Origin of the sequence: Nonomuraea sp. NPDC050691 (genome assembly GCF_040654455.1) — a bacterium.
GTDB lineage: Bacteria > Actinomycetota > Actinomycetes > Streptosporangiales > Streptosporangiaceae > Nonomuraea.
Genome location: NZ_JBFAIA010000058.1, coordinates 1 through 44,752, shown reverse-complemented (window position 1 = coordinate 44,752; position 44,752 = coordinate 1). Strand labels below are relative to the sequence as shown.

The window sequence follows — 44,752 nt, the reverse complement described above, 5'->3', positions numbered from 1 at the left end:
GCCGGCGATGTCGAAGCCGACCACGCCGACGTCGCGGTAGCGCACGGCCAGCTCGGCGATCTCCATCGAGCGGGCGGCGTGCCGCATCGCGGCCACGATGTTCTCCCACGCGTCCACGCCGGGAATCAGGACGCTCCAGGCCGCGGCCAGGCCGAGCGCCATGAGCACGGCGACGGTGACGGCCGCGCTCTGTTTCAGCTCCTCGCGTGTGACTCCCGCGTGCTCACGCACGCGATCTCCCGTTGACGTACATCAAGCACCCCCCGTGCCCCGTCGGCGAACGCGGACGTCATGAGTCCGGCAGGTCCCCACCGCCGATGGACTTGGGATCCGCGTCACCGTTTGATGCGAGAACCATAACTGAGCGTGATGATTGACGTCCGGATTCTTGGCCAAGCAGTGAATGCGATAGCTCAGAGTAACCAGACGAAAGCGGACGAGCGGCGCGCTACCGTAGCGCTGTGTCGCAGCCGAAGCCGCTCAACCTGCCGTTCGATCCCATCGAACGCGCCGCGCAGACCTGGCGTGTTCACTTCGGACCCTCTTCCGCCATGGCCGCCGTCACCTCGATCATGAGAGCCCATCAGATCCTCCTGTCGCAACTTGACTCGCTCCTGAAGCCGTACGACTTGACCTTCGCGAGGTACGAGGCGCTGGTGCTCTTGACCTTCAGCAGGACGGGGGCGCTCCCGCTGTGGAAGATCGGAGAGCGTCTGATGGTGCACCCGACCAGCGTCACGAACACCGTTGACCGGCTCGAGAGATCCGGGCTGGTCAGCCGTATGCGCAACCCCAAGGACGGGCGCGGCGTGCTGGCGGAGATCACCGACGAGGGCCGCGACGTCGTGCGCCGCGCCACGGCCGACCTGATGACGGCCGACTTCGGCCTGTCGATGTACGGGGAGGAGGAGCTGCACGCGATGTTCGACCAGCTCCGCACGCTGCGGGTGGCGGCGGGCGACTTCGGCGAGTGACCCGAGCCGTCCGGGGCGTTCGGCCCACGGCGGACTGCGGCCCTCGCTGGCATCCCCGCGCCGTGGCATGCGGCAAGATGAGGAGCATGGCGGACTTCTCTCGGCCCGGGTCGCTCTACGGAGCGGTGGACCTGGGCGCGCGCAAGCAGGCTCTGGAGGCGCAGTCCCGGCGTGAGGCGGCGGGCCCGCAGGCGGCGTCCTCGGCCTCGATCGTCGACGTGACCGAGGAGACCTTCACGACCGACGTCATCGACCGCTCGATGAGCGTGCCCGTCGTGCTCGACCTGTGGTCGCCGCGGGCTCCCGGCAGCGCCCAGCTCAGCCCCGTGCTGGAGAAGGTGGTCGGGTCGATGGGCGGCCGGGCCGTCCTGGCCAAGGTCAACGTGGACGCCAGCCCGCAGATCGCCCAGGCGCTGCGCGTGCAGGCGGTGCCGACCGTGCTCGCCATCTTCCAGGGGCAGGCGGTCACCGGTTTCCAGCAGGTGCTGCCCGAGCAGGAGGTGCGCCGCTGGCTCGAGGAGCTGATGGGCGCGGTCGAGCAGTTCTATCAGGCCAACCCCGACGCCAGGCCGCCCGCGGCGCCCGGCGCGCAGGAGCCCGAGGCGCCCCCGGCCGACCCCGACCTGCTGGCGGCCGAGCAGGCCATCGAACAGGGCGACCTCGACGCGGCCGAGGCCGCCTACGAGCGGCTGCTGGCCCGCGCCCCCGGCGACGAGGACGCCAAGATGGGCCTGGCGGGCGTGCGGCTGATCAAGCGCACCGCCGACGCCGACCCGGCCGACGTGCAGCGGCGCCTGGCCGACCCGGCCGACGTCGACGCCCACCTGCTCGCCGCCGACCTGGAGATGCTGTCGGGCGCGGTGGACGAGGCGTTCGCGCGGGTCGTGGCGGTGGTCAAGCGCACCTCCGGCGACGATCGCGACAAGGCGCGGCGCCACCTGCTGGGCCTGTTCGAGACGCTCCCGGGCGACGACCCTTCCCTGGCCAAAGCGCGTAGAGCCCTGGCCAGCGCCCTGTTCTAACCTGAGGGTGTGCGGGTCGTCACCATCTCGGCGACGTACGGCACGGCCGGCGGCCACATCGGCCCGGCCGTGGCCGAATGCCTCGGCGTGCCGTTCGTCGACCGCGCGATTCCCGGCGCCGTGGCCGAGGAGCTCGGCTGCACCCTGGAGGAGGCGCTGGCCCACGACGACCGGGCCGCGCACGGCCTGGCCAGGCTCCTGGCCGGGGCGATGCGGCTGCCCACGGTCACCTTCGGCGGCGTCGACATGTACGTGCCGGGAGCGATGCCGCTGGCTCCGGAGGAGTTCGTCCGGCGCACCGAGCGGGTGCTCGTGGAGACGGCCCGCGCCCAGGGCGGCGTCTTCCTGGGCCGGGCCGGGGCGATCGTGCTCGCCGACCATCCCGGCTCGCTGCACGTGCGGCTCGACGCGCCGCTGCGCCGGAGGGTGCTCCAGACGGCCACGCTGAGCGAGATCTCCGAGCATGACGCCCTGAAGCTCATCGAGCGCAACGACCGCGCCCGCACCGCGTACGTGCGGCACTTCTACCGCGCCGACCCGGCCGACCCCGGCCTCTACCACCTGGTGATCGACAGCACGAGCATCCCCGTGCCGGCATGCGTCGACCTCATCGTCACGGCGGCCGAGGCGCTGGCCTGACTCGGTTCCCCCTACCATAGGAGAACTTCTTGGTCAGGCCCGAAGGAGCGATTGACGTGGCGACCGTCCCGAGTGTGTCGTACTCCATCACTGTGCGGCTGGAGGTGCCGGCAGGCGGCAAGGCCGTCAGCCAGCTCACCCACGCCGTAGAGTCGGCAGGCGGCGTGGTCACCGCCCTCGACGTCACCAACGCGGGCCACGAGAAGCTCCGCATCGACGTCACCTGCGCGGCGCGCGACACCGACCACGCCCAGGCCATCGTCGACCAGCTCGAGGCGGTCGAGGGCGTCGTCATCCACAAGGTCTCCGACCGGACCTTCCTCATGCACCTCGGCGGCAAGATCGAGATGGTGTCGAAGGTGCCGCTGCGCAACCGCGACGAGCTGTCCATGGCGTACACGCCGGGCGTGGCCCGGGTCTCGCTGGCGATCGCCCGCAACAAGGAGGACGCGCGCCGGCTGACCATCAAGCGCAACACGGTCGCGGTCGTCACCGACGGCTCGGCGGTGCTCGGCCTCGGCAACATCGGCCCGGAGGCGGCGCTGCCGGTCATGGAGGGCAAGGCGGCGCTGTTCAAACGCTTCGCCGGCATCGACGCCTGGCCCATCTGCCTCGACACGCAGGACGTCGACGAGATCGTCCGCGCGGTGCAGCTCATCGCGCCCGGCTTCGGCGGCATCAACCTGGAGGACATCTCCGCGCCGCGCTGCTTCGAGGTGGAGCGGCGGCTGCGCGAGCTGCTCGACATCCCGGTCTTCCACGACGACCAGCACGGCACGGCCATCTGCGTGCTCGCCGCGCTCACCAACGCGCTGCGCGTGGTGGGCAAGTCCATCGAGGACGTGAAGATCACCATGGCGGGCGCGGGGGCGGCGGGCAACGCCGTGCTGCGGCTGCTGCTCGCGGCGGGCGCCCGCAACGTCGTGGTCTGCGACTACCTCGGCGCCGTCCACCAGGGCCGCGACGACCTGGACGAGTCGCTGCGGTGGATCGCCGAGCACACCAACGCCGAGGGCTACTCCGGCGACCTGCGCGGCGCGGTCAAGGACGCCGACGTGTTCGTGGGCGTGTCGGCGCCGGGCATCCTCACGGGCGACGACATCGCCACGATGGCGCGCGACGCGGTGGTCTTCGCGCTGGCCAACCCGGAGCCCGAGGTCTCGCCCGACGACGCCCGCGAGCACGCGGCCGTGGTGGCGACGGGCCGCTCCGACTACCCCAACCAGATCAACAACGTGCTCGCGTTCCCGGGCGTCTTCCGTGGCCTGCTCGACGCGCAGGCCACGGAGGTGTCGCTGCAGATGCTGCTGGCCGCCGCCGGGGCGCTGGCCGCCGTCGTCACGCCGGAGGAGCTGGGTCCCAACTACATCATCCCGAGCGTCTTCCACCCGGACGTGGCGAGCGCGGTCGCCGCCGCCGTCCGCGAGTCGGCGGGTGGCCGCGCGCGCGGCTTCACCGAGGCATAGACGTTACTTTTTGTTACGGCACAGCCTGGTTGGCCCCAGTCGCCGCACGGGGCTTGGGGCCTCCAGGGAGACGGCCTCTGACCGGACGGTGGCGGGGCGCCGTCACGGCGTCCTCTTGACCGGGCCTTCCGTGTCTCCCTGGGCCGGTGCTCCGGCTGTGTCTCCCCGGGCCGGTGCCCCAGACCCCGGGCGGCCCCTGAACCTCGGGGCCGCCTCATGGGCCGGGGCTTCAGCGGTTCGGGCGGATGGCCACCGCGGCCAGCGCCAGGGCGGCGTTGACGAGGATGGCCGCGACCAGCCCGTGCAGCACTGCCGCCGCCCCCGATCCCGCCCCCATCGCCGCCGTGGTGATCGCGCTCATCACCGGGATGCCCATGGTGATGCCCACCTGCTGGGTCATCGTGGCGATGCCGGTGGCCAGGCCCTGCTCGGCGTCGGGCAGGCCCGAGGTGGCCGTGACCATGAAGGCGACGATGGCGAGCATGTTGCCCACGCCTCCGGCGAACGTGGCCGCCAGGAGCAGCCAGATCCAGCCCGGCCCGGTTCCGAGCAGCGCCAGCGACGCCGTGGCCACGGCCTGTGCGCCGAAGCCCAGCGCCAGCGCCCGGCGCGTGCCCGTGCGCGCCAGCACGCGCGGCGCGGCCAGTCCGCCGGCGACCGTGCCGAGCCCGAGCACCCCGAAGGCGAGCCCGGTGGCCAGCGCCGAGTAGCCCAGCACCTTCTGCAGGTACAGGGTCAGCAGGAACACCAGCGACGTCTCGGTCGCGAACGCCACCAGCCCCGCCAGGTTGCCCCACCGGACGCTCGGCCGGGCCAGCACGGCCGGCGGCACGAGCGGGGAGGCGGCGCGCCGCTCGGCGAACCAGAAGGCCACCAGCAGCGCCGCGGCCGCGGCCAGCGAGCCGAGCGCGAGCGGGTCGGCGAAGCCGTGCTCGCCCGCGCGGGTCAGCCCGAACACGAGGGCCAGCAGGCCGGTCGTCACGGTGACGGCTCCGGGCACGTCCATCGCGGGACGCCGCTCCGGCCGGCTCTCGGCCAGGAGCGCCGGAGCGGCGACGAGGACGGCCAGCGCGACCGGAACGTTGACGAGGAACGCCCAGCGCCAGCTCAGCAGGTCGGTCAGCAGCCCGCCGAGCACGGCGCCCGAGGTGAACCCGGCCGACATGAGCGCGCCGTTCAGCCCGAGGGCCCGCGAGCGCAGCGGCCCCTCGGGGAACGACGTGGTCAGCAGGGACAGACCGGCCGGGGTGACCACGGCCGTGGCCAGCCCCTGGGCCACCCTGGCCGCCAGCAGCATCCCGGGAGAGCTCGCCAGCCCGCCGGCCAGCGAGGACAGCCCGAGCAGGGCCATCCCCGCGAGGAACAGCCTCCGCCGGCCGAAGAGGTCGGCGACCCTGCCCGCCAGCAACGTGAACCCGGCGGCGGTCAGCGCGAACGCGGTCGCCACCCACTGCAGGTCCGCCAGCGCGAACCCGAGGCCGGCGCCGATGACGGGCAGCGCGACATTCAGGATGGAGAAGTCCACGGCCAGCATGAACTGCGAGCCCAGCAGCAGCAGGAGGATCAGGCGTTGGCGTCCGGTCATGCGCGCCGCCGCGGGCGCGCGCTCGGTGAGCGCGGTCATGTCGCCCCCTTTAATGGGTCGATTGTTCCGTTAAGATGAGAGTGACGGTAACACGAGGAGGCGCGTTAATGGAACAGGAGTCCCGTTTGGTGGGCATGCAGCGGCCCGGCGGCCGGACGGCGCGGGTGCGCGAGGCCGTGCTCGCCGCGACCCAGGACGAGCTGGTGGAGCGGGGCTTCCACGGGCTGGCCATGGATCAGGTGGCCGCGCGGGCCGGCGTGGGCAAGACCACGGTCTACCGGCGCTGGGGGAGCCCGGCGGGGCTGGTGGCCGACCTCATGACCGAGCTGGCCGAGCAGTCCTCCCCCCGCGCCGACACGGGCTCGGTCGAGGCCGACCTGCGCGCGAACGCGGCCTCCGTCCTCGGGGCCGTCACCGACCGGCGGCTCGGGGCGACGTTCCAGGCGGTCATCGCCGCCGCGACGTGCGACGAGGAGGCCGCCGCCGCCCTGCGCGCCTTCTACGGCCGGCGCGTCGCCGAGTGGGCCCGTTCCGTGGAGCGCGCGGTCGAGCGCGGGGAACTGCCCGAGGGCACGGACGCGGCCGAGGTCGTCCGGGCGGTGTCCGCGCCGCTGTACTACCGGCTGCTGGTCACGAAGGAGCCGGTGGACGCGGACGTCGCCGCCCGGTCCGCCCTCCAGGCCCTCGCCGCCGCGCGGGCCGGCGCCTTCGTCCGTCCGGCCCCGTCACCGGCCGCCCCCTCCGATCCCTCCGGTCCCGCCGGCGAGGGGGGCGACGGGGAGCGGTCCGGGCCCGTACGACCGCAAAACGTAACAACGGCGGACCAGAGGAGCGAGATGCGCGGGTGACCCTTCATGATGGATGTATGGCGGAAGCGATCTACGTCGGCGGTCTGTTGGTGGCGACGCCGCTTCTCGATGACCCCAACTTCCGGCGTAGCGTCGTGCTGATCCTCGAACATGACTCCGAGGGCGGCACCCTCGGGGTGGTGCTCAACCGGCCGAGCGAGATCTCCGTGACCCAGGTGCTGCCCGTGTGGGACCCCTTGGTGACCGGTCCGCCGGTGCTGTTCGAGGGCGGCCCGGTGCAGACCGACAGCGCGCTGGCCCTCGCCGCGGTGCCCAGCGGTGAGGAACCCCTGGGGTGGCGCCGCCTCCACGCGGGCACGCCGTCCGTCTCGCGGCTCGGCACCGTCGACCTGGACGCTCCACCCGAGATCCTCCAGGGTGAGATCTCGCAGATGCGGATCTTCGCCGGGTACGCCGGGTGGACGGCCGGTCAGCTGGAGAGCGAGATCGCCGAGGGGGCCTGGTACGTCGTCGACTCCGAGGCGGGCGACACCTTCCACACCGACCCGCGCTCGCTGTGGCGGCACGTGCTGCGGCGCCAGCGCGGCGAGCTGGCGTTCGTGGCCAACTGTCCCGAGGACCCGACGATGAACTGACGCCCTAGACGTCCGGGGCCTCCCGCGGGTCCGCCGGCTCCCGCGCGTCCTGCACGTCCCAGCCGGGCCGCAGCATGCTCTCCACGAGCGTGATCGTCTCCCCCATCTGCTCGACGACCTCACCCAGGTCGGGCTCGTCCTTGTGCGGGCACTCGAAGCCGACCCGCACCGCCGCCATGGCGATGGCCACCACGAGGTGCGACACCCGGTCGTCGGCCGGATCGACGCCCCGGCGCGCGGCCACCTCGGCGGCCAGGCGGCGTTCGGTCTCGGCGCCCCTGGCGACCGACAGGCCCACCAGGCGGGGCTGGTCGTCCAGCACCCGGCGCAGTTTGAGGAACCGCTCGGCGTCCTGCGGGGTCGAGCCCTGCATGTCGCCCAGCACCGCGCGCATCCCGTGGACCATCGAGGTGAACGGCGGCTCGCCGGGCGGGCGGGAACGCAGGGTCTCCGTGATGATCTCCTCGCCGTGGTCGTGGAACCACAGGACGAGGCTGTCCTTGCTGGAGAAGTAGCGGAAGAAGGTCCGCGGCGAGATGTCGACGGACCCCGCTATCTGCTCCACGGTGGTCGAGTCGTACCCTTGTTCGAGGAACAGATCGAGCGCGGCGTCAAGGATCGCCAGACGCGTCTTCTCCTTCTTGCGTTCCCGTAGACCCATGGGCGTCACTCCCTCGACATCGTCGTGTCACATTGTGACAGAAGTCGCTCTCTGACTTTTCTAAATGGTTTGAGATCTTTCAGCGACTGCCATAGATTACCTGAGTCTTGAGAGATCTTTGCCTCGGCGTGAGGCATGTGTTGAGGGGGTTTCATGGCCGACGTGAAGGCGGTAGACGCGCCGCCGGCACCAGAGTCCGGTGCCGCGCGAGCCGGGGGCAATCCATGGCTCGTGCTGCTGGCGGTGAGCCTCGGCGTCATCATGGTCATGCTCGACGGCACGGTGGTCGGCATCGCCAACCCGGTCATCGGGCGTGAGCTGGGCGCGTCGCTGTCGGACCTGCAGTGGGTCACCAGCGGCTACCTGCTGGCCCTGGCCGTCTTCCTGATCACCGCCGGCAAGCTGGGCGACCTGTTCGGCCACAAGCGGGTGTTCCTCATCGGCGTGGCCGGGTTCGCGCTCTCGTCGATCGGCATCGGCCTCAGCCAGGAGCTGGCCGACGTCATCCCGGGCCTGTCGCCCGTGGGCGCCCTGATCGGCCTGCGCGTGCTGCAGGGCCTGTTCGGCGCGCTGCTCCAGCCCAACGCGCTGGCCCTGCTGCGCAGCGCCTTCCCCGGTGAGAGGCTCAACCAGGCCATGGGCGCCTGGGGCGCCATCATCGGCCTGTCCAGCGCCGCCGGCCCCATCGTGGGCGGCCTGCTGGTCGAGAAGGTGAGCTGGGAGTCGGTGTTCTTCATCAACGCGCCGGTCGGCATCGTGGCGCTGGTGATGGGCGCGCTGCTCATCAAGGGGAACCGCGCGCAGACGCTGGCCCGCATCGACTGGCTCGGCGTGGTGCTGCTGTCCGGCGCGATGTTCACCCTCGTCTGGTCGGTCATCAAGGCGCCCGAGTGGGGCTGGGGCGACGGCAGAACCCTCGGCTTCCTCGCCGGCTTCGTCGTGCTGATCGCCGCGTTCATCCTCTGGCAGAGCAGGGCCAGGCAGCCGCTGGTTCCGCTGTCCCTGTTCCGCAACCTGTCGATCTCGGTCGGCACCGTGCTCATGATGATGGTCGCGTTCGCCATGTTCGGCGCGATGTTCTTCCTGGGCTTCTTCTTCCAGGGCGTCCACGGCCTCGGCCCGCTCGAGGCCGGCCTGCGCATGCTGCCGATGAGCGCCGGCATGATCGTGGCCTCGCCGCTGGCCGGCATGCTGATCGGCAGGCTCGGCGCCAAGGTCACCATGGCGATCGGCCTGGTCATCACCGCCGCCTCGATGTTCCTCATGTCGCAGCTCAGCATCGACGCCTCGTTCGTCGAGAGCGGCATCCCGTTCCTCCTGCTCGCGTTCGGCCTGTCGCCGGTCTTCGTCGGCGCCACGGAGATCATCGTGGGCAACGCCCCGGTGGAGCTCAGCGGCGTCGCGGGCGGCGTGCAGCAGTCGGCCATGCAGGTCGGAGGCGCGCTCGGCACCGCCATCCTGGGCGCGGTCATGGCGGGCGAGATCGCCGACAAGCTGCCCGGCTACCTCGGCCCGGTGGCCCAGCAGATCGCACCCGCGCAGCTCTCGCTGCTGGAGAAGGCCGCCGCGTATGGCGGGCTCCCGGCGGGCGCACCCGAGCAGCTCGTGAAGATGGTCGGCCCGGCCGTGCACAACGCGTTCATGGACGGCATGCACGTGGCGTTCCTCGTGAGCACCGGCGTCATGCTGCTCACGGCGGCCCTCACGCTGTTCGTGAAGGCGGGCCGCAAGTCCGAGCAGGGCGCCCCGGTCCACATGGGCTGACGCCCCCCGGTCGTCCCGTGCGGCCCTCGCCCTCCCCGGGCGGGGGCCGTACGGCTGCCCGGGGCAGGAGACGGCGGGGCATAGACTCGGTGAGGTGAGCACGAAGATCCTCCCTGAGCAGGAAACGACGCCGCGGACGTCGCATGGCGACGGTGATCACGAGCGGTTCTCGCACTACGCGGACAAGCACAAGATCACCGAGAGCATGGTGACCGGCACACCGATCCGCGCCCTGTGCGGCAAGGTCTGGGTGCCCAGCCGCGACCCGAAGAAGTACCCGGTGTGCCCGGAGTGCAAGGAGATCTACGAGGGTCTCCCGCCGGGCGGCGGCCAGGGCGACGACAAGAACCAGTGAGTGTTGCTCCCATGTGATCCTTCCCGGTCGCGTTACGGTCGGTAATCTGATCAGCTCGATCGGTAACGGGGGATTGCATGGCCCGGCGCGCGACCGCCGTTTCTTTGGCATGCCTGCTGGCGACCGGTCTCGCGCCGCCGCACCGCGGCGAGGCCGCGCCGCTGCCCGCCCGGACGCCGGGTCCTGGCGCGGTGGCCGCGGTGACCTGGGCGGGCCCTCCGCACACGCCTTGGCCGGGCACGTCGGACGCGGCCTTGGTGGGGTCGCCGGACGTGGCCTGGACGGGGGCGCCGTACGCGACCTTGGTCGGGGCGTCGGACACGAGTGACCCGGCGGCGCGTTGCGCGCCGGAGGCGGCCGGGCGGGTCCGTGACCGCGGCCCCGAGCCGCGCCAGCCGCAGCCCCAGGACGTGGGCCGGGTCCTCGCCGAGCTGGGCAAGGGCCTGGCCGGCGGCAGGGCGCCCGGGCGCGTCGTCGTGCCCGTGTGGGTCCACGTCCTCACCGACGGCGTCACCCGCGCCGCCACCGCCGCCGTCAAGGCGCAGTTCGCCACGCTCAGGGACGCCTACGCCGGCAAGTTCGGAGGCGTCGACACCGGAGTCACCTTCCGCCTGGCGGGCGCCCGGCTCGTGCGCAACGCCGAGTGGTTCGCCGACCCCACCACCAACGAGACGGCCATGAAGCAGGCGCTGCGCAAGGGCGGCCCCGAGACGCTCAACCTCTACATCGCCCAGCTCGACCGGCAGGTGCTCGGCTTCTCCACCTATCCGTACTGGTACAAGGAGAACCCGCAGATCGACGGCGTCGTCGTCGACTGGCGCACGCTGCCCGGCGGCTCGTTCACCGGCTACGACCGCGGCTACACCGCCGTCCACGAGATCGGCCACTGGCTCGGCCTCTTCCACACCTTCGAGAACGGCTGCGCGAACCCCGGCGACGGCATCGACGACACCCCGCCCGAGGCCAGCCCCACCGAGGGGTGCCCCGAGTCCAAGGACACCTGCACCCCCGACGGTCAGCCGGACCCCGTCCACAACTTCATGGACTACGCCAGGGACGCCTGCATGCGGGAGTTCACCGCGGGCCAGGCCGCGCGGATGCGCGAGATGTGGGTCGTCTACCGGACCCCGGCGCCCACCCAGGCGGCGGCGCGGACAGAAGAGGGAGGCCGCCTCGCCGCGCGATCGCGCCACACTTAAGATGTCCCGGTGACAGGACCGAAGGCGCTCGACACTCCATACGACTCGGCCGAGGACGCCGGCATCCTCGGGGCCGCCTACCGGGCGCCCACCGTCGGCATCCTGCTCGTGGTCACGCTCGTCGCCTTCGAGGGCATGTCGGTCGGCGTCGTCATGCCGCAGGTCTCCCGGCAGCTCCAGGCGCTCGACCTGTACGGGCTGAGCTTCTCGGCCTTCCTCATCGCCAGCCTGTTCGCCAACGTGGTGTCCGGCCTCTGGTCCGACCGGCGCGGCTACACGGCGCCGTTCCTGCTCGGCCTCGTGCTGTTCGTCGCCGGCATGGCGCTGGCCGGGGCCGCCGGCACCAAGGTCCTGTTCCTGGTCGCCAGGGCCGTGCAGGGGCTCGGCGCGGGCTCCACGGTCGTCGCCCTCTACGTGATGATCGCCCGCGTCTACCCGGCGGCGATGCGGCCCAAGGTCTTCGCCGCGGTGTCGGCCGCCTGGGTGGTGCCCGCCATGGTGGGCCCGGCCGTGGCCGGGTTCGTGGCGAGCGCGTGGGGCTGGCGGTGGGTGTTCTACGGCATCGTCCCGCTCGTCGTGCCCGCCCTCGTCATGCTGGTCCCCGCGCTGCGCCGGCATCCCGCGGAGGAGGAGGCCGCCCGCTCGGAGGGGCCGCGCTCGCGCCCGCTGCCGATGACGGTCGCCGCCACCTCGGCCGCGGGCGGGGCCGGTGTGCTGCTGTACGGGGTGGACCGGCTGCACGTCACGCCCCTGCCCAGCGCGATCGCGGCCGTCGTGGGCCTCGCCCTCCTGCTGTACGGGCTGAGCAGGCTGCTGCCGCCGGGGGCGCTGCGCTTCGGCCGCGGACTGCCCACGACGATCATGATGCGGGGCATGTTCTCGGCGCCCTTCTTCGGCGTGAACGCGTTCATCCCGCTCGCCCTCCAGTCCGTCAAGGGGTTCGACCTCACGACCGCGGGCATCGCGCTGACCACCGGCGCCCTCGGGTGGTCGGCCGGGTCGTTCCTGCAGAGCCGCCGCACCGCCGAGCCGTACCGGCGGTTGCGGCTCGGCGCGGCCTGCGTCATGACCGGGGTGCTGCTGGCCCTGCCGGCGGTGCTGCCGGGCGTCACCGGATGGATCGCGGTGCCGGCGTGGGTGATCGCGGGGTTCGGCATGGGCCTCGGCATGACCACGGTCAGCGTCACGGCGCTGAAGCAGTCGCCGGTCAGCGAGCAGGGCGCCAACAGCGCGGCCCTGTCGGTGACGGACATGCTCGGGTCCGCCCTGTCGCTCGGGGTGGGCGGCGCGCTGATCAACATGATCGGGCACAGCCCGGCGGAGATCGCCCGCGGGTACGTCGTCATCTGCTGCGTCATGGGCGCCCTCGCCCTCGGCGCCACCCTCCTCGCCCCGCGCGTCCGCTGACCGTTCCTCCGGCGCCTCCCTCACCTGGGAAGAAGGCACATTCCGCCCCACCTGTCACAGCTGCAACGGTTCGCCGGACCGCGGGCGCGAGGAGTGATAGGACAGCGGCGAGGAGGTGTCATGGAGGACGACCACCTGGTCTGGCCCCCGAGCAGCGGGGCGAGGCACCGCCGCACCTCTCCCCGGGACTCGCCGGACTCCCCGGACTCGCCGGACTCCCCGGACCCGCGGGCCGTGCCGGCCCAGGGACGCGCCGGGGAGCCGCCCTACCCGCCGGTGAGAGGCGCGCAGGGCACCGCGGGGGGAGCGGGCCGCAGACGCGGCCCGGAGCCGCCTCTCCGGCCCGTGGCCGCCGCCCCGGACCCGCCTCGGGACACGGCCCCCCGCTCCGCCCCTGACGCGCACTCCCGCTCAGCCCCTGACGCGGCGCCCCGGCCCGGCCCTGACAGGGAGCCCCGGTCCGCTTCCGGCGCGGTGTCCCGGTCCGCTTCCGAGGGGGTGTCCCGGTCCGCTCCTGGCGCGCTGTCCCGGTCCGGTCCCGTGCGGGGAGGCAGGGAGGAGGACCCGGACGAGGAGTTCTGGGGTCCCGAGGACGACGATCCCGACCTGGAGCACGGGTCCTGGGCCCCGGTCTTCCGCCGCAAGCCGGCGTCCCACGAGGACGACGCCGCGCAGCGCCCGTGGAGCCCGCGGCCCACCCGTTCGGAAGGCGACGCGCTCCCGGACACGGCCAGGAGCGGACTGGCCCGCTGGCTCACCGGCCGCCCCCGCCGCGAAGACCCCGACGACCTGGACGGCGCGGAGGATCCGGACGACCTCGACGCCCAGGACGACCGGCCAGAACGGGCCGACCAGGACCGGGGCCGCAGGTTCGGCGGGAATCGTCTGCTCGGCCGGGACGGGCGGGGCGGCCTGCTCGGCCGGGGCGGTCGGCCGGAACAGGACGACGAGGACCAATGGGACGACCAAGGCGACGACCAAGGCGACGACTCCGGCGACCTTCACGCCGGCGGCCAGGAGGGCGCCTGGCGGGACGCCCGGCCCCCCTGGGACTCGCTCCCGCCCTCCGCCCGCATGTACGGCGCCCCCACCGACCCCGGCCTCCCCAGGCGGGCCGGCGGCCAGCTCTGGCGGCGGGCCGGCACGGCGCTCGCGCTGCTGGCGACCGTCGCCGCCGTGGCCCTCCTCGCGGTGGCGGTCCTGCAGCGTACGGACGAGCCCGGGTCCCCGGCCAGTCTCGCCGACTCCCGGTCCAAGGTCGTCATCCCGCTGCCCGAAGGCTGGCACGCGGGAGCGGTGCCGCCTGTGACCGGGTTCACCTCGGTCGCCCGCGACGGCGCCGGCGGGGTCGTCATGGCGAAGCCGCTCAGCGACCGCGTGGACGACCCCAGGAAGGCCGCCGCGCAGGCCGCCGAGTTGTACTCGCGGCTGCTGCTCAAGGGCGACAGGGTCGGCGTGGTCGAGGACAAGGGCCTCCCCGGCGGGCACACCCGCGCGCTGCGCGCCGAGTACCAGGACGTGGTCAACCGGCCCGCGTACTTGAGAGTGATCCTGCTCACCCGCGACGGCGACGCCGTCCTCGTCCTCGGGCTGCTCCAGCCCGAGGATCCCGCACGCAGACAGGCGCTGGACGCGCTGCTGGCGAGCGTGCGATAAGCCATCTGACGCCCAATAGCACGCAAGGACGACCTTGGCCAGGATCCCCGGTGCACGGCACGTCTTGTCGGTGTCCCCGATTACCCTTGGGTCACTGTGAGAGAGCGAAGCACACGAACCCCAGAGGTGATGCGGTGAGCACCTTCGCCGCGTCCCACCTGTCGCCTTCCTATCCCGACCGGGCCGCCTGGGGCACCGCCCCCAAGCTCCGCGCGTGGCAGCAGCAGGCGTTCGACCTCTATACCAGTCGTGAGCCACGCGACTTCCTCACCGTGGCGACCCCCGGCGCGGGCAAGACGACCTACGCCCTGCGGATCGCCAGCGAGCTGCTGGAGCGGGGGGTGATCCGGGCGATCACCATCGTCACCCCCACCGAGCACCTCAAGCGGCAGTGGGCCGACGCCGCGGCCCGGGTCGGCATCGGCATCGATCCCGAGTTCAAGAACAGCCAGGGCACCACCTCCCGCGACTACACCGGCGTCGCGGTCACCTACGCCCAGGTCGCCATGCACCCGGCCCTCCACCGGGCGCGCACCGAGGCGCGCAAGACGCTGGTCATCTTCGACGAGATCCACCACGCCGGCGACGCCAAGTCGTGGGGCGACGGCATCCGCGAGGCGTTCGAGCCGGCCACCCGGCGGCTCCAGCTCACCGGCACGCCGTTCCGCTCCGACGACAACCCCATCCCCTTCGTCGGCTACGAGGAGGACGCCGAGGGCCTCAAGCGCAGCGTCGCCGACTACTCCTACGGCTACGGCCCCGCCCTCGACGACGGCGTCGTCCGTCCCGTGATCTTCCTCGCGTACTCCGGCGAGATGAAGTGGCGCACCCGGGCCGGCGACGAGATCGCCGCCACGCTCGGCACGCCGCTCACCAAGGACCAGCTCTCCCAGGCGTGGCGCGCCGCGCTCGACCCCAAGGGCGACTGGATCCGGCAGGTCATGCAGGCCGCCGACCGGCGGCTCACCGAGGTGCGGCGCGGCGTGCCCGACGCCGGCGGCCTGGTCATCGCGACCGACCACGAGACGGCCCGCGCCTACGCCCGCCACCTGCGCAACATCACCGGTGAGGGCGCCACGGTCGTCCTCTCCGACGACCCGGGCGCGTCCAAGAAGATCAAGGCGTTCGCCGCCTCGCAGGACCGCTGGCTGGTGGCGGTCCGCATGGTGTCGGAGGGTGTCGACATCCCGCGCCTGTGCGTCGGCGTCTACGCCACCTCGACCTCGACCCCGCTGTTCTTCGCCCAGGCCGTCGGGCGCTTCGTGCGCGCCCGCAAGCGCGGCGAGACGGCCTCGGTCTTCCTCCCCTCGGTGCCGACCCTCATGGGGCTGGCCAACGAGATGGAGGTGGAGCGCGACCACGTCCTCAACCGCCGCCCGCCCGAGGACGGCCTCGACGACAGCCTGCTGGAACAGGCCAACCGCAAGCAGGACAACCCCGACGTCCTCGGTGACGAGCTGCCGTTCGAGACGATGGAGACGTCGGCGACGTTCGACAGGGTCCTGTTCGACGGCGGCGAGTTCGGCACGGGCGCCGCGGTGGGCTCCGCCGAGGAGGAGGACTTCCTCGGCCTGCCGGGGCTGCTGGAGCCCGACCAGGTGGCCACGCTGCTGCGCAAACGGCAGTCGGACCAGCAGGCGGCCAAGCGGCGCCAGCCCACCAAGGAGGAGGAGCCCGCGCTGACGCCGCACGAGCGGATCGCCGAGCTCCGGCGCGAGCTCAACGGCCTCGTGGGCGCCTGGAACCACCGCACGGGCCAGCCCCACGGCGTCATCCACTCGGAGCTGCGGCGCGCCTGCGGAGGGCCGCCGATCGCCCAGGCGACGGCCGAGCAGATCCAGGAACGCATCGCCAAGATCCGTAACTGGGCCACCCAGCGCCGCTGACCACCTCACGACGGCCGGGCCCCTACCGAAGGGGATCCGGCCGCCGGCCGGCGTCCCGGATGGGAAGCCGTCGGTTCAATCCTGGTATGAGGGAGCCGTCACTGTCGCTCCTGCTATGAGGGAGCCGTCAGCGTCGCTCCTGCGGCGGGGGAGCGGTCGAGGCGCGCACGATCAGCTCGTGCGGGAACAGCAGGCGTTCGGGCCGTGCGGGCGCGCCCGCGAGCAGCAGGCGGCCCGCCTCCGCGCCGATCTCCTGCTTGGCCTGCCTGATGGTCGTGAGCCCGGCGTCCTGAGCGGCGCTGTCGGAGAAGCCCACCACCGACAGCTCGCCCGGGACGTCCAGCCCGAGGTCGGCGGCGGCGTCGAGGACGCCCAGGGCCAGGACGTCGGTGTTGGTGAGGATGGCCGTCGGCCTGGGGCTCCTGGCCAGCAGGGCGTGGCCCGCCTGCCGGCCCGCCTCGCGGGAGTTGCGGCTCAGCTCGTAGAACGGAACCCCGGCCCAGTCGACGCCCGCCTCCTCTGCCGCCGCCTGGTAGCCGTCGCGCCGTCCGCGCATGGCCTCGAAGGTCGCCGCCCGCTGCCGGGCCACATCGGACCAGCCGATGTGGCCGTCGTCGTGCAGCCCGACCATGGCCACGCCGAGGCGCCGGTGTCCCAGCTCCAGGACGTGCCGGGCGGCCAGCGCCCCGGCGGCCGGCTCGTCGATGCCGAGGAAGGGGTGGCCGGGCACGTACGGCTCGTCCACCACCACCACGGGCAGCCTCCTGCCGAGCACCTCGTCCAGCGCGGGGTGCCCGTCGGGCAGCGAGACGACGCAGAACGCGTCCACCACGGCGTTGCGCACCGGCTCGGTCCGCTTGTCACCGTGCGGCAGGGGGAGGATGAGCAGCCCGACGCCCGCGTCCTCGGCGGCGGTGGCCAGGCCCTGGAAGAAGCCGACGGCGTAGGGGTCGGCGAACGCGTAGGCCAGGGTCTCGCTGAACAGCAGCCCGAGCGCGCCGGCCCGGCCGAGCCGCAGGGATCGGGCGGTGGGATTGGGCCCCGCGTAGCCCAGCTCGTCGGCCACCTCCATGACGCGCCGCCGCAGCTCCGCGCTGACCTGGTCGGGCCGTGAGAACGCGTAGGAGACCGTGGCCCGCGACACGCCCAGCCTGTCGGCGATCGTCTGCAGCGTGACCTTGGCCATCCCCCAACGGTAGCGGAGCTCCTTGCGACACCGTTCTTAATCAATTAAGGTCTTAATTGATTAAGGAGGCAAGATGGACGCCATGCAGGTCCTCGCGCACCAGACAGCGATGGGTTACCGGGACTCGCTCCACGAGGCTCTCCCCGACGCGCCGGTCAAGGCATCACGGGGCGGGGCCCAGGTCAGGCGGCGGCTGGCCGTCGCCCTCCGCTCGACCGCCGACCGCCTCGACCCGGTCACCGCCTGCTAGCCGTACCGACCGCCGACCGCCTCGATCCGCTCACCGGCTGCTGGCCGTACCGGTCGCGGCGGGGCCGGGTCAGGTGGCGGGTCGGTGGTCCGCGCTGGGAGGGCTCTGTCGAGGGATGCGGTGGCCGGTCCTGCCGTCGATCAGCACGTAACGGCCGGCGCGCGCCTGACGTGCGTCGCCGGAGGGCCGGCCGTGGCCGCCGGCCGCACCCGCGAGCGGCACCCGCAGCGAGGCCCGCCCCTTCTCGACCCGGACAGGAACCGTCGTCACGGCGCCACCCTGCACGCTCCCGCCCGGAGCATGCTCAGGGCTTCCCCCGGCCGCCCTCTCACCAGCACCACGGTCTTCGTCCGGCACGCTCTCACCAGCGCCGTGCCCAGCGCCCGGAGCGCTCACGGCGGGGGAACCGGGAGCGGAGCCCTCGTGCAGCCACACCGTGAGCCTGTTCCCGTCGGCCCGCAGCACCACGTCGGCCGTCGCGCACTCCCCGGTCGTCGCCGGCCAGTACAGGACCAGCCCGCCGCGCCGGCCGTCCACCCGGCCCGCCTGGGGCACGGGCTCCCGCGCCACGCACTCCGTCCGCGTCCCCCGTGACGCCGCCCCGGCGACGTCGTGCGGCGAGGGGACGGGGACGCGGGCGGCGTTCGTGGCGATGGTCGCCACCTCCAGCATCGTCAGCGTCATGACCGCGCCGGCCCGGGCCCACACCCGGCCGGAGACGAGCACCCACAGGCTGAACGGGCCGAGGACCAGCCAGGCCAGTCCGAGAGAGAAGACGAGCATGAAGCGACCTCACACCGGGATGGGACAAGTGACTCTCCGTGTTACTTGTCCCTCGGCGCGGGCGCTCCCGCTTGACGATCCTCTGAACGATCCCTGGCGGATCGTGTACGTCTCAGGGGCGTGTAGGTCTCAGGAGCGTTCACATCCCGGAGCGTGTACGTCCCAGGATCGTGGACGTCTCAGCGGACGATCGGGGCGCCGTGGAGGACGACGCCCGCTGCCTCCATCTCCGCCAGGGCCAGGTCCGTCGTGCGGCGGGACACCCCCGCCGTCAGGTCCAGCAGCACCCGTACGGCCAGCCCGTGCTTGACCGCGTCCAGCGCCGTGAAGTGCACGCAGTAGTCGGTGGTGAGGCCGGCCACGTCGACCTCATGCACCCCGTGCTCGGCCAGCCACGCCGCCAGGCTCACCCCGTCGCCCGAGGCGCCCTCGAAGCCGCTGTAGGCCGCCGTGCGGGCGCCCTTGCTGAACACCTCCTCGACGGCCGCCACGTCCAGCGCCGGGTGGAAGTCGGCGCCCGGGGTGCCCACGACGCAGTGGCGCGGCCAGGTGGCCACGTAGTCGGGGCTCTCGGAGAAGTGCTCGCCCGGGTCCACGTGGTAGTCGCGGGTGGCCACCACGTGGTCGTAGGGATGGTCGGTCACGTGCCGGGTGATCGCCGTGGCCACCTCCGAGCCGCCCGCCACGGCGAGGCTGCCGCCCTCGCAGAAGTCGTTCTGCACGTCAACAATGATCAAAGCGGTGCCCATAAAAAGCACGATACGTCAGGCGAACTCTGTAGGAATCGCCGCGTATCCTCGCCCCAGGTTGAGGGCCTCTTGGGGGAGCGTCGCGATCCGCTCGGCGTGCCGGTCGCGGGCGTCCGCCAGCGGCTCCCGGCCCACGGGCTCGCCGTCGCGCACCAGCTCGCGCAGCAACGGCATGCCCCCCTCGGGCGCCTCGGCCGAGGTGGTGATCAGCTCGGTCTCGGCCCGGCCCTGGTCGTCGAACAGCCGGTACGCGTGCTTGCGCCCGCCGCGCGACGGCTTGCCCACCGAGCGCTTGGCGACCGGCTCCAGCTCGCCCGCGGCGGTCTCGCGGGCCACCAGCTTGTAGACGAGCGCGGCCGTCGGCACCCCGGACCCGGTCACCAGCGACGTGCCCACCCCGTAGCCGTCCACGGGGGCGGCGGCGAGCGCGGCGATGGCGTACTCGTCGAGGTCGGAGGTGACGAGGATGCGCGTGTCGAAGGCGCCCAGCGCGTCGAGCTGCTCGCGGACCTCCTGGGCTGCGGCGGCGAGGTCGCCCGAGTCGATGCGGACGGCGCCCAGCTTGTTGCCGGCCAGCTCGACGGCGGTGCGCACGGCGTCCGCCACGTCGTACGTGTCGACGAGCAGCGTGGTCTCGGGCCCCAGGGAGGCGATCTGCGCCTCGAACGCCTCGCGTTCCGAGTCGTGCAGCAGCGTGAAGGCGTGCGCGGCCGTACCGGCGGTGGGGACGCCGTACACGTGGCCGGCCATGAGGTTCGAGGTGGAGGCGAACCCGGCGAGGTAGGCGGCGCGGGCGGAGGCGACCGCGGCCCGCTCGTGGGTGCGGCGCGAGCCCATCTCGATGAGGGGCCGCCCGCCCGCGGCGTTGCGCATGCGCGAGGCGGCCGAGGCGATCGCCGAGTCGTGGTTGAGGATGGACAGGATCATGGTCTCGAGCAGCACCGCCTCGGCGAAGGTGCCCTCGACGACCATGATCGGCGAGGCGGGGAAGTACAGCTCGCCCTCGGCGTATCCGCAGATGTCGCCCGAGAAGCGGTACTCCGCCAGGAACTCCAGGGTTGACGCGTCGACCACGCGGTGCTCCCGCAGGAAGGTGAGTTGTTCCTCACCGAAACGGAAGTGTTCCAGCTCGTCGAGGACGCGGCCCGTCCCGGCGACCACGCCGTAGCGCCTGCCGCCGGGAAGATGCCGGGCGAACACCTCGAAAACGGCCCGCCTTTGGGCGGCGCCGCTTCGCAGAGCCGCCTGCAGCATCGTCAGCTCATAGTGATCAGTCAGCAACGCGGTGCTCATGGGCAATGTCACGACTCGAAGACTACGGCGGAGGTAGGGCAGGATGGTGAATGTGGGTAGCACCGCTCCAATCGCCGTCGAGCGTCCGTCATCGGACGTCCGGCCCGATCTGCCTTGGGTGACGATCGTCTGGAACGACCCGGTGAACCTCATGTCCTACGTGACGTTCGTGTTCCAGACCGTCTTCGGCTACACCCGCGAGAAGGCCGAGAAGCTCATGCTGGACGTCCACCACAAGGGCAAGGCCGTCGTGTCCAGCGGCACGCGCGAAGAGATGGAGCGCGATGTGCAGATTCTCCACTCCTACGGCCTGTGGGCGACGGTCCAGCCGGACTCGATCAAGTGAGGCGGCGCGCGTGAGCTCGGGGTTCTCGTCGAAGGGCGGCGTGGTCGTCGCCGAGTTCGAGGCGCCGGAGGTGGCGATCCTGCGCTCGCTGGTGGAGCTGGTGCTCGGCCTGGTCGAGCCGGGGGAGACCGGCGACGACCCGCTGGAGCGGGCCCTCGGCATCGGCGCCGGCGAGGCGCCGTCCGACCCGGTGCTGGCGCGGCTGTTCCCCTCGGCGTACGAGGACACGGACGACGCGGCGGAGTTCCGCCGCTACACCGAGGCGACGCTGCGCGACGGCAAGCGCGCCGACGCGCGCACCATGCTCGACACGGCCCGGCCCGGACGCACGGAGCTGACGCCCGAGCAGGCCCAGGCGTGGCTGCGCGCGCTCAACGACGTCCGGCTGACCCTCGGCGTGCGGCTGGAGGTGACGGAAGAGGTCCACGAGGAGATCGCGACGATGTCCGAGGACGACCCCCGCTACCCCGCCTACGTGACCTACGACTGGCTCACCTACCTCCAGGACACCCTGGTCCGGGCCCTCTGGTAGCTTCCGGGCATGCTGACGATCTCGCAGACACTCGTGGACCGGATCATCGCCCACGCGCGTGCCGATCACCCCGACGAGGCGTGCGGTGTGATCGCGGGGCGCGGCGGCGTGCCGGAGCGTTTCGTCCCGATGGAGAACGCCGAGCGCTCGCCCACCTTCTACCGTTTCGACTCGATGGAGCAGCTGCGCGTCTGGCGCGAGATGGACGACCGTGACGAGGAGCCGGTCGTGATCTACCATTCGCACACGGCGACCGAGGCGTACCCGTCGCGCACCGACATCTCGTACGCCTCCGAACCCGACGCCCACTACGTGCTCGTCTCGACCCGGGACGAGCTTGACGTGGAGTTCCGTTCCTTCCGGATCGTCGACGGAGTCGTCTCCGAGGAAGAGGTAAGGTTCATCCCATGATGGTCCGGCCGGTGCAGAGCTTCCTCTTCGCGCACACCCCGGCTGTCGTCGTCTACGACTGTCGCTGACCTGGAATTCGCATCCAGCCGTCGGCGTTGCCGCCGATGGGACGACCTGACCTGAGGAGACTGAGCGAGATGGCCATCGAGGTTCGCATTCCGACCATCCTGCGTACCTACACCGGCGGCGCCAAGGCCGTGTCCGCCGAGGGCGCCACCCTCGACGAGCTGATCAGCAACCTGGAGTCCGCCCACCCCGGCATCAAGGAGCGCCTGGTCGACCAGGGCAACCTGCGCCGGTTCGTCAACGTCTACCTGAACGACGAGGACGTCCGTTTCCTCGGCGGCCTCGGCACCCAGGTCTCCGACGGTGACACCGTGACCGTCCTCCCGGCCGTCGCCGGCGGGTGACATGCGTTTCGATTCGCTGATCGAGTCGGTGGGTCGTACCCCTCTGGTCGGGCTGCCCCGGCTCTCGCCCGCGCCTGACGTGCGTGTCTGGGCGAAGCTGGAGGACCGCAACCCGACCGGCTCGATCAAGGACCGTCCGGCGCTGTGGATGATCGAGCAGGCCGAGAAGGACGGGCTGCTGACCCCCGGCTGCACGATCCTGGAGCCGACCAGCGGCAACACCGGCATCTCGCTGGCCATGTCCGCCAAGCTCAAGGGCTACCGGCTGATCTGCGTCATGCCGGAGAACACCTCCGAGGAGCGCCGCCAGCTCCTGCGCATGTGGGGCGCCGAGATCATCTCGACGCCGGCGGCGGGCGGCTCCAACGAGGCCGTGCGCCGGGCCAAGGAGCTCGCCGCGGCCAACCCGTCGTGGGTGATGCTCTACCAGTACGGCAACCCGGCCAACTGGCGCTCCCACTACGAGACGACCGGCCCGGAGATCCTGGAGGACCTGCCGACGGTCACCCACTTCGTCGCCGGGCTCGGCACCACCGGCACGCTCATGGGCGTCGGGCGGTTCCTGCGCGAGCGGGTGCCCGACGTGAAGATCGTGGCGGCCGAGCCCCGCTACGGCGAGCTGGTCTACGGCCTGCGCAACGTCGACGAGGGCTTCATCCCCGAGCTGTACGACGAGTCGGTGCTGACCACCCGCTACTCGGTGGGCTCGGCCGACGCGCTGCGCCGCACCCGCGAGCTGCTCGCCGGAGAGGGCATCTTCGCCGGCGTGTCCACCGGCGCCGCCCTGCACGCGGCGCTCGGGGTGGCCGCCAAGGCGGTCAAGGCGGGGGAGCGGGCCGACGTGGTGTTCGTGGTGGCCGACGGCGGGTGGAAGTACCTGTCGACGGGCGCGTACGAGGGCACGCTCGACGAGGCGGAGGAGCGGCTGGAGGGCCAGCTCTGGGCGTGAGACGCCCCCCTGAACACGAAGGCGGCCGGCGTGGAGCCGGCCGCCTTTCGCGTGCGTGATCCCGTGAGGGTCAGTTGAACAGCAGTCGCAGCGAGAACGTCGCCTCCGTGTCGGTCTGCGTGCCGCTCAGGCCGACCGCGCGCAGCACCTGGGCGTTGGCCTTCTCCTCGCCCTCCATGCCCTGCAGGTAGTACTTCTCCACCTTGTCCAGGTCGACGAAGAGCGCGAACGTGGCCTTGTCGGGGTCCGGGACGGCTGTGGTGAAGGTCTCGCTGTCGCCGAGCGTGCCGTCCTCGGCGAGCTTCTTGGCGTACTCGTCGGTGGTGGCCAGCGTGAACGTGCCGTCACCGGCGACCTTGGCGACCTTGGGCGCGGGCTGGCCGCTGGAGGTCATGGCCTTCTCGACCTTGTCGAAGACGGCCTGCGCCTTGGCGGGGTCGGTGACGATGCGGACGCCGCCCTTGATCTGGTCGCTGTCGAGGCCCTCGCTGTCCACGGCCACCGTGAGGTTCTTGCCGAGGAACGTGGCCAGGTCGTCGGGGAGCTGGAGGCCGTAGGTCTGCTTGGCCTGCTCGACGAACTGCTTGAACTCCGCGCCGCCGGGGGTCGCCGCCATGGACTTCTCGATCTCGGCCCACTTCTTGGTGACGATCTGGTCGAGGCCCGAGATGGACAGCGCGCCGGCGGTGGAGGCGGGCAGCGTGCTCAGCTTGGCGCCCTCCAGGTCGCCGTCCACGAGGCCCTCGGCGCCGCGGACCACGCCCGCCAGCTCGGCGTACGCGCTGTCGAAGCGGAGCGCGCCGGCGAACCGGGCGTTCTTCACCTGCTCCAGCGCCTTGGCCTGCTCGGCGGTCATGTCCGTGGTGGCCAGCTTGCCGATCTCGCCGAGGCGGGCCCAGAAGGACAGCACGCCCTGCTCGCCCACGGCGTCCAGGTCGTCGGAGAAGTCGGCGGCGGTGGCCAGGCTGCCGGACTCGGCGGCGTACTTGTCGGCCTTGGCCTGCTCGTCGGTGAGCAGCGCGTAGTCGTCGCGGAAGGCGATGCCGTACTTGTCCTTGCCCATCAGCTTGGCGATGCCGGCCTTGGCCGCGTCCTCGTCCTTCACCTGGACGGCCACCGCGAAGTCCGGCTCCTTGCCGGCCGCCGCCGGCGGCATCACGGCCACGCCGATGCGGCTGCCGAGCCACGGGTCCACGTCGCGGGCGAAGTCCATCTTGGCCAGGCTGCTGTCGTCCTTCTTGAGGGTGTTGAACAGGGCCTGGCGCGGGTCCTCGCCGGTGAACGCGTCCTTGGTCACGGAGAACTTGCGGCCGATCTGGAACAGCGCCAGCTTCTGGCCGGCCGCCGGGTCCAGGTCGAGACGGGCGTAGGCGATGGCGTTGGGCGGCAGCACCTCGTGCGGCTGCGTGCCGCCGCCGCCGATCGCGCCCACGGCCCAGACGGCGCCGCCGCCGAGCAGCACCACGGCCAGGGCGGCGGCCACGGCGATGATCCAACCCTTGCGGCTCTTGCCGGCCGGCTGCGCGGGACCGAACCCGTCGGGCCCCTGCTGCTGCCATCCCTGCTGGGCGTAAGCGTGCTGCTGGCCGTAACCCTGCTGGTCCTGCTGGCCGTAGCCCTGCTGCCCATAGCCCTGCTGGCTCTGCTGGCCGTAGCCCTGCTGGAGGTGTTCCTGCTGGCCGTAGCCGGGCTGCTGCTGGCCGTACGGCTGCTGGCCGTAGCCGGCCTGCTGGCTGAAGGCGGCCTGGCCGTGGTCGGGCTGGCCGTACGCGGGCTGGCCGTAGGACTGCCCGTACCCGGGCTGCTGTCCCGAGGACGCCTGCTCTCCGTACGGGGCCTGCTGGCCGTACTGACCGCCCGCGTACGGCTGCTGCGGCGGGTACGGCTGGCCGAGCGGCGTGGTCGGCGGGTTGGGGGACTGCTCCTGACTCCAGCGGTACGCCGTCGTCCGATCAGGATCCTGGCCACGAGGGGGATTATTCGCAGACATCACTCAACTCACAATGTGGACTTTTGACCACAGGAAAGGTAGCTGATGTTGCTGTACGGGCGCTTGCAATGCACTGAAGACGGCCGCCGGATGCCGGGGCACGAACGTGCCTCCCGCGTACACCCCCGGCCCACCCTGTAGCTGTGCTGACCGTTTCCCCTGGTAGGTCCGCTGACATCGGGATGGCGTAGAGTGTGCGGGCTACTAGAATATAGTTCGGTACCGTGTGAGGCAGGGCTGATGACCAAGTTCGACGAGGCCACGCAGGCGATCAGGGTCGACGAGACCACCTATGACGTCTGCCTCGACCCCGGCTACGCCATCGGCGGGCCGCTCAACGGCGGCTACCTGATGGCCGTGCTCCTGCGGGCCGTGGTGGACTCCTCGCCGTTCGAGCACCCGGTGAGCACCACCGCGCAGTTCCACCGTTCCCCGGCCGCCGGCCCGGCGCGGGTCCGGGTCGAGCAGCTCAAGGCGGGCCGCACGGTCGCCTTCACCCGGGCCTCGCTCGTCCAGGAGGGCGTCAGCCAGATCGAGGCGCTGGTGACGACCGCCACACTCCAGGACGACGAGCCCACGTATGCCGATGAAACCGGATATGTCATGCCGCGACCCGAAGCCTGTGTCCGGCTGCCCGACCCCAAGCCCGAGTCCGGCATGACGCTCAACGCCCAGCTCGACATGCGCTTCGACCCGCCCACGATCGGCTGGCTGAGCGGCCGCCCGACGGGCAGGCCCGAGTCACGGGCGTACTTCCGGATGGCCGAGCCCCAGGACCCCGACCCGTACGTGCTCGCCCTCGCGGTCGACGCGCTCCCGCCCGTGGTCTTCTCCGCCGGAGCGCGCGGCTGGGCGCCCACCGTGGACCTGACCTGGCACCTGCGCGCCCTGCCCGCCCCCGGCTGGCTCACGCTCATCGGCAGCGGCCGGCTCGTCTCCGGCGGCTGGTTCGACGAGGAGGTCGAGGTGCGCGACTCCCGCGGCCGGCTCGTCGCGCAGTCCCGGCAACTGGCGCGCGTGGGACGGGGGTGACACGAACGCAGTGTGAGCATTCTTACGCAGTGCGCAGGACGCGGGTCGCCTACCCTCTGAAACGTGCCGGACACGAGCATTGGGATCTTCGACAGCGGGGTGGGCGGCCTGACGGTCGCCCGGGCGATCATCGACCAGCTTCCCCACGAGTCCATCACGTATGTGGCCGACACGGCGCGCCAGCCGTACGGGCCGAAGAGCATCGCCGAGGTGCGCGCGTACGCCCTTGAGGTGATGGACCACCTCGTCGCCAACGACGTCAAGATGCTCGTCATCGCCTGCAACAGCGCCAGCGCCGCCGTCCTGCGCGACGCGCGGGAGCGCTACGACGTCCCGGTGGTCGAGGTGATCCAGCCCGCCACCCGCCGCGCGGTGCGGGCCACCCGCACCGGCGAGGTGGGCGTGATCGCCACCCGGGCCACCGTCGCGTCGATGGCCTACCACGACGCCTTCGCCGCCGCCCCCCACGTACGCCTGACCAGCGTGGCCGCCCCACGCCTGGTCGAGTACATCGAACGCGGGGAGACGACGAGCGAGGAGGTCATCGCGGCGGTCCGGGAGTACCTGGCCCCCATCCGCGAGGCCGGGTGCGACACGCTCATCCTCGGCTGCACCCACTACCCGCTCCTCACCGGCGCGATCTCCTATGTCGCCGGCGACGAGGTCACGCTGGTCTCCAGCGCCGATGAGACGGCCAAGGACGTCTATCGGATCCTGCACGACCGTGGCCTGGCGGCCGCAAGCGACGTCACCCCCCGGCACCGCTTCCGCGCCACCGGCGACTCCACGCTGTTCGCCCACCTGGGACGGCGTTTCCTGGGCCCGGAGATCGACGCGGTCGAAGTCACACCGGTGGGGGGTACTACCAGCAACGGAGGCCCACATGAAGGTGACCATCATCGGCTGCTCGGGTAGCTTCCCGGGCCCCGACAGCCCTGCTTCGTGCTACCTGGTCGAGGCCGAGGGGTTCCGGCTGCTGCTCGACTTCGGCGCGGGCGCCCTCGGCGTCCTGCAACGGCACATCGGCCTGTACGACGTGGACGCCATCTGCCTGTCCCACCTGCACGCCGACCACTGCCTCGACATGTGCGGCTACCACGTGGCCCGCACCTACGGCCCCGAGGCGCCCTACCCCCGCGTGCCCGTCATCGCCCCGGCCGACGCCTCGAAGCGGCTGGCCGCCGCGTACGGCATGCCCGACGAGCCGGCGCTGGAGACGGCCTTCGACTTCCGGACGCTGACGCCCGGCAGCTTCGAGGTGGGACCGTTCACGCTGACGGCCCGCCTGGTCAACCACCCCGTCGAGGCGTACGGCTTCCGCGTCTCCCACGGCGACCGGTCGATCGCGTACTCCGGCGACACCGGCGAGTCGGCCGAGCTGGTCAAGCTGGCCGAGGACACCGACCTCATGCTGTGCGAGGCGTCCTTCGTCGACCGTCCCGGGCTGCCCGCCGACCTGCACCTGTCGGGCCGGCAGGCCGCCGCCCACGCGGCCAAGGCCAGGGCCGGCCGGCTGGTGCTCACCCATCTCGTTCCCTGGAACGACCAGGCCACGGTGCTCGACGACGCCTCCCGCGGCGGCTACGGCGGCCCGATCGAGCTGGCGAGGAGCGGCGCCGTCTACGACTTCGCCTGAGAACCCGTCACGGCTCGGCGCGGACCTGGTCGAACTCGCGCATGCGCGGCAGCGGCGAGAACAGCAGCGGCACGAACGACACCAGCCGGCCGCTCATGAACACCCACAGCGCCGTCCGCACGCCGACGTGCTGGGCCACGAGCCCGCCGAGCAGCGCGCCCACCGGCATCGTGCTCCACACGACGAAGCGCACCGTGGCGTTGATCCGGCCCAGCATGCCCTCCGGCGCCACCATCTGCCGGTAGGTGAGCTGGCCGACGTTGTAGAGGATCGCACCCCACGACAGCGCGACCGACGTGATGGTGAAGAACGACACGCGCCAGTCGGCCTGCGTCATCGGGAGCAGCAGGCCGAACGGCGAGGTCACGGCGATGGACAGCCACGTCACCCGGGCGGTGCCGTACCTCGCGAACAGCCGGGTCCCGGTGAGCCCGCCGAGCAGCCCCCCCACCGCGCCCGACATGAGCAGCACGCCGATCACCCCCGGCGCGAGCCCGACCTCGTCGGCGAGGAACAGCACCGACAACCCGAGCACGGCGCTGATGCACAGGTTCGTGCCGGCGGTCGCGGCGACGATCGGCCGCAACAGCCGGTCGCCCCAGACGAACACCAGCCCTTCGCGGATGCCCTGCCACATGCCGCCCTGCCGGTCGTCCGCCGGCACCCGCCGCTCCGGCGTCCTGATCGAGGCGATGAACAGCGCCGAGCCGAGGGAGGCGAGCGCGGTGGCGAGCACCGTCAGCGGTGGTCCCAGCGCCTGCACCAGCACCCCGCCCAGGCTCGGCCCGGCCAGCGCGCCCCCGGAGCGCACGAACTCGAGCTTGGAGTTGCCGCTGCTCAGGCTCTGCTTGTCGACCAGCTCGGGCAGGTACGTCTGGTCGGCCACGTCGTCGAACACCTGGGCCGTGCCCGCCAGCAGCGCCACCACCAGCATCATCCCGATGGACAGCAGGCCGAGCGCGTACGCGATCGGGATGCTGGCCAGCAGCGCGAACCGCAGCAGGTCCGCCGTGATCATGACGCGGCGCTTCGACAGGCGGTCCACCCACACGCCGGCGGGTAACCCGATCGCCAGGAACGCCGCGGTCTGTAAGGCGGACAACAGGCCGACCTCGAACGCGCCCGCGTTCAGGACGAGGACGGCCACCAGTGGAAACGCGACCCGGGAGATGTTTGACCCGAGTTCGTTGGCCACATGTGAGCTGAGGAACCTGATGAAGTCAGGGCTCCGCAACACCCCCGTTGTCATTGCGTAAGGATCCATGTGGTGGACACTTTCGGTCAAGAGCGTCACGGCGCGGAGATAGGGTGAAGTGCATGTCTCGACAGGATGGCCGCGCTCCCGACCAGCTACGCCCGATCACCATAACCCGGCGGTGGCTCGCCCACGCCGAGGGCTCGGTGCTCGTCGAGTTCGGCGGCACGCGGGTGCTGTGCGCCGCCTCGGTCCAGGACAGCGTGCCGCGCTGGCGCCGCGGCAGCGGCCAGGGCTGGGTGACCGCCGAGTACGCCATGCTGCCGCGCGCCACCAACACGCGCAACGACCGCGAGTCGGTCCGCGGCAAGATCGGCGGGCGCACCCACGAGATCTCCCGGCTGATCGGCCGCTCGCTGCGGGCCTGCGTCGACTACAAGGCCCTCGGCGAGAACTCCATCCTTCTCGACTGCGACGTCCTCCAGGCCGACGGCGGCACCCGCACCGCCGCGATCACCGGGGCGTACGTCGCGCTCGCCGACGCCGTCGCCTGGATGCGCGAGCGCAAGATGTGCCCGGGCGACCCGCTGGTCGGCTCCGTCTCGGCCGTCTCGGTCGGCGTCGTCGGCGGCGTGCCGCTGCTCGACCTCTGCTACACCGAGGACGTGGCCGCCGAGACCGACATGAACGTCGTGATGACCGGCTCCGGCAGCTTCGTCGAGGTGCAGGGCACGGCCGAGGGCGCCCCGTTCGACCGCGGCGCGCTCGACCGGCTGCTCGACCTGGCCGCGGCCGGCTGCGAGGAGCTGACGCTGATCCAGACGGAGGCGCTCGGCCGATGAAGATCGTGCTCGCCACCCGCAACCCGGGCAAGATCGCTGAGCTGCGCCGCATCCTGGCCGGGTTCGACATCGTGGGGCTGGAGGAGTTCCCCTCGATCGGCGAGGTCGCCGAGACCGGGGTCACGTTCGAGGAGAACGCCCTGCTCAAGGCGCACGCCGTCGCCCAGGGGTCCGGGCTGCCCGCGGTGGCCGACGACTCCGGCCTGTGCGTCGACGTGCTGAACGGCATGCCGGGCGTCTTCTCGGCCCGCTGGTCCGGCCGCCACGGCGACGACCAGGCCAACCTCGACCTGCTGCTGGCGCAGGTCTCCGACGTCCCCGCCGACCTGCTGACGGCCCACTTCGCGTGCGTGGCGGCGCTGGCGCTGCCGTCGGGGGAGACACGCGTGGTCGAGGGCGACCTGCCCGGGCGGCTGCTCGCCACGCCGCGCGGGTCCAACGGGTTCGGGTACGACCCGATCTTCGTGCCCGACGGCGAGACCCGGACGACGGCGGAGATGGCGCCCGAGGAGAAGGACGCGATCAGCCACCGGGGCCGCGCCTTCCGCGCCCTCGCCCCGCTGGTGCGCGACCTGCTCTCGCCGTCCGCCTGACGCGCCTCCTCCTGACGCGGCTTCGGCGGGCGCGACTCACCGGGGTCCCGTAACCGGCGTGTAAGAACCGGACGGCGCGGCCGGGCATAGCGTCGGAACCGTGCAGAGGACAGACAGGGCGCCCGCGTGGACGGGCCCGCTCGCGGGGCTGACGGCCGGAGCGGTCGCGCTCGGGGTCGCCCAGCTCGTGGCCGGGATCGTCGGGCCGAGGACGTTCCCCGTGGTGGCGGTCGGCGACGGGGTGGTCGATCTGACGCCCGCGCCGGTCAAGGACTTCGCGATCAACGCGTTCGGGGCCAACGACAAGACGGTCCTCGTCGGGGGCGTGCTCGTGGTGGTGGCCCTGATCGCCGCCGCCCTGGGGATCGCGGCCCGGCGGCGGCCGGTGTACGGCGACGCGGGGCTGGCGGCGTTCGGCGCCGTGGGGGTGCTGGCGGTGCTGACCCGGCCGGGGGCCGGGATCGTGGGGGTGGTGCCGACGGTGGCGGGCGTGGCGGCCGGCATGTGGATCCTCCGGACGCTCGTACGGCGTGCGGGTCTCGCCTCCCCGGTGCCCGCCGCGGAGGTGCCCGAATCGGATCGGGCGCCCGCCGTGCAGGTTCCCGGTGCGGACGAGATGGCGGCCGCGGACCGGACGGATCCCGGTGGGACGTCGGCGCCGGGGCCGGAGATCGAGAGACCCGCGGTGATGCGGCCCGGGGCGTACGGAGCCGGCGGGTTCGACCGGCGCAGACTGCTCACCGGTGTCGCGGGCGGAGTGGTGGTGGCGGGAGCGGCCACCGTTCTCGGACGGAACCTCGGGAGCCGCGGGGCCGTGGACACCGCCAGGGGAGGCCTGACGCTGCCGGCGCCCGCCACACCCGCGGCGCCGCTGCCCGCCGGGACGGACTTCCGCGTCAACGGCCTGTCGCCCTTCGTCACGAGGAACCGCGACTTCTACCGGGTGGACACCGCTCTCGTCGTTCCCCAGGTGGACCCGCGCGCCTGGCGGCTGCGCGTCCACGGCATGGTCGACCGGCCGATCGAGCTGACCTTCGACGACCTGCTCAGGCGTCCCCTCACGGAGGCCGACATCACGTTGACCTGCGTGTCCAACCCGGTCGGCGGCGAGTACATCGGCAACGCCCGCTGGCTCGGCGTCCGCATGGCCGACGTGCTGCGCGAGGCCGGGCTCCGGTCCGGCGCCGACATGCTCCTGTCCACCTCCGAGGACGGCTTCACCTGCGGCACCCCGGTGGACGTGGTCATGGACGGGCGTGACGCGCTGTTCGCCGTGGCCATGAACGGTGAGGTGCTGCCCGTGGACCACGGCTTCCCCGTGCGGCAGGTGGTGCCTGGGCTGTACGGGTACGTCTCGGCCACCAAGTGGGTGGTGGACGTGAAGGTGACGCGCTTCGACCGGGACGAGGCGTACTGGACGCCGCGCGGCTGGGCCGCCAAGGCGCCGATCAAGACCCAGTCGCGTGTCGACCTGCCCCGGCAGGGAGCCAGGCTGCGCCCGGGCCGTACGACGATCGCCGGGGTCGCCTGGGCGCAGCACACGGGGATCGAGGCCGTGGAGGTGCGCGTGGACCGCGGGGAGTGGCGGCGGGCGCGCCTCGCCGCGGTGCCCGGGCCGGACACGTGGCGGCAGTGGGCGCTCGACTGGGACGCCGCGCCGGGCCGCCACACGATCGAGGTACGGGCCACCGACGCCGCGGGCCGTACCCAGGCGGAGCAGCAGGCGCCGCCCGCCCCGGACGGTGCGACGGGCTGGCACACGATCACGGTCCAGGTCGCCTGACGGTCCGCGCTGTCCCGCTTCTCCGCGTTTGTGCAGGTAAGGCGGGCGGATCGTGGCGGCCGAACTTGCCGAGTGCCCCTCCTGGCCGGGACGGCGGCCCTACGATCGGCGTCGAGCACGACAGGAGGCAGGACGTGACCCGCGACCGCAAGTCCCGCGCCCGGTGGGTCCTTCCCGAAGGGCGCTACGACCCGGTGGTGGGGGACGGCGTGCGATGGCGCGACTACGAGCGCGCCGCCGCCCCCACCCCATCCGACCCCGGCCCGGCCGCGCCGGACCCGCGATCGCCGGCCCTCGCCGTGCTGCTGGGGGAACGCCCGCCGGACACCGGCGCTCCACCGGACGCCGGCCCTCCAGGTGTGGCGACGCCGGACTTCGGCCTTGCGAGCGTGACGGCGCCCCCTGACGGGTCGTCGTCCCCGCCTGCCATGCCCTCGGACAGGTGGGCGTCTTCGTCCGAGGTGCCGCCTGACGGGTGGCCGCCTCCGGCGCCACGGGAGACGGCCCCCATGCCCGCCGGCCCACTCGCGCCCGCATGGCCGGACGCGCCGGCAGGGTTCACCCGCTCGGACACGTCCGCGGCCCCTTCGCCCGCGCGACCGGAGGCGAACGTGGCCCCGTCGTCTGCGCGATCGGATGCGTGCGCGGGCCCATCGCCTGTGTGGCCCGAGGCGGCGGAGGCGTCCTTCGTTCCCGCCTCGCCCTCGCCGCCCGCCCGACCTGGTGCGGCGGCCATGACGCCCCCCGCGGGGCGTGGCGCGCCCCGAGACGCCCGCACAGGCGACCCCGCCGGCAGGGACCCCTGGGAAGTCCCCGCGACCGATCGAACGAGGGACACCGCGACGGACCGCACGAGGGACCCTGCGCGTGACACCGCGACGGACCTCACCACGGCCCCCGCGAGAGACCTCATCAGGGACCCCACGAGAGACGCCTCGCGGGACAGAACGCCGGACGCTGCGCGGGATGACGTTCGGCACGCTGTGCGGGATGACGTTCGGGACGCTGCGCGGGACGACGTACAGGCGGCCGGGTGGGCGACACCCGCTCACCGACCACCCACAGGCCCCGCCGGGTGGGCGGCGGCGGCCGGGGGAGACCCGGGCCGGCCCGTGGCCGCCCCCGACTGGTTCGACGGGCCCGCCAGGCCGCCGCGGCTGGCCGACTGCCGCCCGTACGGCACCGCGGGAGGGCTGGCGCGTCCCGACCCGCAGGTCGAGCACGACCTGCGCCGGGCCGTCCCGCCCGGCACACGCTTCCCCGACCCGCGCGGCACCTGGGTGCGGCTCGTCAACGGCGGCGGCCCCGCGGACGACCCGTTCCGGGCCTCCAACGCCGCCGACTGCGCTCTCGCGGTACTGTCCACCTGGCACGGCGAGCCCGCCGCCGCGGCGCCCCGGCATCCCGAGTACGACCGGCTCGGCCGGCCCGTGCTGACCGGCGAGACGGGCGGGGCGGCCCGGATCGAGCGCTGGGTCGGGCACCGGTTCCAGTACGCCGGTCTCGGGCGGCACGCCTACCCGCTGGTGGCTCGGCGGCTGATCGAGGCCGGGCACGGGGCCGCGGCCATCATCGTCGTGCGCTGGCCGGGAGGCGGCTCCCACGCGTGGAACGCCGTGAACTTCGGCGGCGAGGTCATCTGGATCGACGCGCAGCGCGGTCACATGGCGGTCGATCCTCCCTACACGACGGTGACCGGGGTGTTCTGCGTCATCGTCGACCGGTACGGGCGGCCGCGGTGAGCCGCGGCGGGCAGGGGTGAGCGCGGTGGACCTCGACCAGGCCAGGGCGGTGGCGGAAGAGTACTTCAACGGGGTGCGGCCGGTGGACGACCCGGTGCGGGTGGGGGTCCACGGGTTCGGCGAGGGGTACGTCGCGTGGGTCCGCGAGCCCGACCCCGACGACCCGGCCACGCTGCCGGGCACGGTCGGGGGCGGCTGCATCGTGATCGACCGGGTGTCCGGGGAGATCGTGAGCCGTCCCCTGCTCGACCCGGAGACGGTGGCCGAGCTGTGGCCCGGCCGCACCCCTCGCTGAGACTCCGTTCAGCCGCTCGCGAGCGCGCCGACGATCGAGGCGCGGGCCGCGCGCCGCGCCGGCAGCACCGCCGCCAGCACCCCCGCCAGCCCCGACAGCGCCACGAACAGCGCCACCTGCCCGTACGGCACCGCGTACACCGCCCCGTCGATCATGGCTCGTACGGCGGCCCAGCCGAACACCGCGCCCAGCACGACCCCGACGAGCGCCCCGATCAGCCCGAGCACCAGCGCCTCCACCGACAGCATCCGGCGCAGCTGCGGCCGGGTGAGGCCGAGGGCCCGCAGCAGCGCCGACTCCCGGGTCCGCTCGTGGACCGACAGCGACAGCGTGTTGGCGATGCCGAGCAGCGAGATGAGGATGGCCAGCCCCAGCAGTCCCGTGACGATCATCAGCAGCATGTCCAGGGTCTCGTCGAACTCGCCGCGCACCTCGGTCGAACTGGACACCTTGACCGTCGGGTACGCCGCGGTCGCCGCGTCCACCGCCGCCCGGGACTTCTCCGGCGCCACCCCCTCCTTGGCGTCGATCATCACCCGGGAGTCGGGAACCGCGCCGAAGTACCGGTCGAAGGCGCCCTCGGCCACGGTCAGCTCCGGCAGCGCCGACTCGGAGGCGTTCAGGACGGCGACGACGGCGAGCGTGACCGGCCCGGCCCGCCCGGTGGCGACCGACAGGGAGTCGCCGACCCGGACACCGAGCCGGCCGGCCACGTCGTCCGCGACCGCGACCTGGGTGTCGCCGAGGCCGCGCATCGATCCCGCCGTCACGGGCGGGTTCATCGGCCCGCTGTACGTGCCCACCTCGTAGCGGCTCGCGCCGCCCTTCGGCCCGCTCACCTCGGCCTCGGCGAAGCGCACCTGCACCACGGAGGCCAGTTCCGGTCGCCGGCGCAGCTCCTCGCCGACCGAGCGGGGGACGGCGGAGTCGCGCTCCTGGGTGGCCACCAGGTAGTCGATGGGGAACTGGTCGTCGAGCTTGGCGGTCAGCGTCACCCGGGTCGAGGCGGTGAGCACGGAGATGAGCGTCATCAGCGTCACGCCCACGGTCAGCGCGACCGTGGTGGTGGCCGCCCGTCCGGGGTTGCGGCCGGAGTTGTCCACGGCCAGCCGCCCCGGCACGCCGAACAGCCGGGCCGGGACCGCGCCGATGACCGCGCTGAGCGGCCTGACCAGCACGGGCCCGAGGATGAGCACGCCGAGGAACGTCACCGCGCCCCCGGCCATGACCACGATCAGCGACACCTGCTGCCCGGGTTCGAGCACCAGCGCGCCGAACCCGGCCAGGCCCAGACCGGCCAGCAGGAAAAGGCTCGCGGCGAGCACCCGGATCAGGCCGGTGCGGAACACCTGCTCCTCCACCTGCGTGCGCAGCGCCGCCACCGGCGCGACCCGCGTGGACGTGCGAGCCGGGAGCACCGCCGAGCCGACGGTGACGAGCAGGCCCACGGCCAGCCCGATGGCGATCGTGCCCGGCGCCAGCCGCACGGAGGCGCCGGTCGGCAGCGGCGCCTCCAGAGCGTCCAGGATCGCGAGCGTCGACGCGCCCAGCCCGTACCCGGCGAGCAGGCCGAGCACGGACGACAGCAGCCCGATCACCGCCGACTCCAGCAGCACCGAGCCGAACACCTGGCCCCGCGTCGCGCCGATGCAGCGCAGCAGCGCCATCTCCCGGGTGCGCTGCGCGACCAGGATCGTGAACGTGTTGTAGATGACCAGCGCCGCCACCAGCATGGACACCAGCCCGAACATGAGCAGTCCCACGGTCAGCGCCTTGGTCTCGACGCCGGCCTGCCGGGCGAGCCGTTCCGCGAGCTGCTCACCGGTGACGACCTGGCGGCCGGAACCGCCCGCCACCGCGGCGACCGCCGTCCGCAGCCGCGCCGGGTCGGCGCCCGCGACGTCGATCTCGCGGAAGCCCTTCTCGCCCGTCATCCGCTGCGCCATGGCCGGGGTGAAACCCACGACGCCGGTGTAGGCGAGCTCCTGGTCCACGCCCGGGTCGAGGAGACCGACCAGCCTGAACATCCGTTTGCGGCCCTGGGGGTCCAGCACGGTGATCGTGTCGCCGGCCTTGAGCCCCTGGGCCTTGGCGGTGTTCTCGTCGAGCACCGCCGCCTGGTCGTCGGAGCCCGGACCCGTTCCGGAGACGATCACGGCCCGGCTCAGCGGCCCGGACGCGATCGAGAGGGCGGTCGTCGGCGCGTTGCCGGCCGTCTTGCCGTCCTTGCCGATCAGCGGCGCCGGCCCGCGGACGACGCCCTGCGCGTCCGTGACGCCCGGCACGGCCCGTATCTTGTCCAGCAGCGTCGCGGGCAGCCGGCTGTCCGGCCCCTCGGCCAGCACGGCCACGCCGACCTTGCCCGCCTCGGCCGTCACCTTCTGCGCGAAGCCGGCCTCGATGGTGTCCGTCAGCACGAACGTGCCCGCGATGAACCCCACGCCCAGCGTGATCGCCAGGGACGTGAGCAGCAGCCTGAGCCGGTGCGCCCGCAGCCCGGCCAGCGTGGTCCTCAGCATCTCAGCCTTCCAGCTTCATGAGCGTGTCGAGCACCGACTGAGGCGTGGGCGCGGCCAGCTCCGTGACCAGCTCGCCGTCGCGGAGGAACACCACGCGGTCCGCGTACGCGGCGGCCACCGGGTCGTGCGTGACCATGACGATCGTCTGCCCCAGCTCCCGCACGGAGGCGCGCAGGAACGACAGCACCTCGGCGCCGCTGCGCGAGTCCAGGTTGCCGGTCGGCTCGTCCGCGAAGATCACCTGCGGCTTGCTGATGAGCGCCCGCGCCACGGCCACGCGCTGCTGCTGGCCGCCGGACAGCTCCGTCGGCCGGTGGCCGAGGCGGTCGCGCAGGCCGACCGTCTCCACGACCCGGTCGAACAGCACCTGGTCGGCCTGGCGGGCCGCGATCTCCAGGGGGAGACGGATGTTCTGCTCGGCGGTCAGCGTCGGCAGCAGGTTGAACGCCTGGAACACGAAACCGATCCGCTCCCGGCGCAGCAGCGTCAGCCGTTTGTCGCTCAGGCCGGTCAGCTCCACGGCGCCGATGCGCACGGTCCCCGACGTGGCCGTGTCCAGCCCGGCCAGGCAGTGCATCAGCGTGGACTTGCCCGAGCCGGACGGGCCCATGATGGCCGTGAACGCGCCGGTCTCGAACGTCACGTCCACCTCGCGCAGGGCGTACACCTTCGCGTCGCCCTGGCCGTACACCTTGGTCAGGCCCCGCGCCACGACGGCGGGGGCGGCCCGGCGCCGGCTCCCTGTCTCGGTCTCGGTGATGGTCACGTTCGCTCCTTCGAGGGGTTGGGGGAACGCGACTCACGCTATGGGCGAGATGTGTGGGGAAAATGGGCCCTGAGGAGGGATTTCGTATAAGCCGCCAGATGACGGCGGTCAACCTTTCGGCCGATGGGACGGCACGACGAGCCCCGCCTCGTACGCGTACACGACGGCCTGCGCCCGGTCCCGCAACCCCAGCTTGGCCAGCACCCGCCCCAGGTGCGTCTTCACGGTCGCCTCCGCCACCTCCAGCGCGGCGGCGATCTCCAGGTTCGACAGGCCGCGGGCCACCATCAGCAGCACCTCGCGCTCGCGCGGCGTCAGTCCGGCGTCGTCGGGCGGCACCTGGTCCGGGAGGTTCGCGGCGAACCGGTCGAGCATGCGTCGCAGGGTGCTCGGCGCCATGACCGCGTCCCCGGCGTGCACGGCCCTGATCGCGTTCACCAGGTCGTCCGGCGGCACGTCCTTCAGCAGGAACCCGGACGCCCCCGCCTTCACGGCCGCGAACGCGTACTCGTCGAGGTCGAACGTCGTCAGGATGAGCACCTTGGGGCCGCGGATCCGGGCGGTCGCCTCGACGCCGTCCATGCCGGGCATCCGCACGTCCATGAGGACGACGTCCACGTCCGTGCCGCGCAGCACCTCCAACGCCCGCGCGCCGTCGCCCGCCTCGGCCACCACCTCGATGTCGGGCTGCGCCCCGAGCACCATCCTGAACCCGGCCCGCAGCAGCCGCTGGTCGTCGACCAGCATCACCCGGATGCGCGGGCTCCCGGCGCCGCTCATCAGGCGGCCCGGCCGACGGGAACGGGCAGCCGGGCCAGCACCTCGAACCCGCCGCCCGGGCGCGGCTCCGCCGACACCGCCCCGCCGTACATGCCGACCCGTTCGCGCATCCCGATCAGCCCGTGCCCGTCGTGGCTGCGCGGCGCCGCGGCCCCCCGCCCGTCGTCGCTCACCCGCACCACCAGCTCCGCCCCGCCGTACGTCAGCTCCACCAGCGCCCGGACGCTGGGCCCGCCGTGCTTGAGCGCGTTCGTCAGGGCCTCCTGGATGATGCGGTAGACGGCGAGCTGCTGGCCCTCCGGCAGGTCGCACGGCGGGCCCGTCACCCGCAGCCGCGCCGGGACGCCCGCGCCCCGCACCAGCTCCTCGAGCTGCGCGAGCCCCGGCTGGGGCGTGTAGTCGGTGCCGGTGGCGCCGTCCCCGCCGTCCTCGGGGTCCGCGCGGAGCACGCCGACCAGCCGCCGCATCTCGGCCAGCGCGTCACGGCCGGTCCGGGAGATGTCCCGCACGGCCTGGCGGACCTGCTCGGGGTCACGGTCGATCATGTAGCCGGCGCCGTCGGCCTGGACCACCATCACGCTGACGTTGTGGGCCACCACGTCGTGCAGCTCCCGGGCGATCCTCGCCCGCTCGGCCGTGGCGGCCAGCCGCGCCTGCTGGTCGCGCTCGCGCTCGGCCCGCTCGGCGCGTTCCTCCAGGCCCTCCAGGTAGCGGCGGCGCGTGTTCGCGTACAGGCCGGTCAGCCAGGTGGTCACGACGAAGATGGAGCCGCTGAAGAACATGCTGAACGAGACCGTCCGCCAGTGCACCAGCACCAGGTACACGCCCAGCTCGGCGATCAGCCCGGCCGCCAGCGCCCACCGGAACGCGCACCCGTAGGCCACCGACCACAGGGCCACCAGCACGGAGATGTTCGCCGGGACGGGGTCGAAGCCGAGCGCCCACTGCCCGAAGGAGACGAGCGCCACGGCCGCGAACGTCTCCAGCGGCCTGCGCCGCTGCCACAGCAGCGGGACGATCAGCAGGGCCGACAGGACCACGTATCCGGCCAGGTGAAGCTGCGCGCCGGAGCCCACGGCGGTGCCCGTCGCATACGGCCGGGCGGTCACCAGAGCCAGCACCGCGAGGGGCGCCCCCCGGAGGGCGTCCATCACCTTGGCGTGGCGCTTGGACCACGCATGTACCCTGCCGAACACATCCATACGATATGTATGGATTGCTGGGGCTGTGTCCGCCTGAAGGTGGAAGTCGGTGTACGACCCAGGTCTGACATGCGTCCCGGTCCTACGCCACCCTCGTCTTACGCCAGCCTTACGGCCTCATGGGCATAGTTGACCTTGGGAGCGCCCCATATGGGGCAGTAAAGGGAGATCGTGATGGCGGATCATGATCGCGAAGTTGGGTCGCGCGGCGACGAGGAAGCGCCGCGCGACCCGGTCCCCGGAGCGCAGCCACCCCCCTCCGCCTCGCCTCCCTCTTCGGGCGCTTCTTCGTTGGACGCACCGTCTGAGCGCGCTCATCCCGGGGGCGGTCCTTCCGGGGCGCCTTCTGAGGGGGTTCATCCCGGAGGCGGCCCCTCCGCGGCGGCTCCCACGGCGGCGCACGCGGGTCCCGGCTGGGGCCCTCTGCCGGGGTCTCCGCGACCGGACACCTCCTTCCGCGACTTCCTGCGCCAGAAGCCGGCCCAGATCCTCGGCGCGGGCCTCATCGGCCTGATCGTCGGCGGCCTGCTGGGCGGTACGGCCGTGGCGCTGGTCGTCGGCGTCACCCACCACGACCGGGCCGTCCAGTGGGCCCCCCGGCTCGGCTGGGACCCCTACCACGACTGGGAGCGCATGCCCCGCGCCTACCCGGATTGCCGCCCCGCCCCGGGCGGGACGTACTGCCGCTACGGCGCCCCGTACCCGCCGGCGCCCTCGATCGTCCCCGTGCCCTCGGTCGCCCCGGTGCCGCCGTCCGCGCTTCCCGCCACCCCGGTCCCGACCCCTCCGGGTGTCCAGACGCCCACCCCGATCCAGACCCCCACCCCGATCCCGACACGCACGGGCTGACCGCCGAGGGGGCGCGCACCGGGCGCGTCGAGCGACGAGTGTCCCGGAGGAGGCCTCCGGGACGAGATGTAGGGCCGGTGGGATTCGAACCCACACTTACAGCCACCTAAAGACTGCGCCTCTGCCATTGGGCTACGACCCCTTGGTCGCCTTTCCCCGACCGGCGTAATTGTCGGTCTGGGAGTGGCAATTCGGGCAGAGGAAGCGCAGGTTCTCCAGGCGATTGTCGAGCCAATTTCCGTTCATATGGTCGACATGGAGCGTAAGCGGCTTTCCCTGCCACGTCCCGTCAATCCTACAGGCTGCGCACGCGTAGGGAACCCCGGGTTAGCGCCGGCGCCTTCTCGCGTATCGACTCCGGCGGGCGCAGCACGAGAATCTGCTCGTACGGCCTTACGCTGTCGGAGCGCTTCCCCCGGCCGTGGGCACGGCCCACGAAGTGGGAGGTGTCGATGCCGTAGTGCCTGAGGCGGCGGCTGATGTGCGCATGGCTGCCGCCGGTCCACTTGACGCCGAGACGGCGAAGCACATCGGCCACGCTCAGAGAAGCCGCCGCCGCCTCCAGCATCTCGCGCGTGTACTTGATATAAGCCGCCATGACCGGAGCATAGGAAAGGACGCTGACATTTCCCGGCCGGCTCTACGTTCTGCGGAATTTGTCGCGATCTTTCGGTATGTCGTACCGGAATGAAGCGGATGGCGCATGGCGGCGACGACGCGGGCCCCGGGGAAGGGCCCGCGGGCCGTGGTGGTCAGGAGAGGCCGAGCTTCTTCTTCAGGGACGCGACGTGCCCCGTGGCCTTCACGTTGTAGAGCGCCTGCTCGATCTTTCCGTCGGCGTCGATGACGAAGGTCGAGCGGATGACGCCGACGACCTCCTTGCCGTACAGCTTCTTGGTGCCGTACGCGCCGTACGCCTGGTGGATCTCCAGCTCCGGGTCGGACAGCAGCGGGAACGTCAGCGCGTCGCGCTCCACGAACTTGTCCAGCTTGGCGGGCTTGTCCTTGGACACGCCGAGCACGACGAATCCTTCGCCGGTGAGCTGCGCGAGGTTGTCGCGAAAGTCGCACGCCTGCTTGGTGCAGCCCGGCGTCATCGCGGCCGGGTAGAAGTAGAGGATCACGCGCTTGCCGCGGAAATCTCCCAGGGAGACGGTGTTTCCGCCCGCTGCGGGTAGCGTGAACTCGGGCGCGGCGTCGCCGGGCGCGAGCTTGGTTTCGGTCATGGGTCCTCCTGAGTACGTCCAGCAAAACCTACCGGGCCGGCATGCCGTCCGCCCGCCGTGCCGTACGCGGTGCCGACCTGACAGACTGATCACGACCAGAGCCGACGCGCTCGTGCGGGCCGCGGAGCGGGCACCCGGAGCGGGCACCCGGAGCGGGCGTGGCCGACACGAGCGTGGTCGAAAGGAGAGCCATGGCAGACACCGATCCCGACGAGCTGGAGCGCCGGATCGCTCAGACCCGGGCGGAGCTGGCGCAGACGGTCGACGCCATCGCCGACCGGGTGAGCCCCAAGCGGGTGAAGGAGCGTACGGTCGCCGATGTGAAGGCGCGGGCCGGGTACTTCGTCGCGTCCGTGGGCGACGCGCTGGGAGTGACGCAGCGGCCGGCGCCGGGCGACGACTCGGAGCGGTCGTGGGACGACGAGCCGCCCGAGCTGGGTCCCGTCCTGATCGGGGTGGGGGCCGTGCTGGTGCTGAGTGCCGCGATCATGCTCTGGCGGCGCCGCCGCCGCTGAGCGGCCGCCTCGCCTGACCTGACCTGACCTGTCCGTCCGCCGCCGGGGGTGGGCCCCCGGCGGCGGCGTGCCGGTCGGCGTCAAAGGTGGCGTCAGAGGTGTCGCGGTCAGTGGTGGTGTCAGAGGTGTCGCGGTCAGAGGAAGGTCTTGCCCTCGCCGCGGTACGTCGGGACCGTGCCGACGAGGTCGTCCCCCTCGATGAGGTGCAGCGCCGCGAACCGCTCGCACAGCTCGCCCGCCTTGGCGTGCCGGAACCACACCCGGTCGCCCACCCGCAGGTCCTCGGCCGCCTCGCCGAGCAGCGGGGTCTGCACCTCGCCGGCTCCCTCGTCCGGCGCGTAGCGCAGCCCGGGGGGCAGGTACGGCTGGGGGAGGCGGCTGGGGCCGGCCGGGCCGGAGGCGAGGTAGCCGCCGCCGAGGACCGTCACCGTGGCGGGTCCCGGCCGGCGGACCACGGGCAGCGCGAAGAACGCCGCCGGGTGCCCGGTGAAGGCCCGGTAGAAGTCGAACAGGCGCGGGTGGAAGAACCCGGAGCCGGCCGCGACCTCGGTGACGGCCTTCTCACGCACGGTCCGTTCGATGGAGCCGGTGCCGCCGCCGTTGACGAAGTCGAGGTCGCAGAACTGGCGTACGGCGTTGACGACGCGCCCGCGGCGCATGACGAGCTCGCGCGCCGAGCGCTGCTGCATGAGGCGGATGGCGCGGGTCATCGCCGGGTTGCCGGGCGGGGCGTCGCCGACGCCCGCGATCTGCGCCTCGTACGCCATGAGGCCGGCCAGCCGGAACCCGGGCCGCTTGGCGATCTCGGCGGCCAGGTCGGCCGCCTGCTCGGGTTCGCGTACCGTCGAGCGCAACGCCCCCGCCCGAAATTTCCCGCCGAAGGCGATATATCCTGCGTCGATGTCCAGACATATGCGGATCTCGGGGCGGGGGTGGACGTCCGCCACGACGTCGTCCACGTAGTCCAGGTGCTCGACCGAGTCCACGGTCACCGTGATCTCCCGCGCCAGGCGCGGATCGCCCGCCAGTTCGGCGAGCGCCGCCCGGTCCGCCGTCGGGTACGCCACCAGGATGTCGGCGAACCCGGAACGCGCCAGCCACAGCGCCTCCGGCAGGGTGAAGGCCATCAGGCCGTGGAAGCCGTCCATGGCCATGATGCGCTCGAGCACGGGACGGCAGCGGATCGACTTGGTCGCCACGCGGATCGGCTTGCCGCCCGCGCGCCGCACGAGGTCGGCGGCGTTGGCCCGCATGGCGTCGAGGTCGAGGATGGCGAAGGGCGGGTCCAGCGTCTCGGTGGCGCGATCGTAACGCGGGCGGGCGTCCATATCAGCAGCGTAACCGTATATCGGGCAATTGAACATGAGGGACATTCATGTTGTCCGGAACCGTCGTAATGTTCGGGCAAACCGGCGGCGAGGGCATGATCCATCCGATGCCCGGCCCGTGTACCTGTGGTCGGTGTGATGAGCAGTCTCCAGCAGCTCCTGCCCGGCGTCCTCCTGGAGGCGCAGGACAGCCCTCTCCGCCGCTCCACCCGGGCGCTGAAACCGGCGCGCACGCCGGCCGGGGCGGTGGTCGCGCTGACGCTCACCGCCTGCCTCGGCCTGTCGGCCGCCGAGATCGTCGCGGCGCTGATGGGCAGGCCGCTCGGCTGGGTGCCGCTGGAACGCCTGATCGACCTGGCCGGCCGGCACGCCTGGAGCGAGCTGCGCACCGGGGCGGCCTGGACCGTCGCCGCGGGCGCCGCCCTGCTGCTGCTGGCCGCCGCGCCGGGACGCTGCCGCCTGGTGCCGGTCGAGACGTCAGATCCCGGCATCGTCATCGGCATCACCCGGATCGGCCTGCGCCGCACCCTGCGCGCCGTCGCCCAGGAGGTGGAGGGCGTGTCCAAGGCACGCGTGCGGCTGCGCAAGCGCACCATCGAGGTGACCGTGACGACCGCCGCGGAGAGCACGGGCGCGATGCTCCGGCAGGTGGGTGCCGCCGTGGGCGACCGGCTCGCAGGCGTGGGCACGCTCGGCACGGGCGAGGTCGTGGTCCGGTTGCGCAGAAGGAGGCGCTGGTGAGCCCGGCACGGGACGCGGCGCGGACGGCGAGGGCGGCACGGCCGAGAACCTCGGCGCGGACGGACGGGAGGGGCGGACGGTGAGACAGTACGCCGGCAACCGGCTCGGCCTGGCCATCGTGGGCGCGGTGCTGCTGCTTTTCGGTGCGTACGCGTGGCTGCGCGGGGACGACCGGCTCGACTGGCTGTCACCGCGGGCCAAGGTGCTGCCCGAGCAGACGGCGCGGCTGGTCGCCGACCAGCAGTGGACGCTGTGGGCCGCGGCCCTCGGGCTGATGCTCCTCGGCCTGGTCTCGCTGCGGTGGCTGCTGCTCTGCCTCGGCTGGGGCCGCCAGGGCGTGCGCTCGGGCACGGGCACGGCCATGCTGTGCGTGGGCCTGAAGGACGTGGACGGGCTGAGCCGTACGGGGGTGCGCGTCGTGGGGGACGGCGACCACCTGCGCATCGCCATCACCTGCGCCCCGTCGGCCGACGTGGGGGCGATGGTCGGCAAGCTGGACAAGGAGATCGTGGGCCGCATCCGCCGCGAGGTCCGCGACGACGACACCGGCACGATCGTCCGCATCCACGTTCGCCGCTGAAGCACGCCGAGCCGCCGCAGGACTCGATCGTCGACCTGTTCTCTCCGAGTGACGCGAGGACCACTCGGAGAGGTGTTCAGCACTCGATGACGTTGACGGCCAGGCCGCCGCGTGAGGTCTCCTTGTACTTGTCGAGCATGTCGCGGCCGGTGTCGCGCATGGTCTTGATGG

Annotated in this window: 46 protein-coding genes, 1 tRNA gene and 1 pseudogene; 30 read left to right on the top strand and 18 right to left on the bottom strand. The window is 72.5% G+C overall.

Annotation, left to right across the window (positions count from 1 at the left end; genetic code table 11):
* Positions 1 to 231, bottom strand: a pseudogene (locus AB0H81_RS21815) (hypothetical protein); the annotation flags it as partial.
* Positions 232 to 461: 230 nt separating this feature from the next.
* Between AB0H81_RS21815 and AB0H81_RS21810 the strand changes: the two are divergent.
* The 4 genes from AB0H81_RS21810 to AB0H81_RS21795 all read left to right on the top strand — a co-directional run bounded on the left by AB0H81_RS21810 (position 462) and on the right by AB0H81_RS21795 (position 4,101).
* Positions 462 to 974 (top strand): MarR family transcriptional regulator, encoded by a 513-nt coding sequence (locus tag AB0H81_RS21810; protein ID WP_358377316.1) that lies wholly within the window; start codon positions 462 to 464, stop codon positions 972 to 974.
* Positions 975 to 1,060: 86 nt separating this feature from the next.
* Positions 1,061 to 1,996, top strand: coding sequence for a tetratricopeptide repeat protein (locus tag AB0H81_RS21805; protein ID WP_358377313.1), 936 nt, complete (start codon positions 1,061 to 1,063; stop codon positions 1,994 to 1,996).
* A gap of 9 nt (positions 1,997 to 2,005) precedes the next feature.
* Entirely contained in the window at positions 2,006 to 2,635 is a 630-nt protein-coding gene (locus tag AB0H81_RS21800; protein ID WP_358377310.1) for a cytidylate kinase-like family protein, read from the top strand.
* A gap of 56 nt (positions 2,636 to 2,691) precedes the next feature.
* A complete protein-coding gene (locus AB0H81_RS21795; protein ID WP_358377308.1) occupies positions 2,692 to 4,101 on the top strand; it encodes an NAD-dependent malic enzyme in 1,410 nt (469 codons plus the stop codon).
* 229 nt (positions 4,102 to 4,330) lie between these two features.
* Here AB0H81_RS21795 and AB0H81_RS21790 read toward each other — a convergent pair whose 3' ends face one another.
* Positions 4,331 to 5,725, bottom strand: coding sequence for an MFS transporter (locus AB0H81_RS21790; protein ID WP_358377305.1), 1,395 nt, complete (start codon positions 5,723 to 5,725; stop codon positions 4,331 to 4,333).
* Positions 5,726 to 5,793: 68 nt separating this feature from the next.
* On the opposite strand from AB0H81_RS21790, the gene AB0H81_RS21785 reads away from it, so the two are divergent.
* On the top strand, positions 5,794 to 6,534 hold the full coding sequence (locus AB0H81_RS21785; RefSeq protein WP_358377302.1) for a TetR/AcrR family transcriptional regulator: 741 nt from the start codon (positions 5,794 to 5,796) through the stop codon (positions 6,532 to 6,534).
* A 17-nt stretch (positions 6,535 to 6,551) separates the two neighbouring features.
* Positions 6,552 to 7,130, top strand: coding sequence for a YqgE/AlgH family protein (locus AB0H81_RS21780; RefSeq protein ID WP_175601034.1), 579 nt, complete (start codon positions 6,552 to 6,554; stop codon positions 7,128 to 7,130).
* 4 nt (positions 7,131 to 7,134) lie between these two features.
* Here the strand turns inward: AB0H81_RS21780 and AB0H81_RS21775 are convergent, their stop codons facing one another.
* Positions 7,135 to 7,791, bottom strand: coding sequence for a TetR family transcriptional regulator (locus AB0H81_RS21775; protein WP_358377299.1), 657 nt, complete (start codon positions 7,789 to 7,791; stop codon positions 7,135 to 7,137).
* Between the two features lie 153 nt (positions 7,792 to 7,944).
* Here AB0H81_RS21775 and AB0H81_RS21770 point away from each other — a divergent pair, with 153 nt between their 5' ends.
* The 6 genes from AB0H81_RS21770 (at position 7,945) to AB0H81_RS21745 (ending at position 16,058) form a co-directional block, all read left to right on the top strand.
* Positions 7,945 to 9,555: a DHA2 family efflux MFS transporter permease subunit gene (locus AB0H81_RS21770; RefSeq protein WP_358377296.1), complete on the top strand. Its 1,611-nt coding sequence runs from the start codon at positions 7,945 to 7,947 to the stop codon at positions 9,553 to 9,555.
* Positions 9,556 to 9,649: 94 nt separating this feature from the next.
* Entirely contained in the window at positions 9,650 to 9,910 is a 261-nt protein-coding gene (locus tag AB0H81_RS21765; RefSeq protein WP_175594019.1) for a DUF3039 domain-containing protein, read from the top strand.
* A 77-nt stretch (positions 9,911 to 9,987) separates the two neighbouring features.
* On the top strand, positions 9,988 to 11,109 hold the full coding sequence (locus AB0H81_RS21760; RefSeq protein WP_358377293.1) for a zinc metalloprotease: 1,122 nt from the start codon (positions 9,988 to 9,990) through the stop codon (positions 11,107 to 11,109).
* 9 nt (positions 11,110 to 11,118) lie between these two features.
* On the top strand, positions 11,119 to 12,516 hold the full coding sequence (locus AB0H81_RS21755) for an MFS transporter (RefSeq protein ID WP_358377290.1): 1,398 nt from the start codon (positions 11,119 to 11,121) through the stop codon (positions 12,514 to 12,516).
* Between the two features lie 540 nt (positions 12,517 to 13,056).
* Entirely contained in the window at positions 13,057 to 14,172 is a 1,116-nt protein-coding gene (locus AB0H81_RS21750; RefSeq protein ID WP_358377287.1) for a hypothetical protein, read from the top strand.
* Between the two features lie 134 nt (positions 14,173 to 14,306).
* Positions 14,307 to 16,058 carry a DEAD/DEAH box helicase gene (locus AB0H81_RS21745; protein WP_358377284.1) on the top strand — a complete coding sequence of 584 codons (1,752 nt, stop codon included), beginning with the start codon at positions 14,307 to 14,309 and terminating at the stop codon, positions 16,056 to 16,058.
* A gap of 127 nt (positions 16,059 to 16,185) precedes the next feature.
* Here AB0H81_RS21745 and AB0H81_RS21740 read toward each other — a convergent pair whose 3' ends face one another.
* Positions 16,186 to 17,244: a LacI family DNA-binding transcriptional regulator gene (locus AB0H81_RS21740; RefSeq protein ID WP_358377281.1), complete on the bottom strand. Its 1,059-nt coding sequence runs from the start codon at positions 17,242 to 17,244 to the stop codon at positions 16,186 to 16,188.
* Between the two features lie 73 nt (positions 17,245 to 17,317).
* Here AB0H81_RS21740 and AB0H81_RS21735 point away from each other — a divergent pair, with 73 nt between their 5' ends.
* Complete coding sequence (locus AB0H81_RS21735; protein WP_358377278.1) at positions 17,318 to 17,494, top strand: hypothetical protein; 177 nt, start codon at positions 17,318 to 17,320, stop codon at positions 17,492 to 17,494.
* A 69-nt stretch (positions 17,495 to 17,563) separates the two neighbouring features.
* Here AB0H81_RS21735 and AB0H81_RS21730 read toward each other — a convergent pair whose 3' ends face one another.
* The 3 genes from AB0H81_RS21730 to AB0H81_RS21720 all read right to left on the bottom strand — a co-directional run bounded on the left by AB0H81_RS21730 (position 17,564) and on the right by AB0H81_RS21720 (position 20,331).
* Positions 17,564 to 18,277: a hypothetical protein gene (locus AB0H81_RS21730; RefSeq protein ID WP_358377275.1), complete on the bottom strand. Its 714-nt coding sequence runs from the start codon at positions 18,275 to 18,277 to the stop codon at positions 17,564 to 17,566.
* Positions 18,278 to 18,456: 179 nt separating this feature from the next.
* Positions 18,457 to 19,026 carry a nicotinamidase gene (locus AB0H81_RS21725; protein WP_358377272.1) on the bottom strand — a complete coding sequence of 190 codons (570 nt, stop codon included), beginning with the start codon at positions 19,024 to 19,026 and terminating at the stop codon, positions 18,457 to 18,459.
* Positions 19,027 to 19,041: 15 nt separating this feature from the next.
* Entirely contained in the window at positions 19,042 to 20,331 is a 1,290-nt protein-coding gene (locus tag AB0H81_RS21720; protein ID WP_358377270.1) for a nicotinate phosphoribosyltransferase, read from the bottom strand.
* 40 nt (positions 20,332 to 20,371) lie between these two features.
* Here AB0H81_RS21720 and clpS point away from each other — a divergent pair, with 40 nt between their 5' ends.
* The 5 genes from clpS (at position 20,372) to AB0H81_RS21695 (ending at position 22,967) form a co-directional block, all read left to right on the top strand.
* On the top strand, positions 20,372 to 20,665 hold the full coding sequence (gene clpS / locus AB0H81_RS21715) for an ATP-dependent Clp protease adapter ClpS (protein WP_358377267.1): 294 nt from the start codon (positions 20,372 to 20,374) through the stop codon (positions 20,663 to 20,665).
* 10 nt (positions 20,666 to 20,675) lie between these two features.
* A complete protein-coding gene (locus tag AB0H81_RS21710; protein ID WP_358377264.1) occupies positions 20,676 to 21,197 on the top strand; it encodes a DUF2017 domain-containing protein in 522 nt (173 codons plus the stop codon).
* Between the two features lie 9 nt (positions 21,198 to 21,206).
* Complete coding sequence (locus AB0H81_RS21705) at positions 21,207 to 21,608, top strand: M67 family metallopeptidase (protein ID WP_358377261.1); 402 nt, start codon at positions 21,207 to 21,209, stop codon at positions 21,606 to 21,608.
* A gap of 137 nt (positions 21,609 to 21,745) precedes the next feature.
* Entirely contained in the window at positions 21,746 to 22,018 is a 273-nt protein-coding gene (locus tag AB0H81_RS21700; RefSeq protein WP_358377258.1) for a MoaD/ThiS family protein, read from the top strand.
* 1 nt (position 22,019) lies between these two features.
* Positions 22,020 to 22,967 (top strand): cysteine synthase, encoded by a 948-nt coding sequence (locus AB0H81_RS21695; RefSeq protein ID WP_358377255.1) that lies wholly within the window; start codon positions 22,020 to 22,022, stop codon positions 22,965 to 22,967.
* A 70-nt stretch (positions 22,968 to 23,037) separates the two neighbouring features.
* On the opposite strand, the gene AB0H81_RS21690 is transcribed toward AB0H81_RS21695, so the two are convergent.
* Positions 23,038 to 24,957: a DUF3352 domain-containing protein gene (locus tag AB0H81_RS21690; protein WP_358377252.1), complete on the bottom strand. Its 1,920-nt coding sequence runs from the start codon at positions 24,955 to 24,957 to the stop codon at positions 23,038 to 23,040.
* Positions 24,958 to 25,197: 240 nt separating this feature from the next.
* Between AB0H81_RS21690 and AB0H81_RS21685 the strand changes: the two genes are divergently transcribed.
* The 3 genes from AB0H81_RS21685 to AB0H81_RS21675 all read left to right on the top strand — a co-directional run bounded on the left by AB0H81_RS21685 (position 25,198) and on the right by AB0H81_RS21675 (position 27,625).
* The gene (locus AB0H81_RS21685; protein ID WP_358377249.1) at positions 25,198 to 25,989 is read left to right on the top strand and encodes a thioesterase family protein; all 792 of its coding nucleotides are present in this window, start codon (positions 25,198 to 25,200) and stop codon (positions 25,987 to 25,989) included.
* A 63-nt stretch (positions 25,990 to 26,052) separates the two neighbouring features.
* Positions 26,053 to 26,904, top strand: coding sequence for a glutamate racemase (gene murI / locus AB0H81_RS21680; protein WP_358377246.1), 852 nt, complete (start codon positions 26,053 to 26,055; stop codon positions 26,902 to 26,904).
* A complete protein-coding gene (locus AB0H81_RS21675) occupies positions 26,873 to 27,625 on the top strand; it encodes an MBL fold metallo-hydrolase (protein ID WP_358377243.1) in 753 nt (250 codons plus the stop codon). The genes murI and AB0H81_RS21675 overlap by 32 nt, the downstream gene beginning before the upstream one ends.
* A 7-nt stretch (positions 27,626 to 27,632) precedes the next feature.
* Here AB0H81_RS21675 and AB0H81_RS21670 read toward each other — a convergent pair whose 3' ends face one another.
* Positions 27,633 to 28,874, bottom strand: coding sequence for an MFS transporter (locus AB0H81_RS21670; protein WP_358377240.1), 1,242 nt, complete (start codon positions 28,872 to 28,874; stop codon positions 27,633 to 27,635).
* 68 nt (positions 28,875 to 28,942) lie between these two features.
* Between AB0H81_RS21670 and rph the strand changes: the two genes are divergently transcribed.
* From rph to AB0H81_RS21645, 5 genes are all read left to right on the top strand, one after another.
* On the top strand, positions 28,943 to 29,662 hold the full coding sequence (rph, locus tag AB0H81_RS21665; RefSeq protein ID WP_358377237.1) for a ribonuclease PH: 720 nt from the start codon (positions 28,943 to 28,945) through the stop codon (positions 29,660 to 29,662).
* Complete coding sequence (gene rdgB / locus AB0H81_RS21660; RefSeq protein WP_358377234.1) at positions 29,659 to 30,255, top strand: RdgB/HAM1 family non-canonical purine NTP pyrophosphatase; 597 nt, start codon at positions 29,659 to 29,661, stop codon at positions 30,253 to 30,255. The genes rph and rdgB overlap by 4 nt, the downstream gene beginning before the upstream one ends.
* A 100-nt stretch (positions 30,256 to 30,355) precedes the next feature.
* The gene (locus tag AB0H81_RS21655; protein ID WP_358377231.1) at positions 30,356 to 32,038 is read left to right on the top strand and encodes a molybdopterin-dependent oxidoreductase; all 1,683 of its coding nucleotides are present in this window, start codon (positions 30,356 to 30,358) and stop codon (positions 32,036 to 32,038) included.
* A gap of 1,112 nt (positions 32,039 to 33,150) precedes the next feature.
* On the top strand, positions 33,151 to 33,780 hold the full coding sequence (locus AB0H81_RS21650) for a toxin glutamine deamidase domain-containing protein (RefSeq protein ID WP_358377228.1): 630 nt from the start codon (positions 33,151 to 33,153) through the stop codon (positions 33,778 to 33,780).
* A gap of 25 nt (positions 33,781 to 33,805) precedes the next feature.
* The gene (locus AB0H81_RS21645) at positions 33,806 to 34,075 is read left to right on the top strand and encodes a hypothetical protein (protein WP_253766803.1); all 270 of its coding nucleotides are present in this window, start codon (positions 33,806 to 33,808) and stop codon (positions 34,073 to 34,075) included.
* Positions 34,076 to 34,083: 8 nt separating this feature from the next.
* On the opposite strand, the gene AB0H81_RS21640 is transcribed toward AB0H81_RS21645, so the two are convergent.
* From AB0H81_RS21640 to AB0H81_RS21625, 4 genes are all read right to left on the bottom strand, one after another.
* Entirely contained in the window at positions 34,084 to 36,594 is a 2,511-nt protein-coding gene (locus AB0H81_RS21640; protein WP_358377224.1) for an FtsX-like permease family protein, read from the bottom strand.
* 1 nt (position 36,595) lies between these two features.
* Entirely contained in the window at positions 36,596 to 37,360 is a 765-nt protein-coding gene (locus tag AB0H81_RS21635) for an ABC transporter ATP-binding protein (protein WP_358377221.1), read from the bottom strand.
* A gap of 108 nt (positions 37,361 to 37,468) precedes the next feature.
* Positions 37,469 to 38,140, bottom strand: a complete 672-nt coding sequence (locus AB0H81_RS21630) for a response regulator transcription factor (RefSeq protein ID WP_358377218.1) — start codon at positions 38,138 to 38,140, stop codon at positions 37,469 to 37,471.
* The gene (locus AB0H81_RS21625; protein ID WP_358377215.1) at positions 38,140 to 39,342 is read right to left on the bottom strand and encodes a sensor histidine kinase; all 1,203 of its coding nucleotides are present in this window, start codon (positions 39,340 to 39,342) and stop codon (positions 38,140 to 38,142) included. Before AB0H81_RS21625 ends, AB0H81_RS21630 begins: the two co-directional genes overlap by 1 nt.
* A 291-nt stretch (positions 39,343 to 39,633) precedes the next feature.
* Here AB0H81_RS21625 and AB0H81_RS21620 point away from each other — a divergent pair, with 291 nt between their 5' ends.
* Positions 39,634 to 40,191 (top strand): hypothetical protein, encoded by a 558-nt coding sequence (locus AB0H81_RS21620; RefSeq protein WP_358377212.1) that lies wholly within the window; start codon positions 39,634 to 39,636, stop codon positions 40,189 to 40,191.
* A 69-nt stretch (positions 40,192 to 40,260) separates the two neighbouring features.
* Here the strand turns inward: AB0H81_RS21620 and AB0H81_RS21615 are convergent.
* The 4 genes from AB0H81_RS21615 to bcp all read right to left on the bottom strand — a co-directional run bounded on the left by AB0H81_RS21615 (position 40,261) and on the right by bcp (position 41,417).
* A tRNA-Leu gene (locus AB0H81_RS21615) sits at positions 40,261 to 40,333 on the bottom strand.
* Positions 40,324 to 40,485: an HNH endonuclease gene (locus AB0H81_RS21610; protein WP_358377319.1), complete on the bottom strand. Its 162-nt coding sequence runs from the start codon at positions 40,483 to 40,485 to the stop codon at positions 40,324 to 40,326. Before AB0H81_RS21610 ends, AB0H81_RS21615 begins: the two co-directional genes overlap by 10 nt.
* A 1-nt stretch (position 40,486) precedes the next feature.
* The gene (locus tag AB0H81_RS21605) at positions 40,487 to 40,789 is read right to left on the bottom strand and encodes a hypothetical protein (RefSeq protein ID WP_358377209.1); all 303 of its coding nucleotides are present in this window, start codon (positions 40,787 to 40,789) and stop codon (positions 40,487 to 40,489) included.
* A 154-nt stretch (positions 40,790 to 40,943) separates the two neighbouring features.
* Positions 40,944 to 41,417, bottom strand: coding sequence for a thioredoxin-dependent thiol peroxidase (gene bcp / locus AB0H81_RS21600; protein WP_358377206.1), 474 nt, complete (start codon positions 41,415 to 41,417; stop codon positions 40,944 to 40,946).
* 191 nt (positions 41,418 to 41,608) lie between these two features.
* Here bcp and AB0H81_RS21595 point away from each other — a divergent pair, with 191 nt between their 5' ends.
* Positions 41,609 to 41,932, top strand: coding sequence for a DUF3618 domain-containing protein (locus AB0H81_RS21595; protein WP_358377203.1), 324 nt, complete (start codon positions 41,609 to 41,611; stop codon positions 41,930 to 41,932).
* Positions 41,933 to 42,066: 134 nt separating this feature from the next.
* On the opposite strand, the gene AB0H81_RS21590 is transcribed toward AB0H81_RS21595, so the two are convergent.
* Entirely contained in the window at positions 42,067 to 43,260 is a 1,194-nt protein-coding gene (locus AB0H81_RS21590) for an amino acid deaminase/aldolase (RefSeq protein ID WP_358377200.1), read from the bottom strand.
* A gap of 138 nt (positions 43,261 to 43,398) precedes the next feature.
* Here AB0H81_RS21590 and AB0H81_RS21585 point away from each other — a divergent pair, with 138 nt between their 5' ends.
* Together AB0H81_RS21585 and AB0H81_RS21580 are read left to right on the top strand one after the other, a co-directional pair.
* Entirely contained in the window at positions 43,399 to 44,001 is a 603-nt protein-coding gene (locus AB0H81_RS21585) for a DUF6286 domain-containing protein (protein ID WP_358377197.1), read from the top strand.
* Between the two features lie 79 nt (positions 44,002 to 44,080).
* Positions 44,081 to 44,581, top strand: a complete 501-nt coding sequence (locus AB0H81_RS21580) for a hypothetical protein (protein WP_358377194.1) — start codon at positions 44,081 to 44,083, stop codon at positions 44,579 to 44,581.
* Positions 44,582 to 44,752: the final 171 nt, after the last annotated feature.

Coding starts and splice junctions, on each gene's coding strand:
- AB0H81_RS21805 (WP_358377313.1), top strand. CDS start 1,061: ATGGCGGACTTCTCTCGGCCCGGGTCGCTCTACGGAGCGGTGGACCTG.
- AB0H81_RS21790 (WP_358377305.1), bottom strand. CDS start 5,725: ATGACCGCGCTCACCGAGCGCGCGCCCGCGGCGGCGCGCATGACCGGA.
- AB0H81_RS21785 (WP_358377302.1), top strand. CDS start 5,794: ATGGAACAGGAGTCCCGTTTGGTGGGCATGCAGCGGCCCGGCGGCCGG.
- AB0H81_RS21780 (WP_175601034.1), top strand. CDS start 6,552: ATGGCGGAAGCGATCTACGTCGGCGGTCTGTTGGTGGCGACGCCGCTT.
- AB0H81_RS21775 (WP_358377299.1), bottom strand. CDS start 7,791: ATGGGTCTACGGGAACGCAAGAAGGAGAAGACGCGTCTGGCGATCCTT.
- AB0H81_RS21770 (WP_358377296.1), top strand. CDS start 7,945: ATGGCCGACGTGAAGGCGGTAGACGCGCCGCCGGCACCAGAGTCCGGT.
- AB0H81_RS21760 (WP_358377293.1), top strand. CDS start 9,988: ATGGCCCGGCGCGCGACCGCCGTTTCTTTGGCATGCCTGCTGGCGACC.
- AB0H81_RS21740 (WP_358377281.1), bottom strand. CDS start 17,244: ATGGCCAAGGTCACGCTGCAGACGATCGCCGACAGGCTGGGCGTGTCG.
- AB0H81_RS21735 (WP_358377278.1), top strand. CDS start 17,318: ATGGACGCCATGCAGGTCCTCGCGCACCAGACAGCGATGGGTTACCGG.
- AB0H81_RS21730 (WP_358377275.1), bottom strand. CDS start 18,277: ATGCTCGTCTTCTCTCTCGGACTGGCCTGGCTGGTCCTCGGCCCGTTC.
- AB0H81_RS21725 (WP_358377272.1), bottom strand. CDS start 19,026: ATGGGCACCGCTTTGATCATTGTTGACGTGCAGAACGACTTCTGCGAG.
- AB0H81_RS21705 (WP_358377261.1), top strand. CDS start 21,207: ATGCTGACGATCTCGCAGACACTCGTGGACCGGATCATCGCCCACGCG.
- AB0H81_RS21700 (WP_358377258.1), top strand. CDS start 21,746: ATGGCCATCGAGGTTCGCATTCCGACCATCCTGCGTACCTACACCGGC.
- AB0H81_RS21695 (WP_358377255.1), top strand. CDS start 22,020: ATGCGTTTCGATTCGCTGATCGAGTCGGTGGGTCGTACCCCTCTGGTC.
- AB0H81_RS21690 (WP_358377252.1), bottom strand. CDS start 24,957: ATGTCTGCGAATAATCCCCCTCGTGGCCAGGATCCTGATCGGACGACG.
- AB0H81_RS21685 (WP_358377249.1), top strand. CDS start 25,198: ATGACCAAGTTCGACGAGGCCACGCAGGCGATCAGGGTCGACGAGACC.
- AB0H81_RS21675 (WP_358377243.1), top strand. CDS start 26,873: ATGAAGGTGACCATCATCGGCTGCTCGGGTAGCTTCCCGGGCCCCGAC.
- AB0H81_RS21670 (WP_358377240.1), bottom strand. CDS start 28,874: ATGACAACGGGGGTGTTGCGGAGCCCTGACTTCATCAGGTTCCTCAGC.
- rph (WP_358377237.1), top strand. CDS start 28,943: ATGTCTCGACAGGATGGCCGCGCTCCCGACCAGCTACGCCCGATCACC.
- rdgB (WP_358377234.1), top strand. CDS start 29,659: ATGAAGATCGTGCTCGCCACCCGCAACCCGGGCAAGATCGCTGAGCTG.
- AB0H81_RS21640 (WP_358377224.1), bottom strand. CDS start 36,594: ATGCTGAGGACCACGCTGGCCGGGCTGCGGGCGCACCGGCTCAGGCTG.
- AB0H81_RS21630 (WP_358377218.1), bottom strand. CDS start 38,140: ATGAGCGGCGCCGGGAGCCCGCGCATCCGGGTGATGCTGGTCGACGAC.
- AB0H81_RS21625 (WP_358377215.1), bottom strand. CDS start 39,342: ATGGATGTGTTCGGCAGGGTACATGCGTGGTCCAAGCGCCACGCCAAG.
- AB0H81_RS21605 (WP_358377209.1), bottom strand. CDS start 40,789: ATGGCGGCTTATATCAAGTACACGCGCGAGATGCTGGAGGCGGCGGCG.
- bcp (WP_358377206.1), bottom strand. CDS start 41,417: ATGACCGAAACCAAGCTCGCGCCCGGCGACGCCGCGCCCGAGTTCACG.
- AB0H81_RS21595 (WP_358377203.1), top strand. CDS start 41,609: ATGGCAGACACCGATCCCGACGAGCTGGAGCGCCGGATCGCTCAGACC.
- AB0H81_RS21590 (WP_358377200.1), bottom strand. CDS start 43,260: ATGGACGCCCGCCCGCGTTACGATCGCGCCACCGAGACGCTGGACCCG.
- AB0H81_RS21585 (WP_358377197.1), top strand. CDS start 43,399: ATGAGCAGTCTCCAGCAGCTCCTGCCCGGCGTCCTCCTGGAGGCGCAG.